This is a genomic window from Streptomyces sp. Y309 (assembly GCF_056712025.1).
On the sequence record NZ_CM160048.1, the window covers coordinates 3,616,819 to 3,673,587 of the forward strand.

The following is a 56,769-nucleotide window of genomic DNA, read 5'->3' on the forward strand; positions in this document are numbered from 1 at the left end:
CGCGCGGACAGCGCGTCGGCGGTGACGGGGCAGCGCCCGATCACCGCGACTCGCCGCGCCCCTGCCGTGCCCACCGTCACATGGCCGTCCGGCCAGCTGCCGAGCAGCCAGGGCCGGCCGGAGCCGTGGGCGATGGTCTCGGTGGCCCAGGGGCGCAGGAGCCGTGCCGCGGCCACGCCGGATGCACCGTCCGGGAGGACCGTGAACCACACGTCACCGCTCATGGCATGTCACCAGTCATGGATCTTTCGGCCTCGGATCAGCTCGGGCCGAGATACCACTCGTAAGGCGGGAACCCGCCTTCGTAGTGCGCCCCAATCGCCTCGCCGCGCGTCAGCTCGGCGAAGTCACCGACTTCCACCATGGCCGGCGGTTCGTACGTCTCTTCCTGCCCCATGGACGACCTCTCTTTCGTTTGCTCCGGTTGCTTCCGGGCGGAAAGTGCCCACGGCATCCGGCATTACGCCCCATGGGTGGCGCGTCCCACCCGAAGGAGTGAATTGAGTGGATTTTGCCGCCTAAATGAGGCAGAGGGACCTGCCATGTGCGCCGTGTACGCCGCGTAAGACGACAGCGGAAAGGGACCGGCGGCACCGGCGCCCCGGCGGGCGGGGAGGGACGGGGAGGGGCGGGCCGGGGAAAGAGCCGTCGGCTACCGATGAGTTCCGCCCGTCCCGGCGGTCCCCCTAACGTGGCTGTCTCTGAAGTGCATGCGCCGAATCTCGTCGTCGTGGCCGGGCCCGTCCGTCAGGACGACATCCCCCGGCTCTGCGCCGACCTGCGGGCCGCCGCGCTCGCGTCCGGCGCCGACGAGGTGATCTGCGACGTCGGCGCCGTCACCACCGCCGACCTGGCCACCGTGGAAGCCGTGGCGCGGCTGAGACTCGCCGCCCGCAGGGCCGGGACGGGGCTGCGGCTGCGCGCCCCGGCTCCGGCCCTGTGGGCGCTGCTCCGGCTCGTCGGTCTCGCGGAGCTATGCGTCGAGGTGGAGGGGGACGTCGAAGAGCGGGAACCACCGCTCGGTGTCGAGGAAGCAGTGGAATCCGGCGACGCGGCCCTCTGATATCTCGATGACCTGGATCGCCCAGGGCATGAAGCCGCCCTTGTCCGGGTCCGGCTTGTACTGGGCGAAGCCGGGGGTGCCGTTGACCTCGACGGGCAGCAGCCGGGAGCCCGCGCAGGGGGCGCCCATGGTCGACATGAAGCCCGTGATGTCCTGCGGGCCGCGCAGCCACAGGTCGAACGGGGGCATCGTCATGACGGCGTCCTCGGCGAGGAGGGCGGTGAGGGCCGCCATGTCATAGCCCTCGAAGGCCGTGACGTACCGCTCGAGGAGCTTCTGCTGCTCGTCGTCCAGCGGGTCGGACGTCGCCGTGTCGTCGGCCGGGCGCTCGGCGAGGGTGGCGCGGGCGCGCTGCAGGGCGCTGTTGACCGAGGCGACCGTCGTGCCGAGGAGCTCGGCGACCTCGCTGGCCTTCCACGCCAGGACCTCGCGCAGGATGAGCACCGCGCGCTGCTTGGCGGGCAGTTGCTGCAGGGCGGCGATGAAGGCGAGGCGCACGGACTCCTTGGCGACGGCGGCCTCGGCGGGGTCGGCGGCGGTGGGCAGGACGCGGCCGTCCGGTATCGGCTCCAGCCAGACGTTGTCCGCGCGGGGGGTCAGGGCCGCCTGCGCGAGGGGGGTGGAGGCGGTGAGGTCCATGGGGCGGGCGCGGCGGTTGCCCGCGTTCAACATGTCCAGGCAGACGTTCGTCGCGATGCGGTACAGCCAGGAGCGGAGGCTGGAGCGGCCCTCGAACTTGTCGAAGCTCCGCCAGGCGCGGACCATCGTGTCCTGCACGGCGTCCTCGGCCTCGAAGGCCGAGCCCAGCATCCGATAGCAGTACCCCGTCAGCTCGACGCGGTGCTTTTCGAGGCCTGCGTCCAGCTCCGTGGTCGCCGTCCCTGCGCTGTCACTCATCCCAACCCACCCCTGTGCCTCTGCGTGCCTCATGGCGCCTGCCGTGTCGGCATGGCACCCGTGCCTTGTCGGCGCGGAATTCCCAGCACCTCGGAAGCTACAGCAGCCCACTGACAACGGCCTCCGGAGCGGCGAAAACGGCAGCTCACAGGGTTTGTTTACGGTATGGGCGAGCCGGGGCGGGCCCGGGCTCAGGCGGCCCGGGCGTCAGTCAGGCGGTCCGTGCCGCCGTCACCCGCTGCACGTGCGCCACCCGGCTCCCGTACAGCGTGATCGACACGACGCCGAGGACGGCGAGGATGCCGAGGGCGACGGTGCCGCCCCAGCCGCCCGCGTGGAACGCGATGGCGCCGAGCGTGCCGCCCGCGCTGGAGCCCACGTAGTACGCGGACTGGTAGAGCGCGGAGGCCTGCGCGCGGCCCGTGGTGGCCGTGCGGCTCACCGACGAGGACGCGACCGCGTGGCCCGCGAAGAACCCGGCGGTGATCAGGACCAGGCCGAGCAGGACCAGGAGCAGGGAGGCCGACAGGGACAGGAGCAGGCCGCCCGCCGTCGTGCTCACGGCGAGGTAGAGCGCGCCGCGCCGGCCGAGCCGGGCCACCAGCTTCCCGGCCGCCGCCGACGACGCCGTACCGACGAGGTAGACGAGGAAGACCGAGCCGATGACACCCTGCGGGAGCGAGAACGGGGCCTCGGCGAGGCGGTAGCCGATCACCGTGTAGACCGCGCCGAAGACGGTCATGAACAGCGCGCCGATCGCGTACAGGCGGCACAGGAGCGGGTTCGACAGGTGCGAACGGACCGTGCGCGCCAGCGACTTGGGGCTGAGCGTGCCCGGCGTGAAGTGGCGCGGGGCGGGCAGCAGCGCGCGGAAGGCGAGCGCGCCGAGGACCGCGAGCAGGCCGACCACGGCGAGCGCCCAGCGCCAGCCCCAGGCCTGCGCGACCCAGCCGGTGACGATGCGGCCGCTCATGCCGCCGATGGAGTTGCCCGCGACGAACATGCCGATCGCGGCGACGAGCGCCTTGGGGCGGACCTCTTCGGCGAGGTACGCCATCGCGGACGCCGGGAGTCCGGCGAGGGCCGCGCCCTGGACGGCGCGCAGCGCGATCAACGTACCGACGTCTGGCGCGAACGGGACGAGCAGCCCCACGGCGACGGCGACCGTCAGCGAGACCGTCATCAGGGTCCGCCGCCCGAAGCGCTCCGAGAGGGCGCTCAGCGGCAGGACGAACAGGGCCAGCGCGCCGGTCGCCGCGGAGACCGTCCAACTCGCCGTGGAGGCGCTCACGCCGAGGTCGGCGGAGATCAGCGGGAGCAGGGCCTGCGTGGAGTAGAGGAGCGCGAAGGTGGCGACGCCCGCCAGGAAGAGGGCGAAGCTCATGCGGCGAAAGCCGGGGCCTCCCGGTGCCATGCGCGAGTCGTGAGTGGCGGCGGATTCAGGGGACTTGGTGGACTTGGTGGACTCGGCATCGGGGGACGACGGGGTGAGGGCGACCGCGTGGGTGGCGGACGCCCCGCTACTGGCAGGAGGCATGCCACGAACGTACGACCACGATTCTCATGCGTCCAATGCATGGAATCGCCATAATCGTTCCCATGCCGCATCAACAGAGGTCACGCCCCCGCCTGTCGCAGAACAGTGACACAAAGGAAACAGCTCACACAGCTCACGCCGCTCATCGCGCTCGCGTCGCTCACGACGTCGAGGACACGGCTCACATCGTGCGGCTGCTCGCGCCGCGGCTCGCGTACTTCGCGGGGGTGGCCCGCACGGAGCACGTCACGCGGGCCGCGCAGGAGTTGGAGGTGCCGCAGTCGACGCTCTCGCGCGCGCTGGTGCGGCTCGAACGGGACCTGGGCGTCGACCTGTTCGCCCGGCACGGTCGTACGGTGTCGCTGACGCCCGCGGGCCGTACGTTCCTGTCATCCGCCGAGCGGGCGCTCGCGGAGGTGGGCCGTGCCGTCGAGTCGGTCCGCGCGGACGCCGACCCCGCCTCCGGGAAGGTGGCGTTCGGCTTCCTGCACACCATGGGCTCGGAGACCGTCCCGGGGCTGATCCGTGCTTTCCGTGCCGATCATCCGCGGGTGCGGTTCAGTCTCGTACAGAACTACGGCGAGGCCATGCTGGACCGGCTGCGCGCCGGGGAACTCGACCTGTGCCTGACGTCCCCCGTCCCGGACGCGCCCGGCCTCGTCGCCCGCCGCCTCGACGAACAGCGCCTGCGCCTCGTCGTCCCCGACGACCACCGCCTCGCCGGCCGCAAACGCGTCCGCCTCTCCGAGGCCGCCGACGAGGCCTTCGTGACCCTCGAACCCGGCTATGGCCTGCGGCGCATCACCGACGACCTGTGCGCCGAGGCCGGGTTCCGGCCTCGCGTCGCCTTCGAGGGCGAGGAGGCGGAGACCCTCCGGGGCCTGGTCGCGGCGGGCCTCGGCGTGGCCCTCCTCCCGCCGCCCGCCGTGGCCCGCCCCGGCGTCGTCGAACTCACCGTCACCGGGCAGCGGGCCGTCCGGGAGATCGGGGTGGCGTGGCTGGAGGGGCACCCGGACACGGCTCCGGTGGCGGCGTTCAAGAAGTTTCTGCTGGGTAGGAGGGGACGGTTGCTGCCGGAGTGAACTCTCCCCAACCCCGCCCCTTCCCGTAACCAGGGGCGCTGCGCCCCCTGGACCCCAGCCGGGTGGGTGTCCCGTGCGGGTGGGACGGTCCCCCGCCGATCGCCGCTCCGCGGCTCGTCCTCAAACGCCGGACGGGCTGAAATGTGCCGGGGCAGGCTGGAATATCACCGCGCGGGCCGTTCCGGCAGGTAGTCCGCGCTGGCTGTTCCGGCAGGTAGTAGGGGCGGGTGGGTGGGGGAAAGCCCGTCCGGCGTTTGAGGACGAGGCCCGGAGGGCCGATCGGCGGGAGGGCTGGGGGCGGAGCCCTCAGGTTCCGGTAGGTGGTGAAGGGCGGGTGAGTGGGGAAAAGGACGAGGCCGTCAGGGCGAGACGCGGTCCAGCACGATCGGCCGTGCCGAGAACTCCGTGCCCGACGGCGCCACGTCGTACGCCCCCTCCAGGGACTGGAGCGCGTACTCGAAGCGGTCGGGGGTGTCCGTGTGGAGGGTCAGGAGGGGCTCGCCCGTCTCGACGGAGTCGCCCGGCTTGGCGTGGAGTTCGACGCCCGCGCCGGCCTGCACGACGTCCTCCTTGCGGGCCCGCCCCGCGCCCAGGCGCCACGCCGCGACGCCGATGTCGTACGCGTCCAGGCGGGTGAGGACGCCGGACGCGGGGGCCGTCACGACGTGGGTCTCGCGGGCTACGGGGAGGGGCGCGTCCGGGTCGCCGCCCTGGGCCGCGATCATCCGGCGCCAGACGTCCATCGCGGAGCCGTCGGCGAGGGCCTTCGCGGGGTCCGCGTCGGGCAGGCCCGCCGCGTCGAGCATCTCGCGGGCCAGCGCGAGGGTCAGGTCGACCACGTCGGAGGGGCCGCCCCCGGCCAGGACCTCGACGGATTCGCGGACTTCGAGGGCATTGCCTGCCGTCAGGCCCAGCGGGGTGGACATGTCCGTCAGGAGGGCCACCGTGCGGACGCCGTGGTCCGTGCCCAACCCCACCATCGTGGACGCCAGTTCGCGGGCGTCGTCCAGCGTCTTCATGAAGGCGCCGGTGCCCACCTTCACGTCCAGGACCAGCGAACCCGTGCCCTCCGCGATCTTCTTGGACATGATGGAGGACGCGATGAGAGGAATCGCCTCCACCGTTCCCGTCACGTCCCGCAGGGCGTAGAGCTTCTTGTCCGCCGGGGCCAGGCCGTCGCCCGCCGCGCAGATCACCGAGCCCGCGTCGTTCAGTACGTTCAGCATCTCCTCGTTGGAGAGCAGCGCCCGCCAGCCGGGGATCGACTCCAGCTTGTCGAGGGTGCCGCCGGTGTGGCCGAGGCCGCGGCCGGAGAGCTGCGGGACCGCCGCGCCGCACGCCGCCACCAGGGGCGCAAGCGGCAGCGTGATCTTGTCGCCCACGCCGCCCGTGGAGTGCTTGTCGGCCGTGGGGCGGGACAGCGACGAGAAGTCCATGCGCTCGCCGCTCGCGATCATCGCCGCCGTCCAGCGGGCGATCTCCCTGCGGTTCATGCCGTTCAGGAGGATCGCCATCGCCAGGGCCGACATCTGCTCGTCGGCCACGGCGCCGCGCGTGTACGCGTCGATCACCCAGTCGATCTGCTCGTCGCTCAGCTCGCCCCGGTCCCGCTTCGTACGGATTACGGAGATGACGTCCATGGCAGCAAATCCCTTCCGGCGGTGACATTCGTACGCATTACGTAGAGCGTGACTCTACGCGCATAGAGCCACCTTGCGGAAAGGCCCCCGCCAACTCGGCGGGGGCCTCGTTCAGTTGCCCCGTCCAGCCAGGTGCTCAGGACCGAACGCGTCCGGCAGCATCTCCCCCAGCGACCGCACCCCGGACGACGTCTCAAGGAGCAGCCCCGGGCCGCCGAACTCGTACAGGAGCTGCCTGCAGCGTCCGCACGGCATCAGGACGGCGCCCTTGCCGTCCACGCAGGTGAAGTGCGTGAGGCGGCCGCCGCCGGTGAGCCGGAGCTGGGAGACCAGGCCGCACTCGGCGCACAGGCCGAGGCCGTACGAGGCGTTCTCGACGTTGCAGCCGGTGACGGTGCGGCCGTCGTCGACCAGGGCCGCGGCGCCGACCGGGAAACCCGAGTAGGGCGCGTACGCACGGGACATGGCGTCGCGCGCGGCATCCCTCAGCGCCTCCCAGTCGACCTCCGCGGCAGCGGTCATTTCCCTTGTCCCTTCCGGTACGGCATCCCGTCCGCCTTCGGCATCCGCAGGCGTTGGGCGGAGAGCGAGAGCACCAGCAGGGTGACGACGTACGGCGTCGCCGTCACGACCTGGTTCGGCACCTCGTCGGTGAGGCCGTACCAGAGGAACATCAGCGCCGAGACCGCCGCGGTGATCACCGCGGGGACGTAGCGCTTGCGCCAGATCAGGTAGGCCGCGCCGATGAGGAGAAGGATGGCGATCAGCAGCAGCAGGGCGTGGACATTCGTGCCGCCGCCCCGCAGCTTCAGGCTGTCGGTGTAACCGAACAGGCCCGCGCCGAGCGCGAGTCCGCCCGGCATCCAGTTGCCGAAGATCATGGCGGCGAGGCCGATATAGCCGCGGCCGCCGGTCTGGCCTTCGAGATAGATGTTCGACGCCACCAAGGACAGGAATGCGCCGCCCAAGCCCGCCAAGCCGCCGGAGATCACGACCGCCAGGTACTTGTACTTGTAGACGTTGACGCCGAGCGACTCCGCCGCGATCGGGTTCTCGCCGCAGGAGCGCAGCCGCAGGCCGAAGGCTGTACGCCACAGGATGAACCAGCTCAGCGGCACCATCGCGACGGCGATCAGCGTCAGCGGCGAGACATCCGTGAGCAGGCCGCCGAGCAGGCCCGCGAGGTCGGAGACCAGGAACCAGTGCTTCTGGTTGAGGTCCTGGAGCCAGTCGGACAGGCCCGGGACCGAGAATTTGCCGAGGGAGTCCACGCCCGGCGACTGCTTCGACGTGCCGCCCTCCTCGCCCTCGAAGGCGAAGGTGGACAGGTAGCGGGTCGTGCCCAGGGCCAGGATGTTCAGGGCCACACCCGAGACGATGTGGTTGACGTTGAACGTGACCGTGACGATCGCGTGCAGCAGGCCGCCGAGCGCCCCGCCGAGGATGCCGAAGACGATGCCCACCCACGGGCCCCACTGGAAGCCCGCCCAGGCACCGAACCACGTGCCGAGGATCAGCATGCCCTCGAGGCCGATGTTGACCACGCCCGCGCGCTCGGCCCACAGGCCGCCGAGGCCCGCGAGGCCGATCGGCACGGCAAGGCGCAGGGCGCCGGACATCTGGCCGGTGGAGGTGATGCCGTGGGCGTCGGTGATCAGCCGGACCACGGAGGTCAGGACGAGGACGCCCGCGATGATCAGGAGCAGGACGGGGAGCGAGACGCGGCGGCGGCCCGGCGCGGGAGACGCGGGCGCGGCCTTGGTGACGGTTGCCGTGCTCATCGGGCAGCCACCTCCTTCACGGAGTCGTTGTTGCCGTTGTTGCCGTTGCCGGCGCCCGCCGCGCGCGCCGCGGCGGCCAGTTCCTCGCCGACGCGCTGCTGCTGGCGGCTGAGGCCCCAGCGGCGTACGGCTTCGTACGAGACGACGACGGCGATCACGATCAGGCCCTGCATGATGACCGCGATCTCCTTGTCGTACCCCTTGTAGTCGAGCGCCGGGGACGCCTTGGCGAGGAACGCGACGAGGAGGGCCGCGAAGGCGATGCCGACGGGGCTGTTGCGGCCGAGCAGGGCGATGGTGATGCCGGTGAAGCCGAGTCCGGTCGGGAAGCTCAGGCTGTACGTGTGCACGTCGCCGAGCAGGATCGGCATGCCCGCGAGGCCCGCGACCGCGCCGGAGATCAGCATGGCGGTGAGCACCATGCGCTTGGCGTTCACACCGGAGGCCGCGGCGGCGGACTGCGAGGCGCCGGTGGCGCGCAGGTCGAAGCCGAAGCGGGTGCGGTTGAGGATCAGCCAGTACAGGACGCCCGCGAGGGCGGCGATGACCACGAAGCCGTAGATCTCGCCGGAGGCGCCCATGTCGATGCCGGGGAACCAGCCGGACTTGTGCATGACGCCGGTGGTCTGGTTGTTGCCGACCGGGACGCCGAAGTTCTCGTCGAGCGTGAGGTAGCCGATGACGCTCGTCGCGATGGCGTTCAGCATGATCGTGGCCACGACCTCGCTGACGCCGCGCGTGGTCTTCAGGATGCCCGCGATGCCCGACCAGAAGGCGCCGGTGAGCATGGCGACCAGGATGAGGAGCGGGATCTGGAGTCCCGCGGGCAGCGACACGTGCGCCCCGACTACCGCGGTGACCATCGCGGCGAGGCGGTACTGGCCGTCCACGCCGATGTTGAACAGGTTCATCCGGAAGCCGATGGCGACGGCGAGCGCCGCCAGGTAGTACATCCCGGCCTCGTTGATGATGAGCACCTGGATGTCGGAGAACGTGGCCTGCTCGAACATCAGGCTGTACGGCTCGATCGGGCTCTTGCCCGAGGCGACCAGGACGACCGAGGTCAGCACCATGGCCGCGACGAGCGCGATGACCGGACCGGCCACCGCGAGGAGCACGCGCTCCTTGTCGAACTTCTTCATCGGGCCTCGTCCTCCGGGGCTTCGGCTGCTTCCTCTGTGTCCGGGGCTCCGGCGGTCTCCGCGGCCTGCGCCGCGGCGGGTTCCTCGACGTGTTCCAGGTGACCGGACGCCGCGCCCGTCATCGCCGAGCCCAGCTCCTCCGGCGTGACCGACGCGGGGTCGGCGTCGGCGACCAGGCGGCCCCGGTAGATCACGCGGAGGGTGTCGGACAGGCCGATCAGCTCGTCCAGGTCGGCGGAGATCAGGAGCACCGCGAGGCCCTCGCGGCGCGCCTCGCGGATCTGGTCCCAGATCTGCGCCTGCGCGCCGACGTCCACGCCGCGCGTGGGGTGGGCGGCGATGAGGAAGCGCGGCTTGTGGCTCATCTCGCGGCCGACGATCAGCTTCTGCTGGTTGCCGCCGGACAGCGAGGCCGCGGTGACGTCGATGCCGGGCGTACGGACGTCGTACTCCTCGACGATGCGCCGGGTGTCGGTCTGCGCGCCCTTGATATCCAGCCAGAAGCCGCCCTTGCCGCGGACGTTGGGCCGCTCGCTGACGTGGCCGAGGATGCGGTTCTCCCAGAGCGGGGACTCCAGGAGCAGGCCGTGGCGGTGGCGGTCCTCGGGGATGTAGCCGACGCCGCCCTCGCGGCGCCTGCGGGTGACCCAGTCGGTGATGTCCTCGCCGGCCATGCGGATGACGCCGGAGTCGGCGTGCTTGAGGCCGATGAGGGCGTCGATGAGCTCGGTCTGGCCGTTGCCCTCGACGCCCGCGAGGCCGAGGACCTCGCCCTCGTGGATGGTGAAGGAGATGTCGTCGAGCAGCGGCAGGTCCGAGCCCGCGGCGAGCAGCTTCAGGCCCTCGACCTCGATCATCGGCCGGTCGGTGACCGTCGACTCGGCGGTCTCCGGGGTCGGCAGCTCGCTGCCCACCATCAGCTCGGCGAGCTGGCGCGGCGTGGTCTCGGACGGGATGGCCGTGCCCACCGTCGTACCGCGCCGGATGACGGTGATGTCGTCGGCGACGGACAGGACTTCACCGAGCTTGTGCGAGATGAAGATGACGGACAGGCCCTCGGACTTGAGCTCGCGCAGGTTGTCGAAGAGCGCGTCGACCTCCTGCGGGACGAGCACGGCGGTCGGCTCGTCGAGGATGAGGGTGGTGGCGCCCCGGTAGAGCACCTTCAGGATCTCCACGCGCTGGCGGTCGGCGACGCCGAGGTCCTCGACGTACGCGTCGGGGCGCACCCCGAGTCCGTACCGGTCGGAGATCTCGGTGATCTTGCGGCGGGCCCCGGCACCGATGCCGTACAGCTTCTCGCTGCCGAGCACGATGTTCTCCAGGACCGTCAGCTGGTCGGCCAGCATGAAGTGCTGGTGCACCATGCCGATGCCGCGCGCGATGGCGTCGGCGGGGCTGGTGAAGGAGACCTGGGTCCCGTCGACAGTGATGGTGCCCTCGTCCGGCTTCTGCATGCCGTAGAGGATCTTCATCAGGGTCGACTTGCCGGCGCCGTTCTCGCCGACGAGGGCGTGGACGGTGCCCTTGTGGACGCTCAGGTGGATGTCGTGGTTGGCCACGACGCCCGGGAACCGCTTGGTGATGCCCGTGAGTTCGACGGCGCAGGCCGTCGTCCCGGGCCGGTCGGTGGGCGGAGGGCTGGTGGACGCGTCGATGGCGCACTCTCCTCGGGGACTAAGGAAAGGGGCCTGCGCCGCACACGCGGTGTGGCCCTGTCTTCTCGGCTGGGGGTCCGGGGGTCCGGAGGGTCCGGTGGTCCGGGGTTCGGAGATCCGGGGTTCGGGGTCTGGTGATCAAACCCCGGAACAGGCAAGGCAGTTGACGCCTCGGCCGCGCGAACGGGGCGCGAGGAAGCATCGTCCTCGCACCCCGTCGCGCAGCCGTCACGCCGCCATTACAGCGCCGTCTTGACCTTGATCTTGCCGCTGGTGATGCCCTGCTCGGCCTTCTTCAGCTCGGCCTGCAGGTCCTTCATGTTCTTGAACTCGGGGTTCGAGTCGGCGAGGCCGACACCGCCGGACTTGAGGTCCGCGCGGACGACGCCGCCCTCGGCCTTGTCATCCTTCACCGACTTCACCAGGTTGTACACCGCGCCGGCGACGTCCTTGGTGGCCGAGGTCAGGATGTACTTCTTGTACTTGGCGAGGGCCTTCTGCCGGTACTGGTCGGAGTCGACGCCGATCGCCCACACCTTCTTGGCGGCGGCGGCCTCGATGACGCCCTGACCGGAGAGGCCGGACGCGTGGTAGACCACGTCGGCGCCGTCCTCGATCTGGCCGCTGGCCGCCTCCTTGCCCTTGTCCGGGCTGGAGAAGCCGCCGTCCTCGGCCTTCTCGGTGAGGAACTGGCGCTTGATCTTGACCGACTTGTCGGTGGCCTGGACGCCCTGGACGAAGCCCGCCTCGAACTTGCGGATCAGCGGGTTGTCGACGCCGCCGATGAAGCCGACGGTCTTGGACTTGGTGGCCTTGGCGGCGGCGACACCGGCCAGGTACGAGGCCTGCTCCTCGCTGAAGACCAGGTCGGCGACGTTGTCGGCCTTGATGGTGGCGTCGTCGACGATGCCGAAGGTGACGTCCGGGTGCTTGGCCGCGACCTCCTTGACGGCGGGCGCGTAGGCGAAGCCGACACCGATCACCGGGTTGTAGCCCTGCTTGGCCAGCTCGGTGAGGCGCTGGATCTTGTCGGCGTCGGACTCGCCGTCGTTCGGCTCGACCGCCTTCTTGCCGACCTTGAGGTCCTTGGCGGCCTTGTTCATGCCGGCGGTCGCGGCGTCGTTGAAGGACTGGTCGCCCTCGCCGCCGATGTCGTACGCGATGGCGACGCCCTTGCTCTTGCCGTCCTCGCTCTTGGCGGCGTCGCTGGAGGTACCGCCACAGGCGGTGGCGGAAACGGCGAGAGCGGCGGTCGCGGCAGACGCGAGCGCGATTCGGGACACCCGGCGCATAGAGACGAACTCCTTATGTACAAGGACGTGATGACGAACGTGACGGGTGGACCACGTTGATGTGTGGACCTGGAACACCTGCGTGTCACGTACGACGTGCCACGTACGTGCAGTGCGCCTCACCCGGCGCTGATTTCGCCGCAGCGTAACGCGCGTAGACCTGACATAAGAACCCTTCTGTCCGCTCCGTTATCGAGCTGTGGCCAGCAGGCATCGGGCGGATGACGGCCGGGTGTGTCGGCCCCAGGACGCCTGAACTGCGGCGAATTCGCGAGGGCGCAACGGGTTATACGTACGACGCCCGGGCGGGAATCCGACGCCGTTATACGTACGACGTCGGACACATCGCACAAAACCCGGATCAAGGCCGGGTCTTGACCTTCACCTTGCCGCCGATGATGTCTTTCTTGGCCTGCTCGACCGCGGCCACTACGTCCTTCATGTCCTTGTACGCCGGATTGGAGTCGGAGAACCCGACCCGCCCCGACTTGAGGTCGTACCGCTGGGTGCCGCTCATCGGTTTGCCGTCGACGACGGACTTGGTGAGGTCGTAGACGGCGCCGCCGACGTCCTTGAAGGCCGAGCCGAGGATGTACTTCCTGTACTTGGCGAGGGCCTTCTGCCGGTACTGGTCGGAGTCGACGCCGATCGCCCACTTCTTCTGCGAGCCGGCTTCCTGGATCACGCCCTGGCCGGAGAGGCCCGCCGCGTGGTAGAGCACGTCGGCCCCGGCCTCGAGCTGGCCGCTCGCGGCGTCCTGGCCCTTGTCGGGGCTGGCGAACCCGCCCTCCTCCGGCTTTTCCGTCAAATACCGCTTCTCGATTTTGATCTTCGGGTCGACCGACTTCACGCCCTGCACGAACCCGGCCTCGAATTTGTGAATGATCGGAATGTCCACGCCGCCGATGAATCCGACGTGTTTGACCTTGGTCGTCTTCGCGGCGGCGACGCCGGCGAGATAGGAGCCCTGCTCCTCGTGGAATACGAGATCGGCGACGTTGTCGGCCTTGACGGTGTTGTCGTCGACGATCCCGAAGGTCGTGTCCGGGTACTTCTTCGCCACTTCTTGAATGGCGGGCGCATAGATGAAGCCGACACCGATCACGGGGTCGTAGCCCTGCCGGGCGAGCTGCTCGATGCGCTGGGTCTTGTCGGCGCTGGACTCGCCGTCGCCGGGCTCCATGTCCACGCCGCCGATCTTGAAGTCCTTGCGGGCGCGCTCGTAGCCGGTGTACGCGGCGTCGTTGAAGGACTGGTCGCCCTGGCCGCCGATGTCGTACGCGAGGCCTATGCCCTTGCCGTCGTACTTCCCCGAAGTGCCCTTGCCCTTCCCGCCGTTGCCGCCGTTGTCGTCCTTGGCGGCATCGCTGCTCGTCTCCCCGCACGCGGTGGCCACGAGGGCGAACGTCGCCACCGCCATGGCCACTTGGGAAATCCTCGAAACCTTCGCCTGACCACGCCGACGCATAGGACGTACCCCTCACGTTACGAACGTTCCCCGACGCACCCGTGAAGGCGCTGATTTCGGCGCACATTAACGCGCGTAGAAGGGGAGGGGAACGGGTTCGACGGCGACCGCCGGTGGCCGTTATCGATTCGTGGCGGGGCGGGTTACGCCCGCGTAAGGCGGGTTACGCGGGCGTTAATCGGCAATCGTGGTGGGGGTCAGGCGGAACGGGTGGCGGCGTCGATGAGGGCGGCGGCGGTGAAGAGTTCCACGCCGACGGTGATCGCGTGCTCGTCGGCGTCGAAGTCGCCCTGGTGCAGGTCGCGTACGCCGCGCTCGCCCGGGGTGCGGACGCCGAGGCGGGCCATGGCGCCCGGCACGTGCTCCAGGTACCAGGAGAAGTCCTCGCCGCCGAGGCTCTGCTCGGTGTCCTCGATGGACGCGGCGCCGCGCCGGGCCGCCATGGCGTCCCTGAGCAGGTCGGTGACGCCCGGTTCGTTGACGACGGGCGGGACGCCACGGACGTAGTTGATCTCGGACTTGGCGCGGTAGAGGTCGGCGATCTCCTGGATGGCGCCGTGCACGACGTCGGGCGCCTGCCGCCAGGCGTTGATGTCGAGGCAGCGGACGGTGCCGGAGAGCTCGGCGTGCTGCGGGATGACGTTGCAGGCGTGTCCGGCCTCGACGCGGCCCCAGGTGACGGAGAGGCCGGAGCGGGCGTCGACGCGGCGGGACACCAGGGCGGGCACCTCGGTGACGACCTTGGCGGCGGCCGAGACGAGGTCGGTCGTCAGGTGCGGCCGCGCGGTGTGGCCGCCGGGGCCGTCGAGGGCGACCTCCAGGCGGTCGCAGGCGGAGGTGATGGGCCCGTGCCGCAGGCCGATGCGGCCGGCGTCCACGCGGGGGTCGCAGTGCACGGCGACGATGCGGCCGACGCCGTCCAGGACGCCGTGCTCGATGGCGTCCGCGGCGCCGCCCGGGAGGACCTCCTCGGCGGGCTGGAAGATCAGCCGCACGGGGTGCGGGAGCAGTCCGCTCCTCGCCAGCTCGGCGAGGACGAGCCCGGCACCGAGGACGACGGTGGTGTGCACGTCGTGGCCGCAGGCGTGGGCGCGGTCGGGGACCGTGGAGCGGTACGGCACGCCCGTCTTGGTGTCCGGGATGGGCAGGGCGTCGATGTCGGCGCGCAGGGCGAGGGCGGGGCGGGTGGGGCGGCCGGAGCGGCCGGAGCGGCCGGGGCCCGGCTTGCCCTCGATCTGGCTCTCGATGTCACAGACGAGTCCGGTCCCGGCGCCGAGGACGCGGGGGGCGAGCCCGGCGCGCTCCAGGCGGGCCTTGAGGGCCGCGGTGGTGCGGAACTCCTGGTTGCCGAGCTCGGGGTGCATGTGCAAGTCGCGGCGGAAGGCGATGAGTTCGGCGCGCAGCGCTTCGGGCAGCGCGCCGGGCAGCTCTCCGGGCGCTGACTCGGCTTCGGAATCGGCTTCGGACTCGCGGGACATCAATTGGTTCACCCTGTGAAGGGTAGGGCGATGAACGGGTCAACTAACCCTCGATCAACAAAAGTTCAGCCAGATTGAGGTAAGAAAGCTGGCCCGCGTGCGCATGTCTGACTGGTACGGCGGGTATGAAATTGGGTTACCTTCCGCATGCGGAGGGGCATCTCGCCTGGTCAGGCGGGGCCTCCGGAAGGAGGAGGGTCATCCTCGGGGTGGAGGAGGGTGGCCGGGGGCCGGGGCGCGTCCGGGTAGACGGGACAGAGCCGCGGTCGAGCGGGGGCTGAATGCTCGCTTGTTGGGGCGGGCGACATGGTCCACGATAACCCCTTATAGGCGGATTCCCGACTGCGCCGGACGCGCGAAGCCCCCGGCGACCCCGGCAGCCCCGCGCCCCAGCCACTCCCCAGCTACTTCCCGGCGAACTTCCAGACGAACGGCTCCTTGTCCTCCTCGCCCCAGTGGACCTCGAGGCTCTTCGAGCCCTTGGGCACCAAGTACGTCTCGCAGAGGACGTGGCTCTCGCCCGTCTTCCAGCCCTCGATCTCCAGCGGGTCGTCGCAGCCGGGTGCGTCCTCGGAGGCGCCGATCACCAGGCCGCCGCGCCGCCCGTCGGCCCAGACCTCGGTCTCGTCGGCCGCGTCCGGGGTCTCCGTCACGGCGGCGCCGGCCTTGTGCGTGAACTTCAGGTGGGCGACGGCCGGGACCATGCCCTTGGCCTCCTTCGGGTCCCGAACCAGCTTCTGAGTGTCGGCCTCCGTACCCACGTCGACCTTCTGCGCGACGACGTCGTACGTGACCTTCGCGTCACCCTCCTCCACCTTGCCGGTGGCGCTCTCCCCCGCGGCGAGCGCACCTCCCGACTCGGGCGCGGCGGACTCGGGCCCGCCGGACTTGGACGCGGCCGCCTCCGGCTTGGACTTGCCGTCGGACTTGTCCGACTCGTCGTCACCGCCGCACGCGGTGAGGGTGAGCGCGAGCACGGCGGCGGGCACGCCGAACCGCAGGACGTTCTTTCGATACAGCAAAGCAAACTCCTGTAAGGCCATCTGAGGGAGCGCCAACCATAGGGATGGCCACAGCCTTGGTCCAGACAGTTCCACTGAGCGAAACGGGCGTCGCAATTGACGGTCGCAAACACTTACAGACAAGGCCAGTTACGACAGATGCAACGGAAGCAGTCCACTTCGGCGGGCTACACGAACGTTCACGCCGTCACATTGCTCGCCGCCGCGGGCAGGCTGATGGCCGTCAAGCGCTAGGGCGCCATCGCGGCAGTGTCCTCGGACATGGAGTCGTTCGGCACGACGATCGTCGAGGCGATGCGCTGCGGCGTCCCGGTCGTCGCTGATCGCAGACGCGAGGCTGCGGGCACTTTGGGGCCTTCCGTCTCACCACGTCACGCAGGGATTCCGGAGGATCAACTCACACGATCTTCACCTGCAAGGAATCGAGGAATGCGTTCTTGCGCCCTGCATAGGAATCCAGAATCCGCTGCTCGATGTGCTTTCCTTCCCACACCGCATCTCGCTCGCCCCCTACACACTCCTCAGGGCGGGCAGGCCTCGACTCTCCGGTGGCATCCACCAACTCGCAGCTGGCGAGATTCAGTGCGTCCTGTCTGAAGAACCGTGGAACTTCAGGGAGCAGATCACTCTGCAGCCTTCGCACAATGCCTCCCCACCCTCCCGAAGAGTAGGCGGATTTATGCACAGCGAGGATGAACATCGGCTCACCGTCGAACCCATGGGCCCCCTCACCCGGCTCGGACACGTGATCGCTGTAGAACGCCACGTACGGACGGGTCCGGAGCATGACCGCAGTCGCTCGGCGACCACCCGGCAGGGTTATCCGGAGCACACCACCTGGCACGAAGCGGACAGTCATTGGCTTTCTCTTCCTGTTCCGAGTCTCTGTACTCAAGCCACGGGTCCGAATTTCCTGATTGCCGCGGCGAGGAACAGACCCAGTAATGGATTGTCGGCCGCGGCACCTCGGATGGCATTTCCCGACGTCCCTCCATCGCTGCGGGATCCACCGAAGTGATCAATCAGTTGCTGCTCCCGGCCTCGTACCGCTTGGTAGGCCGGATCACTGTGCCGTTGCTCGAAAGGCAAGGTACCAGTCGCGTGTTTGTCGAGAACGGCAGGACCGAACCCTTTCTCCGTCATGTGATGCCCGTTGTCGCGAGCAGCCACGATCTGCTGAGGCGTCCCCTGGCCACGAGACCGCCCGGTATAGACCTGGCCCGTCGAAGGGTTGGTCTTGGTGTACGTCACATAAGTGACGTCACAGTTGTGGACAAGGACCGGACTGGCCCCCGCCACCACGTAGTACGTATGGACATCCGCAACCGTCAGGTTGTGAACCGCGCCCTGTTGGGTCCAGCGCTGGACGGCGGTGATCTGGACATGTGTCCCCGCGCTCGTCCGCAGCCACTGCCCCGACCGCAGGTCGGTCGCGTCGAGCCACTTGCCCAACTCGGGGACCCAGAAGGGGTGCCCGTCCGTCGCCGTGACGGATGCCGGCTTGCCGGGCTTCTTGCCGTTCGTGTCGATCGTGACCTTCACCAGGCGCTTGGCGCCCTTGCCGGTGATCTCGGTGGTGACGGTTTTGACCTTTGTCCTTCCGGTTCCCGGGTCCGTGGCGAGGACCTTGTCGCCCGCCTTGACGTCCTTGATGGACTTCGTACTGCCGTCCGCCATCAGGACTTTGGTCTCGGGCGTGAAGCTGTTGGCGAGGCAACTCTTCCTTGCCGGGTCCTCCAGCTTGTCGGCCTGCTTGTCCGCCTTGCGCCACCGCTGGTAGCTGTCCTTGAGCTTGGTGATGAGGCCGGTGACCCGCTTGGCCAGGGCGACGGCCTTCTTCGGGTGCATCGCGTACTTCTTGAGCAGCTTGGCGATCTTCGCGGGGCCCAGATTCGTGAGGACGCCGACCGCGGTGCTGCCGAGGCTGCCCGTCGTGAAGCAGTCGAGCGCCTTGCTGATGCCCAGCTCCTCCCCGGCGATCTCGGCGAGCTGCTTGGCGGTCGACTTCACGGTCGCTTTCTCGTGGTTGGCCCTCGCGCGCGCCGCGCCCGCCTTCTTCTCGGGCTCGGACTTGCCTACGGAGTGGTACTTCGCGTAGGCGTCCGTCGTCTTGACGTCGAACCCGCCCTTGTCGTTCTTGGCGCACGAGACGCCGATCAGGGCGCAGTCGATCGGGGCCTCGCCCGTGGGGTCGGCCAGGGTGACGGGGTTGTTGCTGGCGTAGGCGTAGCCGTTGATCTGCTGCGCGTCGGTGAAGTCGATCAAGGGGTCCGGTGAGATGAAGCGGCCGTTGTCCGGCTCGTACTCGCGGGCGCCGATGTTCGTGAGGCCCGTGGTGGCGTCGGTCGGCTTGTTCAGGAATCCCTTGTCGTCGATCCAGGAGGCGCCGCCCGGCGCCCCGTCGCGCGGGTTGCCGAAGGGATCCATGCGGCGCCGGGTCACCTGCCCCGATGCCGCCTCGATGGCCAGGGACATGGTGCCGTGGTGATCGCCCGCCAGGAACTGGACGCCCTTGGCCGTGCGCGTCGCCACGGTCTGGCCGTTGAAGGTGTAGTAGCGGGTCGCCTCCACCGAGCGCGAGGCGGTGTTCAGGGTCAGTTCCATGCCTGGCAGGTACAGGGTGTGTTGGCCCGGCTCCTTGCGGAGGAGGCGGGCACCCTCGGTGTCGTAGAGGTACGACGTGTCCTGCGCGCCCTCCTTGGACGCCTTCGTCAACTTGCCCTGGGCGTCCCAGCTCAGGCTCTGTGTCGTGCCGCTGAGGGTGCGCCGTTCGGTGTTGCCCGACCGGTCGTATTCGTACGCGTCCTGGGACCTGACCGCCGGTCCGGCGGCGCTCGCCGGCGTGTCCTGCACCACCTTCGTCAGCGTGTGCGGACCGCCGTCGCCCGTCGCGTCCTTGCCGTACGAGTACGAGCGCGTGACGTCCGGCCTGCCGTTGATCCCGTGCAGGGTCTGCTTGCTGCGGTTGCCCGACGCGTCGTACTCGAAGTCCTGCCAGTAGGCCCCCGGGCCGCCGAGGGTCGTCGGGGTCGGGTCGGGGGCACAGGCCTTCTCCTGCTTGCCCGTACCCGTGGCGCCGTCCGAGGAGTTGGAGGTCGCCCAGGCCGCCTTCAGGCGCCGCTGCCAGTCGTAGCGGAAGCACTGGACGTCGGACTGACCGCCAGTCGGAGTGTCGGCGATGGACGTGACGTTGCCCGACTGGTCGTACGTGTAGTCGGCGTCGTACAGAAGGTCGTTCTCCGCCGTGTACACGCTGGAGTTGGTGAGACGGTCCGTGCCGCGCTCGTACTCATAGGAGAGCTGCGCCGTCCTGCTCCCGGCCCCGCCCGTCGGTCCCAGCGTCAGCTGCTGGAGGTGGGACGTGGGGGCGTACGACGCCTTCGAGACGTAGGCGCCTGTCGACTGGTTGCCCAGAGTGGTGTTCAGGCCTGTGGGACGCTGCAGGTCGTCGTAGGTGTAGTCGAGAGTCTCGGCCGGCAGCCCGCCCGCCGCCGGCAGGCGCGCGCGGCGACCGTACCGTCAGGGTTGTACGACGTGCCGAACTCGTACGTGCCCTTCAGCTCGGTCTCGGCCGTGCCGCTGATGACGACCTGCGTCTTGAGCGGCTGGTACATCGCGTCGAGCTGGACGTTGAGGATCGCCGCGGTCGGCTTGCCCTCGTCGTAGCGATAGGTGCCGTACAACTGGCCCTTGGCGACCTTGTCGTAACTGTTGACCGTCAGCCTGGTACCGGTGTCCGGCTCGCCCTCCCAGGTGGACTCGGGACGTCCGAGCACGTCGAACTTCGTGGACGTCTTCTTGCCGCGGGCGTCCGTCGTCGCGGTCAGGTTGTCGAGGGAGTCGTACGCGTACGTGGACGCACCGGTGTCCGGGTCCCGCCCGGCGACCTTGCGTCCGCGCTGGTCGTAGTCGTACGACCAGGTGTTGCCCGCGGCGTCCTTGACCGTGCTCAGCTCTCCGGCCGGGGTGTAGGTGTACGACGTCGACTCGTAGTCGGCCGCCGTGCCCGTGGGCAACGGTTTGTCGCCCTTGTAGCGGCGAATCTCGGTGGTGCGGTCACGGCCGTCGGTGATGGTCGTGGTGGGTGCGGTGCCGGCCGGCGGATCCACATGCACCCGGTCGCCGCCGTAGGCGTAGATCGTGCGCCACTTCTCCACGTCCGCGGACTGGAAGATCTCCGCCGTCTTGCGGCCCGCGCCGTCGTACCGGGTCAGGGTCCGGCCGTCGACCTCGCCGGTGGGCTTGAAGAGGGCGTCGGCGGGTGCGCCCTTGGCGTAGTAGTCCGCGTCCGACTCGACCACGTTGCCGAGACCGTCGTAGTGCGTCTCCGCGATGAGCCGCCCGCCCTCCGGCCCCTCCGCCTGCTCCTGGCGGGGCCGCAGCATGCCGTCATACAGGGAGTACTCGATGCCGTACGAGTTGTCGTTCTCGATCTTCTCCGTCTTGACGGCGGTCGGCGCGCCCTTGCGGACCAGGTAGCCGTACTTGACCGACGGTACTGGTTGTCGTCGCCGTCGCCGACCTTGCCGTAGTCGTCGGTCTCCACCGGGCGGCCGGTGGCGGAGTCGTAGCGGTGGGTGGACTTGGTCTCCTGCCACTCGCCGGCGGTTTCCAGGGCTGTGTACGTCGATGTGCTCGCGGGGCGGACGTAGTGCGCCTTGCGCGTGCCCCAGTCCTTGACGCGGGTCGCGGTGACCCGGGACCAGGTGGTGCTGATGCTCTTCTCCACGGCCTTGTCGGCCGCGAAGGCACCGTTGTAGGTGATCGTCTCCAGCTCGTGGCCGGAGAGTTCCTCGGGGTCGGCGTGCTTGGTGCCGGTGGAGTCGGTGACCTCGCCGCCGAGGCCGCGCAGGAAGACGTGCTCGGTGCGCTGGTTGGCCGCGTTGACCGTGCCGTCGGACTTGGTGACGCGGACCTTCCCGTAGCCGCGCCAGTCACTGCGCGTGCGGTACTCGTCCTTGGTGATGCCGTCGGCCTTGGCTTTCCGCCAGCCCGGGTCGCCGACGAAGTCGTACTCGCTGACCATGTCGGGGGCGCCGCCGGTCAGGTCCTTCTCCACGACCCGGTCGACCAGGTACTTGTGGAACCAGTCGGTGATCGGCTCGTCCTCGCCCGGCGGGTTCCACTTGACCGGGTAGCAGGACTTCTTCGACGAGTCCGGGTCGGGAAGGCTGTCGGCCTTGCATTCGGCGTCGCGGTAGCGGACGTTGAGCTGGCCGCCGGTGTCGTTGGCGACTCCGGAGAGCCGGAAGCGGTTCATCGGCTGGATGTTGTCGCCGGGCTTGTCGACGCGGTTGGGGAGCTGCTGGCCGAGGAGTTCGACCGCGGGCAGTTCGGCGGTGCCCGACCCGGCGTGACCCGTGTGCTTGATGGTGTTGAGCCACAGTGACTTCGAGCTGTCGCGGTTGTCGGTGAAGTCGTGGCCGAGCGTCCAGGAGTCGACGTTCGCGTAGCCGGTGCCCTCGCGGATCTGGGTGGTGACCTTGCCGAGCTTCTTGCGGGTCCAGAACGTCGGGGAGTTCTGCCCCTTGCACTTGGTGTCGGCCTTGCAGTTCAAGTCCCAGGGCACATCCGGCCAGCGGGCCGCGGTGGCGTCGGTGAGGTCACCCGGTTCGCAGTCCGAGGCCGCGCCCACCCCGTCACGCGCACGCCGGAACGCGCGCCATGTCTCAACTCCACAGCCCCACCCCAGAGTTACTGAACCTGCACGGCGGAGTGAGTTAACGCCTCGTTCGATCGGGCGGTCAATGCGCCCTGGCGGGCGCGATCAAGGTCGATGTCACTCTCTGCGACCTGCGTCATGGCTCGGGATGGGTATGAGCCAATCTGGCCACAGGGTGTGACAGCCGCCCCGTTCCGCCCGGCATATGCCCTGCGTCACTGAGCGCACCTGAGCGGATTCGCCGCCCTCGCGGCACGTCTGCACACGTGCACCGGTGAATTCAGGTCAGCACTCCGAGGCGGCAACTACGCTGCGGGGTTTGGCAAAATTTGCAACTCATCGGCGGTTCAGAGCCGGTCGATGCCTGGAAGCGCGGGTTCCGGGCATCCGGGCATCGTTTGCTTGCGCGCAGGGGGAGCAGACACGGCCGGAGCCGCCTCCGAAGCCAGTCGCTGTACGTCCCGCGCCGTCCCCGTGACCCCCGACAGGAATCCCTGGGCCCGCGGTGACGCCGAGTCGGTGAGCCAGGTGGGGTCGATGTCCATGACCGCGACCTTGACGTCCGTGCCGGCCAGGGCGAGGGGGAGGGTGTGGACGACGGTGGAGGGGAAGCTGAGGATGGTGCGGCCGATGGGGCCGCGGCGGGCGATGAGTTCCAGGGGGAGGTCGGGGCGTACGACCTGGAGGCCCGTGTCGACCGCCAGGCGGTGGAGTTTCTCCGAGCTCTCGCGGCGGTGCGCGAAGTAGCGGGCCGCGCCGTGCGTGCGGGCCAGCGCCGCCACTGCCTCGATGTAGCGGTCCAGGTCCACCACGCCCGTCTCCACCAGCGACGTCCCGACCAGGTCCGCGCCCTTGGTGATGCGGGGCGGGCCGAAGCGCGCCCGGGTCCACGCGAAGGAGTTGACCGTGACGGTCACGCCGTCCGGGGCCGTGTCGATCGGCATGGAGGAGAAGACCTCCACGCGGCGGTCGCCGTCCGCGCTCGGCGTCAGGCGGCGGCGCGCCTTCGACGACACCGGCATGAAGACCACGTCCCGCGGTCCGGGGCGGCCGCCGCGCCGGTGCCAGCGCACCAGGCGTTCGCCGCGCGCCAGTTGGGAGATGAACTCCATCGTGGCCGTGCCGTCGTCAACGACCACCAGGTCGCGGGCGCGCGTGATGGTCAGGAGCAGTTGTACGTAGCGGGAGAACGGGTCGCCGATCACTATCCGGCGGGCCCGGCGCAGCGGTCCGGCGAGGCCGCCGATCGTGTGGAAGGGCGCGGCGGCGCCACCGCGCGCCTCCTCCCAGCGCACATGGAAGCCCTCTCCGCGCGCCAGTTCGGCCATGCGGCGGAGCTGGCCCCGGGTCATGGGGTCGGTGGGCGAGAGGACGACGAGGGTCAGCTCTTCGTCGCCCTCGAAGTCGTCCTGCCCCGCCGTGTACGCCCACTCCAGGACATTGAGCAACTGCACCGGCGACTCCACGAACGCCAGCGTCCCGCGCCGGGTCGTCGTGGCGGCGCGCCGAGCGCTTCGTACTGACATGAGTCCTCCCGTGCACAGCGGTGCGGCGGCCACCCATGAAGCCGCCGAAGCTCCGGCCACCGGGGCCGGAGCCGACGAAGCCGCGGTCTCCGGCAGTGGAGACCGCGGGGCGCGCCGCCCGGGACTGCGGGGCGCGGAAGCCGGCGCCCCGGTGGTCCCGGGGGCGCCGGCGTGCCGGCGGACGGTGCCCGCCGGCGTGAGGTCGGGCGGGTCGGACGGGCCGGACTTCATGTCCGGCGCCCGAAACCGTGTCCGACGAGTCGTCCCACGGGGTGTCAGACGGCGACCGGCTCGCGGTCGCCCGACTCCGACTCGGCGACGACGCCCGCGACGCGGCGGAGCTTCTTCATCGGGCCGAGCTCGGACTCGTACACCTTCTTGACGCCGTCGCCGAGCGAGGCCTCGATGGTGCGGATGTCGCGGACGAGGCGCTGCAGGCCCTGCGGCTCGACCGAGGCGGCCTGGTCAGAGCCCCACATCGCGCGGTCCAGGGTGATGTGGCGCTCGACGAAGGTGGCGCCGAGGGCCACGGCGGCCAGGGTGGTCTGCAGGCCCGTCTCGTGGCCGGAGTAGCCGATCGGGACGTTCGGGTACTCGGCCTGGAGGGTGTTGATGACGCGGAGGTTCAGCTCCTCGGCCTTCGCCGGGTACGTCGACGTGGCGTGGCAGAGCAGGATGTTGTCCGAGCCGAGGACCTCGACCGCGTGGCGGATCTGCTTCGGGGTGGACATGCCCGTGGAGAGGATGACGGTGCGGCCCGTGGCGCGGAGGGCGCGGAGCAGCTCGTCGTCCGTGAGGGACGCGGAAGCGACCTTGTGGGCCGGTACGTCGAACTTCTCCAGGAAGGCGACCGCCTCGGTGTCCCACGGGGACGCGAACCAGTCGATGCCGCGCTTGGCGCAGTGCTCGCTGATGGCCCGGTACTCGGACTCGCCGAACTCCACGCGGTGGCGGTAGTCGATGTACGTCATGCGGCCCCAGGGGGTGTCGCGCTCGATGTCCCACTGGTCGCGCGGCGTGCAGATCTCCGGGGTGCGCTTCTGGAACTTCACCGCGTCGCAGCCCGCGTCGGCGGCCACGTCGATGAGCGCGAAGGCGTTCTCCAGGTCGCCGTTGTGGTTGATGCCGATCTCGCCGGTGATGTAGACGGGGTGGCCGGGGCCGGCGGTCTTCGAACCGAGCGTGCGCAGGCGGTCGTTGGAGGCCGTGTTGCTCATGGCAGGAACTGTCCTTAACTGTTGAGGGAGGGGCCGAGGATCCAGGCGGCGATCTCTCGGATCGCGCCGTCACCGCCGGGGACGGAGGTGACCGCGCGTGCGGCGCCGCGCACGACGTCGTGGGCGCTCGCGACCGCCACGGGCCAGCCGACAAGGCCGAAGCACGGGAGGTCATTGACGTCGTTGCCGACGTAGAGCACGCGCTCGGGAGCGATGCCCTGCTCCTCGCACCACTGCTTCAGTGCGAGGTCTTTGCGGTCGATGCCGTGCAGCACGGGGATGTTCAGTTTCCGTGCGCGCGCGGCGACGACCGGGTTCACTTCCGTGGACAGGATCAGCATCGTCAGGCCCGACCTGCGCAGGGCCGCGATGCCGAGCCCGTCACCGCGGTGCACGGTGACGAACTCCCGTCCGTCGGAGTCGATCAGCACCGTGTCGTCCGTCTGGGTGCCGTCGAAGTCGAGTACGACCGCGTCGATGTCGTCGCGGGTCGGGAGCGCCGCTTCGTCCCTTGAGCAGACCGCGTCGAAGAGCGGGGCGAGGGCACGGGCGCGGGCGAGGTCGTGCGGGTCGTCGATCTCAAGGACGCGCGCCGGGTCGGTGCGTACGAGTTCGGTGTGGCCGAAGAAGCGGTGCTTGTGCTCGCGGAAGCCGGTGGCCGCCATGCCGTACACCGCGCCGGTCTCCAGGAGGTCCTGGGGGCGGTCCTGGCGGCGCGGGCGGAACGACTTGTCGTGGTTCACGCCGTAGCCGCCGGAGGTGACGGTGTCGGTGACGACCTTGGTCGAGCCGCCCTCGGCGGCGGTGGCCTCCTCGATGGCGGGCGGCTCGTCGCCGGCGTCGCGCCAGACGAAGCCGTGGAAGGCCGCGACCGTGTGCGCGGTGTCCGCGCCGGCCCCGGTGATCGCCCCGACCACGCCGTCGACGTCCTCGCGGGTGATGAAGGGACTGGTGCACTGGACGAGCAGGACCACGTCGACGGTGACGCCGTGCCGGTCCTCGTACCCGTCCATCGCGTGCAGCACCGCGGCCTCGCTGGTCGCCGTGTCGCCGGCGATGGCGGCGGGGCGGAGCACCACCTCGGCGCCCGCGGCGCGGGCGGTCTCGGCGATCACCGTGTCGTCGGTGGACACGACCACGTCGGTGACCAGCGGCGAGGCCACGCAGGCGCGCACCGCGCGGGCCACCAGCGGGATGCCGCCGACCGGCGCCAGGTTCTTGGCGGGCACCCCCTTGGACCCGCCGCGCGCGGGGATGACGGCGAGGACACGGCGTACCGGTTCGCCCTCTGGGTGGGGCTTGGACATGGAGGCTCCTTCGGGGGTGCCAAGTGGGGGGCTTGTCTGCGGGAGAGCGGGGAGAGCCGGGAGCTGCGGCCGGTCCGCTCGGGCCGCGGCCTGCGGCGGGATGACGGCGCGCCCGTCCCCGTCCTGCGGCGGGATCGCGGGGCGCCCGCCCGCGTCCGGCGGCGTCACAGCTCGCCCATCCGTCGGATGACCGGCGCGACGCGCTGCACGCCGTGGCGGTAGGCGCCGCGGGCGGCGCTGCGGACGGCCTGGCGGACGGGTCCCGGATCGCGGTCCGCGGCGGGCGCGCCGGGCAGCGGGGCGGCGTCCGGGCCCAGGTGGTGGCGGGCGAGTATGCCGGGCAGGTAGCCGGGGGCGGTGACCAGCGTGTAGTACGGGCGGATCGGCGGGAGCGAGCCGTCGCGGGCGCGTTCGGTCAGTTCCGTGACGCGCTTGCGGGCCGCGTCGAACGCCGTCTCGTACGCCCCGTCGGCGGCGACGCCCTGCCGCGCGACCCACTCGGGGTCGGGCGTCGGGCTGTGCCCGGCGTCGAGCTGGTCCCAGGAGGCGAGGCAGCCCGAGCCGATGAAGGCGTGGTTGCCGAGCGCCTCGCGCACCCCGAGGTCGGTGAGGACGGCCGTCGGGACGCGCCGGTGCAGCGCTTCGAGCGCGGCGGTGGAGCTGACCGTGACGAGCAGGTCGGTGCGGTCGAGCACCTCGCCCATGTGCCCGTAGACGAGGCGGAAGTTGGACGGCACCTCCTCGCTGCGCACCAGCTTCTGGTACGGCAGCTCCTCGATGTGCGTGGTGTGCTCGCCGGGCTTGCTGCGCAGCTTCAGCAGGACCTCGCGCTCGGGGTGCCGCTTCGCGTGCTGGACCAGGCGGGACAGCAGGTAGCTGCGGTCGGCGCGCTTCTCCGGCACGGAGGGCTGGGCGGCGAAGACGACGGTGTACGGCTCGCGCGGGGCGTACGGCTCGCCGCCGAGGAACGGCAGCGCGGCCTCCACGACACCGGACGCGTCGGCGCCCACACCGTCGTACACGTCGCGGAAACGCTCCGCGTCCTGGCGGGAGTTGGCGAGGACGACGTCCGCGCCGTGCCTCAGCAGCAGTCCGTCGGCGAGCTTCTCGTAGACCACGCCGACATAGCCGGTGACGACGACCGGGCGGCGGGCCCGGCCGTGCCAGACGCGGGCGAGGCCGTGCAGGACCGCCTGGACGGCGCCGCCGACGAGGGCGAGGACGATGACGTCGTACGCGTCCTCGTCGCGGCCGTCGGCCTCCATGGCCTCGATCGCCCTCAGGAACTCGATGGCGGTGACCTCGCGCAGGCTGTCCGCACGCACACCCACCTCTTCGAGCTGGCGGGGCGTGGGGGTGGCCCGGCCGCGCAGCAGGTATCCGTCGAGGCGGAGTTCCGCCCGGTCCCGCCCGTCCGCTGCCTGCGCTGTGTCCTCTGCGGCCTCCGCGGACCCCGCGAGGCGGCTCGCGGTGAGCGAGCCCCATTTCCATCGGGTGTCGGAGTCGGCGAGCACGGCGACCCGCGTCGTCTTGTTGCTTACTGGCACATCGCAGACGCTAGGAAGGCATTCCGATTGATGGCCCAACTCAGGTGCAACAAACGGTTAACAGCATGCCGACGAATGGCGAAGCGGCCCGCCGAATGGGTGACGGGGTGCCCGGTTAACCATTCCGCCACGCTTCGTTCACCTGACATCCCACCCTGGGTCAAGACGAATGCCGGGCCGACACCTAACGTCTCGCACGTGGTTAAGCTCTCCGTCATCGTGCCGTTCTACAACGTGCAGCAATACGCGCCCGACACCTTGAAGTCCCTGCACGCGAACGCGCGTGACGACTTCGAATTCATTCTCGTCGACGACTGTTCGACGGACGAGACGCCGGAGGTCCTGGAACGTGCCGCGCGCGAGCTCCCGGGCGCCGTCCATCTCAGACACGAACAGAACGGGGGCCTGGCCACGGCCCGCAACACGGGTCTGGACGCGGCCCGCGGCGAGTACATCGCCTTCCTCGACGGGGACGACTGGCTCGCGCCCGGATATTACGCGCAACTGGTCGCGTCCATCGAGGAGTTGGGCTGCGACTTCGTCCGCACGGACCATGTGCAGTGCACGGCGCGCGCCCGCAGTGTGCACCGGGTGCCGCACGGCCTGCGCGGCGTGGTGATGTCCCCGCGCGACGTGATACTGCCCGCCGACCGCTCCACGTCCGTGGACTACGCCTTCGCCTGGGCCGGCATGTACCACCGGCGCCTGCTCGACCAGGGATTCCTGCACTTCACGCACGGGCTGCGCACGGCCGAGGACCGGCCGTGGATCTGGCGGCTGCACCGCGAGGCGAAGTCGTTCGCCGCGCTGGGGCTGCTCGGCGTGTTCTACCGGCGCGGTGTCTCGTCGTCGCTCACGCAGATCGGCGACGTACGCCAGCTCGACTTCATCAAGGCGTTCGACCAGGTGGTGCGGGAGACGGCGGAGGACCGCGACGCGGACATCCTGCTCCCGAAGGCCGTCCGCACGTATTGCGCGATCATTTCCCACCATCTGGGATCCATCGAAAGGTTCGAGCCGGCCGTGGCCCGGAAACTGAAGTCGCTGAGCGCCGCCGCGCTCAAGCGCATGCCGCAGGGCGTCCTCGACGAGGCCCTGGACTCCATGGACATGCAGCGCGCGACGCGGCTGCGCCGGCTGCGCCGGCGTCCCGTCGCCGCCGGGGAGGTGGCCGCGTGAGCCCCGCAGGACAGGTGGTGGGCGGCACCGAGAAGCCCGTGCGCGACCCGCACGCCGCCGCTCTCGCCGCCGCGCGTCCGGACGCCCGCCGCCGCACCACGCAGATCTTCTTCGCGTCCACGCTGTACGGCGTCGCCACGCTGGCCGCCGCCCTGGACGCCGACCGCTTCGGCCCGGCCGACCGGCGCGTGCTGCTGATCGCCAACAACGCGGCGACCCCGGAGACCACGCCGTCCGTCGACACGATGCCGGGCTTCGAGCGGCTGCGCGGCCGCTTCGACGACGTGCTGTCCTGGAACGAGGCCATCTCGCCGTTCCACCCGGGCGCCTGGTCGCCGCGCGGCGACGACCTGCCGCTGTGGCAGCGCTATCTGCGGCTGGCCTGGGGCCTCGGCGACGACACCGTCGAGCTGGCCGTGGAGTCCATCCAGGTGCACCCGGCGCTCGCGCTCACGCAGATCTTCACGGGCGCGCCCGTCGACGTCTACGCCGACGGCCTGATGAGCTACGGCCCCACCCGCAACAAGATCGACCCGCTGGTCGGCACCCGGGTGCGCCGGCTGCTCCACCTCGACCTGGTGCCCGGCCTCAAGCCGATGCTGCTCACCGAGTTCGGCGTCGAGCCCGAGATCGTACCGACCGACATCTTCCTGAAGGTCCTCGGCGAACTCGCCGACGGCGAGGGCGAGTCGGGGACCCTGGACGCGCTGCCGCAGGTCGAAGGGCCCGCGCTGCTGCTCGGCCAGTACCTCTCCGCGCTCAACATCCTCACCGCCGAGGAAGAGGAGGACCTGCACGCGCGGATGCTGCGCGGCGCGGCCGCGCTCGGGCACACCCGGGTGGTGTTCAAGCCGCATCCGACGGCCCCGGCGCGCTGGTCGCGGCAGTTGGAGAAGGAGGCCGCGCGGCTCGGTGTCGAGCTGACCGTCCTGGACACGCCGGTCCTCGCCGAGGTGCTCTACCAGCGGATGCGGCCCGCCCTGGTCGTCGGCTGCTTCTCCACGGCGCTGCTCACCGCCTCGGCGTTCTACGACCTGCCGGTGGCCCGCATCGGCACGGAGACGCTCCTGGAGCGCCTGAAGCCGTACGAGAACAGCAACCGCATCCCGGTCACCCTGGTCGACGCGCTGCTGCCCGACCTCGGCGACCGCGCGGCCGTCACCGGCGGCCGCCGGGAGCCGGACCTGGCGGCGCTGTCCGGCCTGGTGCGGGCCGTGGGCTTCGCCATGCAGCCCAAGATCTACCCGGGCCTGCGCCCGGCCACGGAGCGTTATCTCGCGGCCCACCTGAACGACCGCACGTTCCGCTACTTCAAGAAGCGCCGACTGACCGCCCTTGGGCTGCCCGGTGGGATCCCGGTGCAGCTCGCCTTCATTCCGCGGAACGCGGCGGTGCGCAAGGTCGCGCGCCGGGCCCGGTCGATCAAGCGGGCGGCGCTGGGCTGAGCGGGCGGCGCTTGGCTCAGCGGGGGTGCGGGGCACGGAAGCGAGGGTGCGGGGCACGGAAATGCCCCGCACCAAAGCTGCGGGTAAGGTGATAACCCACTCGCGTTCACGGGGAATTCATCTCCCCGGGGCTTCTCGGCCGTCCCGCGGATGTCCAAAAGCAGCATTGCGGCACGCGCCTTGACCGTGCCCGGGGTATCTCCTAGCGTCCTCGGGAACTTGCGTCCGCAACAAGAGAGTGGTTATCCCTCATGCCTGCTGCGCACGACACTTCCGCACTTCCCCAAGAGCTCAGCGACGTTCCCGGCTGGTTTCCGCCGCTCGATCAGGTCCTTTTCGACTGGTTCCTGACCCGGCAGGAGAGCCGGGGAGTGCGCGGCGATCTTCTGGAGATCGGCGTCTATATGGGCAAGAGTGCGATATTCCTCGGCCATCACCTGCGGGACGGCGAGGAGTACACGGTCTGTGATCTTTTCGAGGACGAGGCACCGGACGGCGCCAACAAGGCGGAGTCCAACAAGTCCTATCCGACGCTGACGAAGCAGGCCTTCGAGCGGAACTACCTGTCGTTCCACGACGAGTTGCCGCGCGTCCTGCGCGGGCCGAGCTCGCTGGTGCCGGCCGAAGTGCCGCCGAAATCCTGCCGGTTCGTGCACGTCGACGCCTCGCACCTGTACGAGCACGTGCACGGGGACATCGGCGCGGCCAGGGACACCCTGCTGCCCGAGGGCGTGGTGGTGCTCGACGACTTCCGCTCCGAGCACACGCCGGGCGTCTCCATCGCGGCCTGGGAGGCGGTGCTCAACCGGGGCCTGCGGCCGATCTGCCTGAGCACCCAGAAGCTGTACGGCACCTGGGACGACCCGGGCCCGGTGCAGGAGGAGCTGCTCGCCATGGTCCGCGGGCGGGACGACTGCCACCTGAGCGTGCAGGAGGCCGCCGGGCACCGGATCGTCCGGGTCAAGTCCAAGAAGGGCATGGCGGCCCCCGAGTTCCCCCCGTCGCGGCACTACCGCGCCCAGGAGCCCGCCGCCCGCACCGCCCCGCAGTCCCCCGCGGCCGGGTCCCGCAGGCCCCCCGCCGCGGGCTCCCGCGCCCGCCGGATCGCCGCCGACCTGCTGCCGCCGGTCGTCACGCGGGCCGTACGCCGGGGTCGCGCGAAGTAGCACCCGGCCCCCGAAGAGTGGCCCCGATCCCGGCGACGACCGCCGCGAGGCCCGCCTCGAAGCCGTCCTCGTACTCCCGGAACATCTCCTCGCCCGCGGCGACCGCCAGCGGGTAGTCCTTGAGCCGCTCGGCCCGCGCGGCGAGGTCGTAGCCGCCCTCGCCCGCGTCCGGGGCGGGGCCCGAGGCCTGTTCCTCGATCACGTACCCGATCGTGTAGCTGTACGCCGTCAGCCAGGACCGTGCCGCGGCGCCCGGCGTGAAGCCCGCCTCCGTGAACCTGCGCAGCTGCGCCTCCATCGGCGCGGCGTACGACGTGTCCGTGAAGTGCGTGCCGCTGTAGACCTTCGCGCCGTCGCGGTAGCGCAGCAGGTGGCGGCGTAGGCCGCGCATGGCCGTCGTGACCGCCGTCTCCCAGTCGGCGTCCGGCTCGCCCTGAAGGTCCGCCGTCATGCGGCGCAGCATCTCCGTCGCCATCTCGTCGAGCAGCGCCTGCTTGTCCTTGAAGTGCCAGTACAGCGCAGGGGCCTTGACGTCCAGCTCCTTCGCGATGGCGCGCAGGGTCAGGCCGTCGAGGCCGGTCTCGTTCAGCAGGTCGAGCGCGACGCGCGCCACCCGCCGCCGGTCCAGTCGTGTCGTTGCCACCTTGACAACTTAACACCGTTAAGCGCAGGCTCGAGGCATGGCACTTAACAACGTTAAGGGAATGGGTGCAAACCCTTCAGTAACGACCGACGTCCTCGACGTACTCGTCGTGGGCGCGGGACCCACCGGCCTGACCCTCGCCTGCGATCTGGCGCGCCGGGGCGTGCGCGCGCTCGTCGTCGAGCGGGCGGCGGGCCTCTTCCCCGGCTCGCGGGGCAAGGGCATCCAGCCGCGCACCCTGGAGATCTTCGACGACCTCGGGGTGCTCGGGGCCGTCCTGGAGTCGGGCGGCCCGGCGCCGGTCGGCATGGTGTGGCAGGGCGGCGCCCGGCAGGGCGAGTACCGCATGTTCGACGAGCCGGAGCCGACGGAGTCGGCGCCGTACGCGGGTCCGTGGCTGCTGCCGCAGTGGCGTACGCAGGAGATCCTGTACGCGCGCCTGACGGAGCTGGGCGGCGTGGTGGCCTTCGGCACCGAGGTGACCGGGCTCGACCAGGACGCGGACGGGGTCACGGCGCGCCTGGCGGACGGCAGGTCGGTCCGCGCCGCGTACGCCGTCGCCGCCGACGGCGGCCGCTCCGCCGTGCGACAGGCACTCGGCATCGGCATGACGGGCGAGACGGTGGACCCGCAGCCGATGCTCGTCGCGGACACCCGGATCGCCGAGGGGGCGCTCGACCGGGAGAACTGGCACGTGTTCCCGCCGGACGGCACCGACGCGGCCGCGGGGGCGGCCCACGGGGGCGGGTTCGCGGTGATCTGCCCGCTGCCGGGCACGCCGGACTTCCAGCTCGTCGCCCGGTTCACGGACTCCGCCGGGCCCGACCCGTCCCCCGACGGCGTACGCAAGGCGGTCGCGGCCCGCACCCATCTGGCCGCCGACGACATCACCGAGGTGCGCTGGGCCTCCGACTTCCGGCCGCGCGCCGCGCTCGCGGACGCGTTCCGCGCGGGCCGGGTCTTCCTGGCGGGCGACGCGGCGCACGTGCACTCACCGGCGGGCGGCCAGGGCCTGAACACCAGCGTGCAGGACGCCTACAACCTGGGCTGGAAGCTCGGCGCGGTGCTGCGGCACGGCGCGGACACGGCGCTGCTCGACACGTACGAGGAGGAGCGGCGGCCGATCGCGGCGCGGATGCTGGACCTGTCCACGCGCATCCACCACGGCACCGGCAGGCGCGGCGAAGCCACCCGCCAACTCGGCCTGGAATACCGCGACTCTTCCCTCTCCGCGGACGCCCGCACCCCCGCCGCGCGCGCCGCCCTGCCGGACGGCTCCCCGCACGCGGGCGACCGGGCCCCGGACGGCCCGCTGGGCGAGGGGCGCCTCTTCGACGCCTTCCGGGGCCCGCACTTCACCTTGCTCGCCATGTCCGTTGACGCCGAACTGCCCACCCTGAACGGCGACTTGGTGCACACGCACCACACGGACGCCTGCGCGCCGTACGTACCGGGCCTCTACCTGATCCGTCCGGACGGGTACGTCGCGTGGGCGGGCCCGGACGGAAAGGGCCTCGCGGAGCATTTGACCTCAACCAAGCTTGAGGTTCTACGTTCGTACACATGACGAACACGAACGCGAACACGCACACGCACACGGGCCACGTTTCGAAGAACGCGCCCTTCAGCCCTTCCCACAGCGACGCCGACCTGGTCAACCAGCCGATCGGTTACTGGAGTTCGGCCGCCGGCAAGGCCGTCGTGCACCACATCCGCACGATGCTCGCCGAGCACGGGCTCACCCAGCCCCAGTGGTGGATCCTGAACCAGCTCGTCGGCCACGAGGCGGGCCGCGACCGCAAGGAGGTCGTCGAGGTCCTGCGCGGCTACCTGGAGTTCGGCGAGGGGCCGCTGCACCACGACATCGACGCCCTGGTCGGCCGCGGCCTGCTCACCCAGGAGCAGGAGGGCACGCTGTGCATCACCAACGCGGGCACCGCGCTTCAGCAGCGGGTCGCGGCGTTGCAGCAGCAGACGCGGGGGCAGATCCACGAGGGCATCGACGACGCCGAGTACGTACGGGCCCTGAAGGTGCTCCAGCGCATGATCTACAACGTGGACGGCCAGGCCTGGCACCACTGACGGCCCCGGCGCGGCGCCGCCGGCGCAGGCTTCCCAAGCATTCGCTCATGGGAAAGACTTCGGGGAGGGATGTCCGGTGGAGTGGCGTGGAGTGACGTGGGGGATGCGATGAGCAGGGGTGCGATAGCCAGGGGGCGCGCGGCGGCGGGTGCCGTCGCGGCCCTGGCCCTGGCGTGCGGGTGCACGGCGCAGGCCGTCGGCGCGGGCGGGAAGGACGAGAAGTCGCCACCCACCCGCACGTCTTCGGACAGATCTGCTTCGGACAGATCCGCTACGGGCGGGTCTGCCAACTCGGGCCCCACGCAACGGAGTTCCCCCACTCCCGAGCTGCCGAAGATGAAGTCGCCCGTGTCCCGGGCGGAGTTGCCCGCGTCGAAGGTGCCGAGCGTGCCGCCGCCCCGGCCGCGGGCCAGCACGCCGCCGCCCCCTCCTGAGCCCGGGCCGGTGCTGCTTGCCCGGGGCCAGGAGGGGAAGAAGGTGCGCGAACTGCAGGCGCGGCTGCGGCAGATCGGCTGGTTCGGGCAGATCCCGACGGGGACGTACGGTCCGGTCACGGCCACCGCGGTCGAGGGCTTCCAGGGCAAGCGCGGGCTGCTCCGCACGGGTGCGACCGACACCCGCACCTGGGACCGGCTCCTGGCCATGACGCGCGAGCCGTCGCGGCACGAGCTGTATCCCGACGGCGGCATGCCGCCCGCGAAGCCGGACCGGCGCTGCCTGACCGGCCGGGTCATGTGCATCAGCAAGGAAAGCCGCACGCTGACCTGGATGATCGACGGCAAGGCCGTGACGACGGTCGACGTGCGCTTCGGCTCGGAATACACGCCGACACGCGAGGGCGAGTTCCGCGTGTTCTGGAAGAACCGCGATCACGTGTCGACGCTGTACGACACCCCGATGCCGTACGCCATGTTCTTCAGCGGCGGCCAGGCCGTGCACTACTCGTCGGACTTCGCGGCGAGCGGCTACAACGGCGCGTCCCACGGCTGCGTGAACGTACGCGACAAGAAGGCAATCGCGAGCCTGTTCAAGCAGGTCAAGACAGGCGACAGGGTCGTCATCTACAAGTGACGACGGCGCCATCTTCTATAAGTAACCAACGAAGAACCGCAACCATCAATTGAGAAACCCCCACGGCGAGCATTTGGTCCGCGAGAGCGCGCGCCGGTTTAGGCGCAAAATGCAGCGCGGGCGGGATCGGGGGAACGTATCCCGCCCGCGCCATTTGGCACGGAGCCGTAGGTACGGGGGGAACCCCGGCTCGTGCGCAGCCGATGACCAGTCGGCTCACTTCTTACTGCGTCGCTGATTCGGAAAACGTCACACCCTGGCGGTGCGGTGTGGGTCACACGTCCGTGGCGGGTGCGCGGGGAGTGGTCGCCCGGCGCACGCGGGGCGGTCAGCGGACCGGCAGGGTGCTGTACGAGGCCGAGGGCTGCGGGAGCGGGGCGGGGAGCTTGACGGGCGGGGCGTGGCCGCCGGGGCCGCCGCCGCTCTGGCCGTCGCCGGGGCTGTTGTCCCCGCCGCCGTTGTTGTCGTCGCCCCCGTTGTTGCCGTCGTTGCCGTCGCCTCCGCCGCCGTGGCCGTCGTCGTCCTTGCCGCCGTTCTTGCCGCCGTCGAGGACGCGCTCGCAGAACGTGTCCACGCGGGCGGGGCCGCGGGCGAGCTCTTCCAGCTTGCGGCGCTTGTCGCCCTGGAGCTCACCGCTGCGGTAGGCCTGGCAGTGCGCGGCCATGCGCTTGTACCACTTCTTCCGGGCCTCGCCCCGGTTGTGGCCCTCGTCGGGGCCGGGGCCGACGCCGGTGCCCGGGTCGGTGCCGGGCTTGTCGGCGGGGTCCTCGCCGCCGCTGCCGGCGGTGCCGCCGCCTCCGCCGGGGGTCTCGGTGTCCTCGGGTGGGGCGCTGCTCTCGGGGTCCTTGGTGGTGTCGTCGTCCAGGACGGAGCTGTCGTCGTCGGGCAGCTCGTCCGGCGGGTCGGCCGCGTCGTCCGACGGCGTGCCGAGCGGCTGCTCCGGCGTCGCCACCGGGGACGCGCTGGTCGCGGGCCCCTGCTCGTTCCGCTGGAACGGCGAGGGGATCACTCCGGTCCCGGCCGCGACGGCGACTCCGCCGACCATGCACGCGGCCAGCGCGGCGGCCGCGCCGAGCCGCACGGGGCGTGCCCAGCGGGCGGGACGCGGGCCGTTGGCGGCGCGCCCGATCCGTACGGACTGGTCACCGTTGCCTCGACGGGCACCGGCACCGGTCAGCACGCCGGGCGTGGCACCGGCCCCGGCGGCCGAACCGCCCGCACCGCCCGCACCACCGGAAGCGCCCGCACGAGCACGGCCCGAAGCGCCCTGGACACCGCCCGCACCGGAAACCCCGGAAGCTCCCGCACCAGCACCACCGGAAACACCCCGGACACCGTCCACACCAGAAACCCCAGAGCCAGCCCCAGCCGCCCCAGGAACCCCCACCGCGTCGGCGACTCCAGCCGCCCCGGCCGCACCAGCCGCCCCAGCCCCAGAAACCTCTCCCGCTCCCGCGGCCCCCCGCGCCTCGCGGAACGCCGCCAACGCTCCGGCCTCGCCGGGGAGTTCGGCCTTCGGGGCGGGGTCCGAGGGGGCGGGCGCGCGGAGCGCGACAAGCGCCGCGGCGAGGCGTTCCGCCTGTTCGCGCTCGTGATCGCCGATGCCTTCGAGCCGCTCGCCGCGGAGCAGTCTCTCCGCCGCGTCACGGTCCAGCCACTTGTACTGCTCGTCGGCCATCACATGTCCTTCTGCGTCCGCGTACGCGAATGCGTCACACACGGGGACGGCGGCACGGCACGTCCGTGCGGGTCCGGCTGCGGGGGGACGGCGCCCAGACCCTGCCCCTGCGCCGGTCCCTCGGCGCCCATCAGTTCGGCGAGGCGCTTGAGGCCGCGGTGCGCCGCGGTGCGGACGGCGCCGGGGCGTTTGCCCAGGGTGTCGGCGGCGCTCTTGGCGTCGAGGCCCACCACGACCCGCAGCACGACGGCCTCCGCCTGGTCCTGCGGGAGCTGGGCTATGAGGGCGAGCGCGGCGTCCGTGGAGAGGGACTCGATCGCCTCGCCGGCGGTGTCGGCCTCGGCGGGCCTGCCGGTGAGCTCCGTCTCGTCGCCGCCGATCGCGGGGCGGCGGCCGCGCATCCGGATGTGGTCAAGGGCGCGGTTGCGGGCGATGCGCGCGGCCCAGCCGCGGAAGCGGTCCGCGTCGCCGCTGAACCGGTCGAGGTCGCGGGCGATCTGCAGCCACGCCTCGGACGCGACGTCCTCCGCGTCGAGGTCGCCGACAAGCGTTCGTACGTAACCGAGCAGCCGCGGGTGCACGGCGCGGTACACAGTCCGGAACGCGGTCTCGTCCCCGTCCTGCGCCGCAAGCACGGCGGCGGTCAGCTCGGCGTCGTCCTCCCCCTGCACTGCGTGCCCCTCTGCGCCTGGCCCGGCGCCGCTCTCACGGGTCTGCCCTGTCGCGGTCGTGCGCCGCTGCACCGCTCGCGGTGGGTCCGGTCGGCGGTCGCGGTGGTGGGTCGCGACGCGGCGCGAAACTGCACGCTACGGCGTGAAACCGGTGCGCGTCCATGTTTGTACAACATGCAACTAGCGGGTGACGCAGTGCGGTGTGACAGAAAACGCACCGAGGACGCAGAAGGGAGTACGGACCGCCACGCGGTTCGTGCCGTGTGACGGCCGGGGCCTCTCCTGTGGGGGGTGGCGGCCCCGGCCGCTCACCCACCCCGACAGCCCGGCTCCGCCGGGCGGGGACCCCCTCCGGCGGCGTGGGTCAGACCTCGAAGAGGTCCGCCCCCGCCGGGCCGCCGCCGAGCTCGCTCGCGTCGACGGTCTGGGCCGCCGGTGGGGCGTGGGCCTCCACGGGCTTGCCGTAGTCGGACATCCGCATCGTCATCCGGCCGCGGTCCTGCTCCAGGTCGATGGCGGTGATGTAGGGCTTGCCCTCGGCGGCGACGTACATGGCGTTGGTCTCCAGAGCCCCGTCGGCCTTCGGCTCGACGAGCGGTATGACGTGCTTGCCGTAGCGGTAGGTCGCGGGCCGGGCCTGTATCTGCCCGTCGAAGCCGTCGTCCCCGGCGCCGTCCAGCTTGCCGAGCAGCTCGTCGAGGTCGCACTGCGCGCCCGGCATCATCGGCCGGCCCGAGCTGCCGTCGCCCGCCGGGACCTTCACGTACTTGCCCTGGATGAGCGCGATCCGCTCCTCGACCTTCGCCACCACCGCCGGGCCGCGCGACTGCGCCATCGTCCGGATCGTCTCCAGCGACTCGTCCGTGAACCGTATGTACGCCGCGCCGCCCGCGACCATGATCAGGTCGCCGCGCTGGCCGGGGCCCGAGTCGAAGGTGCCCGTGCAGTTGCTGCGCCGGTCCAGGTGGAGGGTGACCTCCTGGTGCCGGTCGGAGCCGCCGCCCGTGGCGCCCGCGCTCATCTCGACCTTGATGCGCAGCGAGTCCGCCGACCTGAGCAGGTCCATGCCCTCGGTCGCGAGCCGCTCGCCGCGCGCCCGGTCCGCGGGCAGCTGCTCGGTGAAGGTCCCGCCGCTGAGCCGTACCGGCTTGTCCTCGGTGCCGCAGGCCGTCAGCGCGGACGCCAGCGAACCGGCCGCGAGCACGGCCGCCGCACCCCGCAGCCGGGCGCGGCGTCCGCCGCGCCGAGTCCCGAGTGCCGCCTTCAGCCCCACAGTCCCCACCCGTCTCCGCCGCGCGCTCTCATGCGATTCTCATGAACCTCTTCGATAAACCCTGCGTGGCCGTCCGCTCCGTTGTCACATCCGCGCGATGCGGGAAACGTCACGTGACAAATCCCCCCGCCCCGTACAACCCTTCGGCCTCCTCGGCCGTCATACGAACTCGCGGATTCACCAGAAGTTCACCAGTGTTCAATGGGTTCACCGAACTCACCGGTTCACCAGAGGGGTTGGGGCATTTGAGCCTGCGAAAGGCGCACCGCGGGGCATGGCTGGCCGTCGGGGCCGTCGTCCTCGGCGGCACGGGAGCCGTGGCGCTCCCGGTCACCACGGCGGCGTACGCGGCCGACGACACCGCGGACCTCGTCGCGGCCACGCCGCGCGCGTCCGGGTCCAAGGGGTCCGTGACCGTCGTGCCGGGCGGCGCGGGCGGCCCGGTCGCCGCCGGGAAGAAGACGCTCACGCAGTCCAGTACGGGCGTGCCCGGCGTGAGCGAGTCCGGCGACCTGTGGGGCGCGGCCACGGCGTGGGGCGACATCGACGGCGACGGCCACGCGGACCTCGTGATCGGCGCGCCCGGCGAGGACGACACGTCGGGCCACAAGGACCGCGGCGCCGTGACCATGCTGTACGGCCCGAAGTTCACGTCCGGCACGGACATGCAGCTCTCCGAGGACTTCGCCTACAGCGGCGCGCGGTTCGGCTCGGCCGTCGCCTCCGGCGACTTCAACGCCGACGGCAACGCGGACGTGTTCGCCGCCGCCACGGGCACGGGCGGCAGTTGGGCGGCCCGCTTCTCGGCGGGCCACGAGACGGCCGGCACGGTCACGTCCGGCGACGGCGCCATCGCGTACGCGGACGCCGCGTCCGGCGACTTCAACGGCGACAAGTACGCCGACGTGGCCCTCAGTTACCGCGACGCCGCGGGCCAGGGCAAGGTCGTCTGGTTCAAGGGCACCCGCTCGGGCCTGAGCCGGGTGGGCACGCTGTCCGTCAAGGGCGGCCGCTCGGTCGCCGCGGGCGACGTGACCGGCGACGGCCTGGCCGACCTCGTCGTCGGCCAGCCGTACACCTCCGAGTCCGGCGCGCACGCCGGGGGCCAGGTGACGGTCGTGCCCGGGTCGGCCTCGGGCCTGACCTCCGCCGGCGCGACGACCGTCCACCAGGCGAGCGCCGGAGTGCCGGGCGCGGCCGAGGCGGGCGACGCGCTGGGCTGGTCGGTGGCGGTGGGCGACGTCGACAAGGACGGGTACGCGGACGTCCTGGCCGGTGCCCCCGGCGAGGACATCACGCGCGCGGGCACGTCCCGTACGGACGCGGGCACGTCGCTGCTCTTCAAGGGCACGCGGTCGGGCCTCACGGGCGCGGGCGCGCGCGCCGTCAGCCAGGACGAGCCGGACGTCCCCGGCGCCACGGAGTCCGGCGACCGCCTCGGCTCGGCGGTCACGCTGGCCGACTTCGACGGCGACGGCCGCGTCGACCTCGCGGTCGGCGCGGACGGGGAGGACTCTGGCACCGGGACCGTGCTGCAACTGGACACCGACGGGGCGGGGGTTGTCTCGCTCAAGAGCGGGGTCTATTACGGGCGGGGGCAGCTCGGGACGCCGGAGGGGGCGCACTTGGGCGAGGCCCTTACGCGATAGCGCTTCGCTGGATGTGCGGGCTTTCGCCTGCGGGCCGGTGGGGGCTTGTCGCGCCCACGCGGCGGAGCCGCACATCGACACAGCCCCGCGCCCCTTCAGGGCGCGGTTCGTACCGCAGCGGGCCCGTTGCGCCCGATTCGGAGCCGTCCCTGGAGCGGTGCTTTGCCTGTCGGCCGGTGGGGGTTGGTCGCGCAGTTCCCCGCGCCCCTTTGGGGCGCGCTTCGTGCCGCAGCAGACTTCGTCGCGCCCACTTAGCCCGGCACGACTCCCAACCGGCGCGCCCGCTCAGTCCGGAGTCGTCCCCGAGCGGCGTGCTCGCGATACCACCGCCCGGAGTACCCTTCGGCCCTCCGTCGACACGTCGAGGACCTGGCGTAGGCCGCCGCCTGTGCCCGTCGTGCCGCCGAGTAGTTCCAGGACCCTTACCTGGCGGCGGAGTTCGGCGGAGACCAGTGGTGACACGGCCTCGTCGCGGGCGTCCAGGAGGCGGTGGATCTGGAGTGCGGCGGCCGAGCAGCCGTCGGCCCACGGGCGCAGGGAGGCGGCCGAGCGGGCGGTGGGGACGGCGTCGAGCATGCGCCGGGCGAGGGCGGCGGCCTCCGCGGTGTCAGGGGCCGCGGCTTCCGCGGTGTCAGGGGCCGCGGCTTCCGCGGTGTCAGGGGCCGTGTCAAGGCCCGGCCCGGCGCCGAGCGCCGCCCGTACCTCCGTCAGCGGCCCCTCCCACGCCGTGCCGTCCGCGAGGCTCACCCACAGGGGCCTCAGCGCCTGGTCGGCGCCGTCGAGCAGCGGCAGGCAGCGGTCGAGGCAGCCAAGGCCGCTCGCGGCGAGGGCGGTCTCGTCGGCGCGGGCGATCAGGTCGACCAGACTCGGTCGGCCGGATTCCGACTGTGCGGCGCCCAGGGGCGCGCTGTCCGGCCATGCGTCGCCCGCCCGCGCGTGCGGGTCAGAGCTGGGCAAAGGGCTCGTACTCATGACGTACGCCGTCTCCTGTCGCGGACTGGGCACCTCCGCATGCCCACTTGCCCTTACAGCGTCCGGAGCCCCGGGAACGTCACTGTCGCGCCACTGCGGCCGGAATTCGACGGCGTGTGCGGCTACTGCGGCAGCACCCCGAGCCGGTCGAGGAAGCGGAAGAAGAGTTCCTCGGCGGACGGTTCGGGGTCGGCGGTGAGGACGTCGAGGAGGGCGGCGGGCCGTGCCGTCCTGCCGGACTCGGCGGCCCAGGCGACGGCGCGCTCGGCGGCGTCGGGCGGTTCCAGGAAGTAGTCCTCCACGGTCAGTTCGGCCTCGCCGAGGTATTTGGCCATCGCGTCGCGGGCCAGACACGTCGTCCACGCGCCGCTCTCCGGCGCCGCCGCCTCGACGACCACGCAGTCGCTGTCCAGGACGTAGCCGAAGAGCGCGGGCGCCTCGGTCTCGCGGGCGAGCGTGTTCATGTTGCCGACGTCGACCGTGCCGTCGGACGGGCACTCCCAGACCTGCCATCCGTCCGGCCGCCGCTCAAGCAGCGTGAGCCGGTCCCGTGCGCCCGCCACCGCCGCGAACTCACCGAGCGGCCGCTCGCTCCGGCCCACGACGTAGTACCCCCAGTAGCCCATCTCCGTGCCCCCGTTGTGCTCGAACCGTGCTTTCCGTGCTTTCCGACGTGTGGCCGAATACACCACAGGGCGGATGCGTGCGCCACCGAAAGCACATCGAAAGCACGGATCGGACACAGCACATGCGGATGATCCGCGCGTGCGGCAAGGCGAAGCCACGCGTGCGTGCCGCAAGCCACGGGTGCGTGTCGCCCACGGAACCGGCCCCCGGGGCTACCCCAGCCGCCCCGCGAGCCCCACGAACTCGTCCCAGGACCGCGTCGGCTCCCGCTCGTCCCACAGCTTCTGTGCCGTCGCCCGCAGCGGCATGCGGATGCCGCGGGCCACCTCCTCCTGCGTCTGCGCGCCGGCGAGGTCGCACCAGACGGCGAAGGTGGCGCCGAGGATCTGGCGGTCGTACGACGCGGGGACCGGCCGGGTGCCGCGCAGCACCAGCGGGGTCCACTGCTCGTAGATGCGCTGCCCGGTGGGGTAGCGGAACTCGTTGGGCTGGCCGAGGACGTAGTAGAGGAACTCGTCGTTGTAGTTGACGACTTCGCGGCCGTCGCGCAGGTACTCGACGGGCTCGCGCGCGCCGATCTCCTTGCCGGTCCAGTACGCGACCTCCACGCGGTCGTCGACGCCCGTGACGCCGCCCCGGAAGAACCCGTCGTTCCAGGCCCGCACCTCCCGGCCGGGCCCGATCGCCTTCGCGCGGTCGTTCAGCCACGCCGTCGCCAGGTCCTGGACGCGGGCGCCGGAGCCGAGGCGGTCGCGCGCGGCGGCCGCGAGCTGCGGGAAGGAGGCCTCGGGGTCGCTGCGGGTCAGTGCCTGGTACTCGTCGGCGCCCAGGTGCCAGTGCGCCCCGGGGAACAGCTCGTCGTACTCGCGCAGCAGGTCGTCGACGATCTCGGCGGCCTTCGGCTTCGAGATGTCGACGGCGCCGCTCGTGGGCGCGCCGCCGCTGTCGCGCAGTTGCAGGTCGGGGTGGGCGGCGATGACGGCGCCGAGGTGTCCGGGCGAGTCGATCTCCGGTACGACGCTCATGTGCCGACTCGCCGCGAGGTCGACGATGCGGCGGACCTGGTCCTTGGTGAGGTGGTCGGCGGAGACGACCTCGGGGTGGGATTCGGAGGCGATGCGGAAGGCCTGGTCGTCGGAGAAGTGCAGGCCTATCTCGTTGTACTTGAGGTCGCCGAGCTCGCGGATGCGGTCCTCGATCCAGCCGGCGGAGAAGTGCTTGCGGGCTATGTCGATCATGAAGCCGCGGCGCGGCTTGGCGGGCTCGTCCCGTATGACGCCCTCCGGGGCGGTCCGGCCGTCGGCGACCTCCTGCTTGAGGGTGCGGGTGCCGTAGAACACCCCGGCCTCGGCGGGCGCGGCGACACGGACGACGCGGTTCTTCACGGTGAGGGTGTACGACTCGGCGCCACCGCCCGCATCACGTCTGCCCTTGCCCTTGGAGAGCTCCAGGCGTACATCGCCCTCGCGCGGCTTGGCCTCGCCCCCGTACTTCAGCCGCAGCTCCCCCGCGAGCAGCCGCGCCTCGTCGGCGAGGCGGCCGTCGCCCACGACGACCCGGCCGCCGTCGCCTGGCCGCCAGCCGGGCCCGCGGGCGGGTTCGTGCTCGCGCACGGCGGGGATGGTGGCGGGCGCCTCGGACAGGGCGTACGACTTCGTGGGCTCCGGCGCGCGCGGGGCCGCCGACGAGGCCGTCCCCTTGCCGTCCGCCCGGCCGCCCACGTCCCCGGAGCCGCCGCCCCCGTCGGGCCAGAACCCGACGGTCAGGGCCACGGCCCCCGCCGTGACAAGGCCCGCGCCCGCGGCGAGGCGTCGCCGTATCACCGCCGGTCACCGCCCGTGTCGCCGCTCTCGCCGCCCGGCACGGCAAGGGCGGCGCGGCCAGGAGAGCCGCCGGGAGAGAGGGGCGAGATCAGCGAAATCAAGGGCTCCACACCCCCACGCTAAGCCCGCCCCCGGGGGCGGCGCGCGTCCACCCAACGTCCCCAAACTCTCCCATTCGGGTGATTTCCGGGTACCCCAGGGCCACCTCCGCCCCCACCCCGCTAGCGTGGCCCCAGACCTCGCCCCGGGATCCCACGCCCCCGCCGGGGTCCGGCCCGTCGCCCGCTGCTCTCGCCGAGGAGCTCCCCTGCCGCCGCACCGCGCCATACCGGACGCCCTGGACCCGATGAACACAGCGCCGGCGGAAACCGCCGAGCGCGCCCTCATGACCTGCTGCGGAAGCCGCCACTGGGCGCACCGCGTCACCGCCCACCGGCCCTACCCCGACCTGGACGCCCTGCTCGCCGCCGCCGACGAGGCGGCCTACGACCTGGCCCCCGACGACCTCACCGAAGCCCTCGCCGCCGAGCCCCTGGAACCCACGCTCCCCCCGGGCAGCGCCTACGAGGCCGCGGCCACCGCCCTGCGCGCCGCCACCGCCGCCTACGAGAGCCGCTTCGGCCACGCCTTCGTGATCTGCCTCGACGACGTCACCCGCAGCGAGGCCCTGGACCACCTGCTCGCCTCCATCCGCGACCGGCTCGGCAACGACCCGGAGGAGGAGCGCGCGGTGGCGGCCGACGAACTGCGCCGCCTCGCCCGCGGCCGCCTCGCCCGCCTCGTCCGCGACCAGGCGCAACACGCGGTGGACGGCGCCCCCGAGCAGCCCGCTCCGCCCGCGGCGCCGCGCGGCGGTCCGCACCGCGATAGCCCGTACGTACCAGTTTGATTGCCTGTTTGATCACACCAGAGGACCCGGGGCGAGGAAGCCGACAACTCGTCGATACGATGACGAGCGGCCGGTGGACCGTACCCGGCCGGGCTCGACCGACAAACTGTGTCCTCATCGGCAAAAAGATGGCGGCCGGCCCCAATCCCCGCTCCCGGAGGGTTCTTCCGTGCCGGCTGGAACGCTGTACCGCGGCCGGGAAGGCATGTGGTCATGGGTGGCTCACCGAGTCACCGGTGTCCTCATCTTCTTCTTCCTGTTCGTGCATGTCCTCGACACCGCTCTCGTCCGCGTCTCCCCCGAGGCGTACGACGATGTCGTGGCTACCTACAAGACGCCGATCGTCGCGCTCCTCGAGTACGGCCTGGTCGCCGCCATCCTCTTCCACGCACTCAACGGCCTGCGCGTCATCGCCGTCGACTTCTGGTCGAAGGGCCCCCGCTACCAGAAGCAGATGCTCTGGACCGTCATGGGCATCTGGATCGTGCTGATGGTCGGCGCGCTGTACCCGGTCCTCGGCCACGCCGTCCGCGAAGTATTCGGGAGCTGAGGCCAGAGATGTCCACTGACACGACCGTAGAAAAGTCCGGCGGCTCCGGCGTCGGACCCGTCGAGGGCGTCTCGCTCTACGACGTCGACCACCCTGCCCCCGTCATCGAGGCCCCGCGCAAGCGCACGTCGAAGACGCCGCGCTCGACCCGCGGCAACTTCGAGATGGCCGCGTGGCTGTTCATGCGCCTGTCCGGCGTCGTCCTCGTCGTCCTGGTCCTCGGCCACCTGCTGATCCAGCTCGTCCTCGACGGCGGCGTCTCCAAGATCGGCTTCGCGTTCGTCGCGGGCCGCTGGGCGTCCCCGTTCTGGCAGGTCTGGGACCTGCTGATGCTGTGGCTCGCGATGCTGCACGGCGCGAACGGCCTGCGTACGGTCATCAACGACTACGCGGAGCGCCCGAACACGCGGCTGTGGCTGAAGGGCCTGCTGTACACCGCCACGGTGTTCACCATCCTGCTGGGCACGCTGGTGATCTTCACCTTCGACCCGAACATCCGCTAGGCACGGGGCTGAGGTAATCCACGTCATGAAGATCCACAAGTACGACACCGTCATCGTCGGCGCGGGCGGCGCCGGGATGCGCGCCGCCATCGAGGCGACGAAGCGCAGCCGCACCGCCGTGCTCACCAAGCTCTACCCCACGCGTTCCCACACGGGCGCCGCGCAGGGCGGCATGGCCGCCGCGCTCGCCAACGTGGAGGAGGACAACTGGGAGTGGCACACCTTCGACACGATCAAGGGCGGTGACTACCTGGTCGACCAGGACGCCGCCGAGATCCTCGCGAAGGAGGCCATCGACGCGGTCCTGGACCTCGAGAAGATGGGCCTGCCGTTCAACCGCACCCCGGACGGCACCATCGACCAGCGCCGCTTCGGCGGCCACTCCCGCAACCACGGCGAGGCGCCGGTGCGCCGCTCCTGCTACGCCGCGGACCGCACGGGCCACATGATCCTCCAGACCCTCTACCAGAACTGCGTCAAGGAGGGTGTGGAGTTCTTCAACGAGTTCTACGTCCTCGACCAGCTGATCGTGGAGGAGGACGGCGTCAAGAAGTCGGCGGGCGTCGTCGCGTACGAGCTGGCCACCGGCGAGATCCACATCTTCCAGGCGAAGGCCGTCGTCTACGCCTCCGGCGGCACCGGCAAGTTCTTCAAGGTGACGTCGAACGCGCACACCCTGACCGGTGACGGCCAGGCGGCCTGCTACCGCCGCGGGCTGCCGCTGGAGGACATGGAGTTCTTCCAGTTCCACCCGACCGGCATCTGGCGCATGGGCATCCTGCTGACGGAGGGCGCCCGCGGTGAGGGCGGCATCCTGCGCAACAAGGACGGCGAGCGCTTCATGGAGAAGTACGCGCCGGTCATGAAGGACCTCGCGTCCCGTGACGTCGTGTCCCGCTCCATCTACACGGAGATCCGTGAGGGCCGCGGCTGCGGTCCCGAGGGCGACCACGTCTACCTGGACCTCACGCACCTCCCGCCGGAGCAGCTCGACGCCAAGCTCCCGGACATCACGGAGTTCGCGCGCACCTACCTCGGCATCGAGCCGTACACGGACCCGATCCCGATCCAGCCCACCGCGCACTACGCCATGGGCGGCATCCCGACGAACGTCGAGGGCGAGGTCCTCGCGGACAACACGACGGTCGTCCCGGGCCTGTACGCGGCCGGCGAGGTCGCCTGCGTGTCCGTGCACGGCGCCAACCGCCTGGGCACCAACTCGCTCCTCGACATCAACGTCTTCGGCCGCCGCGCGGGCATCGCCGCCGCGGAGTACTCGGCGAAGAGCGACTTCGTCGAGCTGCCCGAGGACCCGGCGGGCCTGGTGACCTCCCTCGTCGAGCAGCTCCGCGACTCCCGGGGCACCGAGCGGGTCGCGGAGATCCGCCGGGAGCTCCAGGAGACGATGGACGCCAACGTGATGGTCTTCCGTACGGAGCAGACCATCAAGACGGCCGTCGAGAAGATCGCCGAGCTGCGCGAGCGCTACAAGAACGTCTCGGTGCAGGACAAGGGCAAGCGCTTCAACACCGACCTCCTGGAGGCCATCGAGCTGGGCAACCTGCTCGACCTCGCCGAGGTCATGGCGGTGTCGGCGCTCGCCCGCAAGGAGTCCCGCGGCGGCCACTACCGCGAGGACTTCCCCAACCGCGACGACGTCAACTTCATGCGCCACACCATGGCGTACCGCGAGGTCGCCGACGACGGCAAGGACTCGATCCGCCTCGACTACAAGCCGGTCGTCCAGACCCGCTACCAGCCGATGGAGCGTAAGTACTGATGGCTACCCCGACCCTCGAAAAGGAAGACGCCAAGCCCGAGCCGGGCTTCGCCGACTCCCCGTACATCACGGTCACCTTCCGGATCCGCCGCTTCAACCCGGAGATCTCGGCGGACGCGACGTGGGAAGACTTCCAGCTGGAGATCGACCCCAAGGAGCGCGTCCTCGACGGTCTGCACAAGATCAAGTGGGATCTGGACGGCAGCCTGACGTTCCGCCGCTCCTGCGCCCACGGCATCTGCGGCTCGGACGCCATGCGCATCAACGGCAAGAACCGCCTTGCCTGCAAGACCCTGATCAAGGACATCAACCCGGCCAAGCCGATCACGGTCGAGCCCATCAAGGGCCTGACGGTCCTGAAGGACCTGGTCGTGGACATGGACCCGTTCTTCCAGGCGTACCGCGACGTGATGCCCTTCCTGGTCACCACGGGCAACGAGCCGACCCGCGAGCGCCTGCAGTCCGCCGAGGACCGCGAGCGCTTCGACGACACCACGAAGTGCATCCTGTGCGCCGCGTGCACGTCGTCCTGCCCGGTCTTCTGGAACGACGGCCAGTACTTCGGCCCGGCGGCGATCGTCAACGCGCACCGCTTCATCTTCGACTCGCGTGACGAGGCGGGCGAGCAGCGCCTGGAGATCCTGAACGACAAGGACGGCGTGTGGCGCTGCCGGACGACGTTCAACTGCACGGACGCGTGCCCGCGGGGTATTGAGGTGACTAAGGCGATCCAGGAGGTGAAGCGGGCGCTGATTACGCGCCGCTTCTGAGGTTTTTGTACGTCGGTACGTCGCCGTGGCCCTGACTTCCCCTCCGGGAGGCGGGGCCTTCGGCGTACCGGGCCACGATCGGGTGAAGCATGTCGCGCAGGCCTACGGCGACGTGGTCGCCCCACGAGGATGTTCTCCGATGTGAACTCCTACGGAGAGGCATGGCGTGCCCACAGCACGACCCGAACGACCCTTGATCGCGGCAGCCGACCGCATCATGGAACGCAACCTGGGCTACCGTGCCGAGATCATCGGCGGCATCCTGGTCGTCACCCCACTGCCCGACGGCGGCCATGCTTCGGTACTCAGCGACGTGATGAGCGCGTGCTTCTCAGCGGGACTGCATGCCGAAGCGGGCGAAGCCCTCCAGAGAATCGGCCTGTGGCTCCCTTCCGGGCCCGAGGACTACGCCATCCCTGACCTGTCCGTCGTCGACGTGGACACCGAGGACCATCTGGTCGAGAACAACTGCTACGCCCCCGGTTGCTTCCGGCTGGTCCTTGAAGTCACCTCGGAGAACTACAACCTGGATCTGCGGCACAAGGTGACCGCATACGCCCAGGCCGGGATCCCGGTGTACGTGATCGTCGACCGTGAACATCAGCGCCTGCGCATCCTCACCGACCCGGCGGGTGACGAGTACGCGAGCCACCAGGTCCACGCCTCCGGCGAGGTGGTCACGCTTCCCGACTCCATCGGCGCCAAGGTGTCACTGGACGTGACAGCCATCCTGGAGGCGGCTCAGCCCAAGCGGCAGAGCTGAGCCACGCGTCAGCGAGTCGGACGGCGGTTGATGGCCGTCAGATCAATATCGATCTCGAAGGGCTCGGACGCCTTGAGTCGTTCGTGGAAGATCCCGGTGAGGCCGTACGACTTGGTGGCCGGGTCCAGCTCGTAGACGTACACGACGGGCGGGCCCTTGGCCTCGTCCTCCTCCACACGCCAGAAGTGCGGGACGCCTGCGACGGCGTACTTGCGGGGCTTGACCTCTCCGTCGCGTTCACGGGATTCCGTGGAGACGACCTCGGCGACGAGGATGATGTCTTCGGCCTCGTAGCAAGTCTGGTCCGGCCCGGTGTTCGATGCCTGCGGGTGGACCATGACGTCCGGCTCCGGCCTGTTGTGCCTGTCCAGCCTCACGGTCATCTCACGCGTTACGTCCAGGTGAACCGGTGCTTGCTCGCAGAGGGTCATCTCCAGCAGCCGCATCGCACGGCTGTGAAACCGCGTCTATGGAGCGCAAGGCTACCCACAAGGGCTGCGCCACTCCGCCCAGATCTCCTTGCCGCCGGTGGTGCGCAGCCCGTTGACGAGGACGTGGTGCCCCCAGTCGTCGGCGCACCGCCGGAGCAGCCACAGGCCACGCCCACGCTCGGCGTCGAGTCCGCGTGGGCCGCCGTCCGGCGCCGGAAGCAGTGGGCTGCTGTCCCACACGCCGAGGCGGAGTCGGTCCTCAGCGGCGGCGTGCCGGGTTCTCGTCAGTCGTACGACGACTGAATCACCGGTGCGCACAAGAGAGTTGGTGACCAGTTCGGAGGCCACGAGCTGGGCGTTGTCGACGACGGTGTCGCGTACGCGGTAGCGGGTGAGGACGGCGCGGATGTGGGCGCGGACGATGCCGGGGCCGAGGGGGGTGTGCGGGATGCGGAGGGCGTACTCCCCTCTAACCCTCACTGGTCCACCTTCTCCCACCCCCGCCGCTCCTTCCGTCGCCCCAACTCCCCCACGCCCCGGCTCCGGTACACCACATACGGCCGGAACAGATACTGCACCGGCGCGCTGAACATGTGGATCAGGCGGGTGAAGGGGACCAGGGCGATCAGGGTCAGGCCGATGATCGCGTGGATCCGGTAGGTCAGGGGGACGCCCTCCATCGCGGAGATGTCCGGTTGGAGGGTGAAGATGCTGCGGGCCCACGGGGCGATCGATTCACGGTAGTTGTAGCCCGAGCTCGGTGACGAGTTCGTCAGCTTGGCCCACATGCCCATGATGATGGCGGCGAGCAGTACGACGTACATGAGCTTGTCGTTGCGGGTGGTGGCGCGGAAGACCGGTGCGTTCGTGCGGCGGCGGTAGAGGAGCAGGGCGATGCCCGCCACCGCGAGGACGCCCGCCGCCGTGCCGCCGTACAGGGACAGCAGGTGGTAGGCGCGCTCCTTCAGGCCGACCGCGTTCGTCCAGGACTCCGGGACGAACAGGCCCATCAGGTGGCCGACGAGGACGAAGAGGATGCCGTAGTGGAAGGCGGGGGACGCGAGGTTGAGGAGGCGGGACTCGTAGATCTGGGACGAGCGGGTCGTCCAGCCGAACTTGTCGTAGCGGTAGCGCCAGATGGTGCCCGCGATCAGCAGGACGAGGGCTACGTACGGCAGTACTCCCCACAGGAAGGTGTCCATCAGTCGAGTCCTACGCTTTCCGTCGGCGGGCCCGAGCGGGCCAGGGCCCGGGCCTCCGCCCTGTCCTTGGGCGAGGGTCCCGGGAGCGTCGCGCAGACCGCGTCCAGGATCAGGGCGTACGGCGTGCCGTCGTCGGTGAGCGCCAGGCGCACCAGTTCCAGGGCGGCGCGGTGGGAGGTCAGGAGGTCGCGGTTGCCGGTGCGGGCGGTGAACTCCAGGACGGCCGGGAGGTAGTCCGGCAGCTCCTCGCCGGTGACGGAGAGGCCGTACGCGCGGTAGGTCTCCTTGAACGCGACGAGGGACGCGCCCCGGCGGCGGGTGTCGCCGTCCAGCCACCAGCTCAGGTACAGGCTGTGGCGGTTCTTGAAGTCGAAGACGCGCACGTAGTGCTCCATGGCCGCGATCGGGGACCAGCCCGCGAACTCGTCCAGGAACGGGCGCAGTTCGGGCACCGCCGCCCGCACCAGGGGCAGTCGCTCCCGGACCTCGGAGTCGGGGTAGCACAGGCAGTGCGCGGCGCCTTGATAGAGCACGGCGAGGTCCGTGGTCACCGGTCCTCCTCTGCGGCGGCGACGTCGTCCGCGGTCTGGCGGCGGCGTGCCGCGTGGAAGTTCTCGATCGTGACGAGGGGCAGTCCCTCGTACGTCCCCGAGTCGTCCCCGAACGGGCCCGCTCCGGACGGCGGCCCGGGCGGGAGCATGCCGGGGCCGCCCGGCGCGTCCAGGCCGCAGCCCTCGGGCACCGCCGACTCCTCCAGGCGCCGCGCGTCCCCGAGCGCCGCCGTCGGGATCACATAGCGCTCCTCGTACTTGGCGAGGGCGAGCAGCCGGTACATGTCCTCGATGCCGTCCGGCGTCATGCCGACGCGCGCCGGGACCGACGGGTCGGCGGGGTCGCCGAGGTTGACGCCCCGCATGTACGACCGCATCGCGGCGAGGCGTTCCAGGGCGGCCCGCACCGGCCCCACGTCCCCGGCCGTGAACAGCTCGGCCAGGTACTCCAGGGGGATCCGCAGGGTGTCGATGGCGCCGAAGAGGTTGCCGGCGTCCTCGCCGTCGTGCCCGGTCTCCGTCAGCGCCTCCACGACGGGGGACAGCGGCGGCACGTACCAGACCATCGGCAGGGTGCGGTACTCCGGGTGCAGGGGCAGGGCCACCCGGTAGGTGCTGATCAGCGCGTACGCGGGCGAGCGGCGGGCCGCCTCGATCCAGTCGTGCGGGATGCCGTCGCGCTCGGCGGCCCGCCGCACCTCGGGGTCGGCGGGATCGAGGAAGACGCCCAACTGGGCCTCGTACAGCGCCTGTTCGTCGGGCGTGGACGCGGCCTGCGTGACCTTGTCGGCGTCGTACAGCACCACACCCAGATACCGAAGGCGGCCGACGCACGTCTCGGAGCAGACCGTCGGCAGGCCCACCTCCAGGCGCGGGTAGCAGAGCGTGCACTTCTCGGCCTTGCCGGTGCGGTGGTTGAAGTAGACCTTCTTGTACGGGCAGCCCGTCACGCACTTGCGCCAGCCCCGGCAGCGGTCCTGGTCGACGAGGACGATGCCGTCCTCTGTCCGCTTGTACATCGCCCCGGACGGGCAGGACGCCACGCACGACGGGTTCAGGCAGTGCTCGCAGATGCGCGGCAGATAGAACATGAAGGTCTGCTCGAAGGCGGCCCTCACCTGGTCGGAGGCGCGGCCGGCCTGCTCGCGCGCCCGCGCGGCCATCGGGTCGGCCTCGACGGCCGCCGGCCCGCCGCCCAGGTTGTCGTCCCAGTTCGAGCTCCACTCGATCTTCATGGGTTTGCCGGTGAGCAGGGAGCGCGGCTCCGCGACCGGGTAGTCGTCGCCGAGGGGGGCGTCGGTGAGGTTCTTGTAGTCGTACGTCCAGGGCTCGTAGTAGTCCTTGATGCCGGGCAGGACGGGGTTGGAGAAGATCGTCGCGAGGCTGCGGAAGCGGCCGCCGGACTTGAGCTTCAGCGCGCCGCGCCGGTTCAGCTCCCAGCCGCCGCGCCACTTCTCCTGGTCCTCGTAGCGGCGCGGATAGCCCTGGCCGGGGCGGGTCTCGACGTTGTTGAACCAGACGTACTCCATGCCGGAGCGGTTGGTCCAGGTCTGCTTGCAGGTGACCGAGCAGGTGTGGCAGCCGATGCACTTGTCGAGGTTCATGACCATCGCGATCTGTGCGAGTACCCGCATGGCTAGTACGTCACCTCCTGCTCGCTCCGGCGGCGGATCACGGTGACCTCGTCGCGCTGATTGCCCGTGGGGCCCAGGTAGTTGAAGGCCCAGGTGAGCTGGGCGTAGCCGCCGATGAGGTGGGACGGCTTGAGCAGCAGGCGGGTCAGGGAGTTGTGGATGCCGCCGCGCCGGCCGGTCGTCTCCGCCCTGGGGACGTTCACGGTGCGTTCCTGCGCGTGGTGCATGTAGACGGTGCCGGTCGGCATGCGGTGCGAGACGACGGCGCGGGCCGCGACCACGCCGTTCCTGTTCACGGCCTCGATCCAGTCGTTGTCGCGGACGCCGATCGCCGCCGCGTCGTCCGGGGACATCCAGATGACCTGGCCGCCGCGCGACAGGGACAGCATGAAGAGGTTGTCCTGGTACTCGGAGTGGATGGACCACTTGTTGTGCGGCGTCAGGTAGCGGACCGTCACTTCCTTCTCCCCGTCGGCGCCGAGGCGTGGCTCGCCGAACAGGCGGTGCATGTCCAGCGGGGGCCGGTACACGGGCAGCGCCTCGCCCAGCTCGTGGATCCAGTCGTGGTCGAGGAAGAAGTGCTGGCGTCCGGTGAGGGTGTGCCAGGGCTTGAGGTGCTCGGTGTTGAGGGTGAAGGCGGTGTAGCGGCGGCCGCCGGACTCGCTGCCGGACCACTCCGGCGAGGTGATGACGGGGACGGGCGCGGCCTGCGTGTCCGCGTAACTGACGCGCTTGCCCTCGTGCTCGGCCGCGAGGTGCGCCATCTCCTGGCCGGTGCGCGCCTCCAGGGTGCGGAAGCCCTGGGTGGCGAGGCGGCCGTTGGTCGTGCCGGACAGGGCGAGGATGGTGTTGGCGGCCTTCACGGCGGTGTCCAGGCGAGGGCGGCCCGCGGCGGGGCCTTTGCGTACGACGCCGTTGAGCGCGCGCAGCGCCTCCACCTCCTCGTCGGGGCGCAGCGCGATGCCCTTCGCGGGCAGGCCGAGCTTCTCCACCAGGGGGCCGAGCGCCGCGAACTTGGCGCCGATCGCGGTGTAGTCGCGCTCGACGACGGTCAGGGCGGGCATGGTCTTCCCGGGCACGGGCTCGCAGTCGCCGCGCCGCCAGTCCAGGGCGAGCCCGCCGGGCTGCGCGGTCTCGCCGGGGGTGTCGTGCTGGAGGGCGGTCGCGACCAGGTCGCGGCGGGTGCCGAGGTGGTCGGCGGCCAGCTCGCTGAACCGGTCGGCGATCGCGTGGAAGGTGTCGAAGTCGGTGCGGGCCTGCCACGGCGGGTCCACGGCCGGGCTGAAGGCGTGCACGAAGGGGTGCATGTCGGTGGTCGACAGGTCGTGCTTCTCGTACCAGGTGGCCGCGGGCAGCGTGATGTCGGACAACAGGGTCGAGGACGTCATCCGGAAGTCCAGCGACAGCAGCAGGTCCAACTTCCCTTCCGGGGCCTGCCCGTGCCAGGCCACGTCACGCGGGCGCACCCCCGGCGGCGCCTCCTCGGCCCGCAGGGAGGAATAGGTGCCGAGGAGATGCTTGGTGAAGTACTCGGCGCCCTTCGCGGACGAGCCGAGCAGGTTGGCGCGCCACAGGGTCAGCACACGCGGCCAGTTCTCCGGCGCGTCGGGGTCCTCGCAGGCGAACTTCAGCGCTCCCGAACGCAGTTGGTCCACCGCACCGGCCACCGGATCCTCCCCCTCCTCCCCCAGCTCCAGCGGGTTGCGGTCGAAGGTCGGATACGACGGCATCCAGCCCGCCCGTGTCGCCTGCGCCAGGCAGTCCGCGGCCGTCATCCCCGCGAACCGGCCCTCGCCCAGCGGCGAGGCGAGCACGTCGGCGCCGAAGGTGTCGTACCGCCACTGGTCGGTGTGCAGGAACCAGTATGCGGCGCCGATCATCTGCCGGGGCGGCCGCGACCAGTCGCCCGCGCCCGCGAGCGTGGCCCAGCCGGTGGCCGGGCGGCACTTCTCCTGCCCGACGTAGTGCGCCCAGCCGCCGCCGTTGCGCCCCTGACAGCCGGTGAGCTGGAGCAGCGCGAGAAAGGACCGGTAGATGGTCTCGGAGTGGAACCAGTGGTTGGTGCCCGCACCCATCAGGATCATGCAGCGGCCCTTGGACTTCTCGGCCGTCGCCGCGAACTCCCGGGCGATCCGCGCGCACTTGGCGGCCGGGACGGAGGTGTGCGCCTCCTGCCAGGCGGGCGTGCCGGGCGCGGACGCGTCGTCGTACGAGGACGGCCAGTCGCCCACGAGCCCCTCGCGGCCGACGCCGTACTGCGCGAGCAGCAGGTCGAAGACGGTGGTGACCAGCGGACTGTCCTGCCCGGCGAGCCGGATCGCGGGCACCCCGCGGCGCAGCACCTCGCCGCGCCCCTGCCCGTGCGCGCCGCCCTCGGTGTCGAACCGCGGCAGCAGCACTTCGACGCCGCGCGCGTCCTCCTCGTACAGCGAGAGCCGGGGCCGTACGTCCCCCAGGTCGAGGTTCCACCTCCCCTTGCCGGACTCGGTCCAGCGGAAGCCGAGCGAGCCGCCCGGGACGACGGGCTGCCCGCTGCCCTCGTCCAGGACGACGGTCTTCCACTCGGCGCCCTCACCGGTGTCGCCGAGGTCCGAGGCGCGCAGGAACTTCGCGGGGACGTACGCGCCGTCGCGCTCGGTCAGGGTGACCAGGAACGGCAGGTCGGTGAAGCGGCGTACGTAGTCGTCGAAGAACGGGACGCGCCGCTCGACGAAGCACTCCTTGAGGATCACATGGCCCATGGCGAGGGCGAGGGCGCCGTCCGTGCCGGGGTGCGGGTGCAGCCACTCGTCGGCGAACTTGGCGTTGTCGGCGTAGTCGGGGGCGACGACCACGACCTTCTGGCCCCGGTAGCGGGCCTCCGCCATCCAGTGCGCGTCGGGCGTCCGCGTCACCGGCACGTTCGAGCCCCACATGATCAGGTAGGCCGCGTCCCACCAGTCACCGGACTCCGGCACGTCCGTCTGGTCGCCGAAGACCTGCGGCGAGGCGACCGGCAGGTCCGCGTACCAGTCGTAGAAGGACAGCATGGGCGCGCCGATCAGCGACATGAAGCGGGCGCCGGCCGCGTGCGACACCATCGACATCGCGGGGATGGGCGAGAAGCCCGCGACCCGGTCGGGGCCGTACGTCTTGATGGTGTGCACGTGGGCCGCGGCGACGATCTCCACGGCCTCGTCCCAACTGGCCCGCACCAGGCCGCCCTTGCCGCGCGCCTGCTGATAGGTACGCCGCCGCTCGGGGTCGCCCTGGATGTCGGCCCAGGCGAGGACGGGGTCTTCGAGCCGCCCCTTGGCCTCCCGGTAGAGATCGAGCAGCACGCCCCTGACGTACGGATACCGGACGCGGGTCGGTGAGTACGTGTACCAGGAGAAGGCGGCGCCGCGGGGGCAGCCGCGGGGCTCGTACTCGGGGCGGTCGGGGCCCGTGGACGGGTAGTCGGTGGCCTGGGTCTCCCAGGTGATGATGCCGTCCTTGACGTACACCTTCCAACGGCAGGAGCCGGTGCAGTTCACGCCGTGCGTGGAGTGCACGACCTTGTCGTGGCTCCACCGGTCCCGGTAGAAGGCGTCGCCCTCGCGGCCGCCCTCGATCCGGACGCTGTGCAGATCGGGCGCGGCCTCGCCGCGGCGCAGGAAGCGGCCGGTGCGCAGGAGCAGGGCGTCCGGTTCGGCGGGGGCGTTCTCGGGGGCGTCCGGTTCGGTGGAGGCGGTCACACGCCCCATCCCAAGCCGGGGCGGGCGGGTCCGCAGCTCGGCCTAGGCTAAGTGGTGGCGGGCGCGCCCCCGGGATGTCATGGCCGTGTGACTCCCCAGTGGCGCGAGTGGCGCGGTGTGACGTCCCGTCTTCGGTGGCGCGAATGGCGTCGCGCGACTTCCCGTCTCCAGTGGCGCGAGTGGCGCCGTGCGGCTCCTTCGCTCCAGTGGCGCGCGTGGCGCGACGAAGTGACCTCGGCGCGCGTGTGGCGCGAAGAGGTGACCCCGGCGGCGGGGGCGTGCGTGATGGCCACCGGCATTCTGTCCATCGGCCTGTACCTGACCGGCCACGACGTCCTGTCCGAGATCCTGCTGGCGATCGCGTCCCTGCTGTGGGTGCTGC

The 56,769-nt window shown here is 70.9% G+C and carries 49 protein-coding genes and 2 pseudogenes (2 of these 51 cut by a window edge); 17 read left to right on the forward strand and 34 right to left on the reverse strand.

Annotation, left to right across the window (positions count from 1 at the left end; all coding sequences use genetic code 11):
- Positions 1-224, reverse strand: the 5' end (the start) of a protein-coding gene (locus tag AC0KTA_RS13985; protein ID WP_481055459.1) for an asparagine synthase-related protein. It extends 1,711 nt beyond the left edge of the window; the window shows 224 of its 1,935 coding nt (coding positions 1-224); it begins with the start codon at positions 222-224; its stop codon lies beyond the left edge, outside the window.
- 35 nt (positions 225-259) lie between these two features.
- Positions 260-397, reverse strand: coding sequence for a lasso RiPP family leader peptide-containing protein (locus AC0KTA_RS13990; RefSeq protein WP_481055460.1), 138 nt, complete (start codon positions 395-397; stop codon positions 260-262).
- Positions 398-706: 309 nt separating this feature from the next.
- Between AC0KTA_RS13990 and AC0KTA_RS13995 the strand changes: the two genes are divergently transcribed.
- The gene (locus AC0KTA_RS13995) at positions 707-1,063 is read left to right on the forward strand and encodes an STAS domain-containing protein (RefSeq protein ID WP_481055461.1); all 357 of its coding nucleotides are present in this window, start codon (positions 707-709) and stop codon (positions 1,061-1,063) included.
- Here AC0KTA_RS13995 and AC0KTA_RS14000 read toward each other — a convergent pair.
- A complete protein-coding gene (locus AC0KTA_RS14000; protein WP_481055462.1) occupies positions 974-1,960 on the reverse strand; it encodes a sigma-70 family RNA polymerase sigma factor in 987 nt (328 codons plus the stop codon). The genes AC0KTA_RS13995 and AC0KTA_RS14000 overlap by 90 nt on opposite strands.
- Before the next feature lie 211 nt (positions 1,961-2,171).
- Positions 2,172-3,497: an MFS transporter gene (locus tag AC0KTA_RS14005; protein ID WP_481055463.1), complete on the reverse strand. Its 1,326-nt coding sequence runs from the start codon at positions 3,495-3,497 to the stop codon at positions 2,172-2,174.
- Between the two features lie 62 nt (positions 3,498-3,559).
- Between AC0KTA_RS14005 and AC0KTA_RS14010 the strand changes: the two genes are divergently transcribed.
- The gene (locus AC0KTA_RS14010; RefSeq protein ID WP_481055464.1) at positions 3,560-4,579 is read left to right on the forward strand and encodes a LysR family transcriptional regulator; all 1,020 of its coding nucleotides are present in this window, start codon (positions 3,560-3,562) and stop codon (positions 4,577-4,579) included.
- A 359-nt stretch (positions 4,580-4,938) separates the two neighbouring features.
- Here the strand turns inward: AC0KTA_RS14010 and AC0KTA_RS14015 are convergent, their stop codons facing one another.
- The 9 genes from AC0KTA_RS14015 to AC0KTA_RS14055 all read right to left on the reverse strand — a co-directional run bounded on the left by AC0KTA_RS14015 (position 4,939) and on the right by AC0KTA_RS14055 (position 16,060).
- Positions 4,939-6,219, reverse strand: coding sequence for a thymidine phosphorylase (locus tag AC0KTA_RS14015; protein ID WP_481055465.1), 1,281 nt, complete (start codon positions 6,217-6,219; stop codon positions 4,939-4,941).
- Positions 6,220-6,330: 111 nt separating this feature from the next.
- On the reverse strand, positions 6,331-6,741 hold the full coding sequence (locus tag AC0KTA_RS14020; RefSeq protein ID WP_481055466.1) for a cytidine deaminase: 411 nt from the start codon (positions 6,739-6,741) through the stop codon (positions 6,331-6,333).
- Positions 6,738-8,000, reverse strand: coding sequence for an ABC transporter permease (locus AC0KTA_RS14025; protein WP_481055467.1), 1,263 nt, complete (start codon positions 7,998-8,000; stop codon positions 6,738-6,740). Before AC0KTA_RS14025 ends, AC0KTA_RS14020 begins: the two co-directional genes overlap by 4 nt.
- Positions 7,997-9,142 carry an ABC transporter permease gene (locus AC0KTA_RS14030; RefSeq protein ID WP_481055468.1) on the reverse strand — a complete coding sequence of 382 codons (1,146 nt, stop codon included), beginning with the start codon at positions 9,140-9,142 and terminating at the stop codon, positions 7,997-7,999. Before AC0KTA_RS14030 ends, AC0KTA_RS14025 begins: the two co-directional genes overlap by 4 nt.
- Entirely contained in the window at positions 9,139-10,800 is a 1,662-nt protein-coding gene (locus tag AC0KTA_RS14035) for an ABC transporter ATP-binding protein (protein WP_481056417.1), read from the reverse strand. Before AC0KTA_RS14035 ends, AC0KTA_RS14030 begins: the two co-directional genes overlap by 4 nt.
- A gap of 239 nt (positions 10,801-11,039) precedes the next feature.
- Entirely contained in the window at positions 11,040-12,092 is a 1,053-nt protein-coding gene (locus AC0KTA_RS14040) for a BMP family lipoprotein (RefSeq protein ID WP_481055469.1), read from the reverse strand.
- Between the two features lie 361 nt (positions 12,093-12,453).
- Complete coding sequence (locus AC0KTA_RS14045; RefSeq protein ID WP_481056418.1) at positions 12,454-13,512, reverse strand: BMP family lipoprotein; 1,059 nt, start codon at positions 13,510-13,512, stop codon at positions 12,454-12,456.
- A gap of 245 nt (positions 13,513-13,757) precedes the next feature.
- Positions 13,758-15,038 (reverse strand): amidohydrolase, encoded by a 1,281-nt coding sequence (locus tag AC0KTA_RS14050; RefSeq protein WP_481056419.1) that lies wholly within the window; start codon positions 15,036-15,038, stop codon positions 13,758-13,760.
- Positions 15,039-15,442: 404 nt separating this feature from the next.
- On the reverse strand, positions 15,443-16,060 hold the full coding sequence (locus AC0KTA_RS14055; RefSeq protein WP_481055470.1) for a hypothetical protein: 618 nt from the start codon (positions 16,058-16,060) through the stop codon (positions 15,443-15,445).
- A gap of 234 nt (positions 16,061-16,294) precedes the next feature.
- Here AC0KTA_RS14055 and AC0KTA_RS14060 point away from each other — a divergent pair.
- A pseudogene (locus AC0KTA_RS14060) lies at positions 16,295-16,381 on the forward strand (glycosyltransferase); the annotation flags it as partial.
- A 76-nt stretch (positions 16,382-16,457) separates the two neighbouring features.
- Here the strand turns inward: AC0KTA_RS14060 and AC0KTA_RS14065 are convergent.
- The 8 genes from AC0KTA_RS14065 to AC0KTA_RS14100 all read right to left on the reverse strand — a co-directional run bounded on the left by AC0KTA_RS14065 (position 16,458) and on the right by AC0KTA_RS14100 (position 27,319).
- On the reverse strand, positions 16,458-16,826 hold the full coding sequence (locus AC0KTA_RS14065; protein WP_481055471.1) for a hypothetical protein: 369 nt from the start codon (positions 16,824-16,826) through the stop codon (positions 16,458-16,460).
- 125 nt (positions 16,827-16,951) lie between these two features.
- Complete coding sequence (locus AC0KTA_RS14070; RefSeq protein WP_481055472.1) at positions 16,952-19,312, reverse strand: polymorphic toxin-type HINT domain-containing protein; 2,361 nt, start codon at positions 19,310-19,312, stop codon at positions 16,952-16,954.
- A gap of 170 nt (positions 19,313-19,482) precedes the next feature.
- Positions 19,483-20,361 carry a hypothetical protein gene (locus AC0KTA_RS14075; protein WP_481055473.1) on the reverse strand — a complete coding sequence of 293 codons (879 nt, stop codon included), beginning with the start codon at positions 20,359-20,361 and terminating at the stop codon, positions 19,483-19,485.
- Positions 20,271-21,695 (reverse strand): hypothetical protein, encoded by a 1,425-nt coding sequence (locus AC0KTA_RS14080; RefSeq protein ID WP_481055474.1) that lies wholly within the window; start codon positions 21,693-21,695, stop codon positions 20,271-20,273. The genes AC0KTA_RS14075 and AC0KTA_RS14080 overlap by 91 nt, the downstream gene beginning before the upstream one ends.
- 374 nt (positions 21,696-22,069) lie before the next feature.
- On the reverse strand, positions 22,070-23,248 hold the full coding sequence (locus AC0KTA_RS14085; protein WP_481055475.1) for a hypothetical protein: 1,179 nt from the start codon (positions 23,246-23,248) through the stop codon (positions 22,070-22,072).
- Positions 23,249-23,523: 275 nt separating this feature from the next.
- The gene (locus AC0KTA_RS14090; RefSeq protein ID WP_481055476.1) at positions 23,524-24,465 is read right to left on the reverse strand and encodes an N-acetylneuraminate synthase family protein; all 942 of its coding nucleotides are present in this window, start codon (positions 24,463-24,465) and stop codon (positions 23,524-23,526) included.
- 14 nt (positions 24,466-24,479) lie between these two features.
- On the reverse strand, positions 24,480-25,772 hold the full coding sequence (locus tag AC0KTA_RS14095) for a cytidylyltransferase domain-containing protein (protein ID WP_481055477.1): 1,293 nt from the start codon (positions 25,770-25,772) through the stop codon (positions 24,480-24,482).
- 164 nt (positions 25,773-25,936) lie between these two features.
- A complete protein-coding gene (locus tag AC0KTA_RS14100) occupies positions 25,937-27,319 on the reverse strand; it encodes a DUF6716 putative glycosyltransferase (RefSeq protein ID WP_481055478.1) in 1,383 nt (460 codons plus the stop codon).
- Positions 27,320-27,517: 198 nt separating this feature from the next.
- Here AC0KTA_RS14100 and AC0KTA_RS14105 point away from each other — a divergent pair, with 198 nt between their 5' ends.
- From AC0KTA_RS14105 to AC0KTA_RS14115, 3 genes are all read left to right on the forward strand, one after another.
- Positions 27,518-28,498: a glycosyltransferase family 2 protein gene (locus AC0KTA_RS14105; protein WP_481055479.1), complete on the forward strand. Its 981-nt coding sequence runs from the start codon at positions 27,518-27,520 to the stop codon at positions 28,496-28,498.
- A 38-nt stretch (positions 28,499-28,536) separates the two neighbouring features.
- Positions 28,537-29,943, forward strand: a complete 1,407-nt coding sequence (locus AC0KTA_RS14110; RefSeq protein ID WP_481056420.1) for a polysialyltransferase family glycosyltransferase — start codon at positions 28,537-28,539, stop codon at positions 29,941-29,943.
- Between the two features lie 251 nt (positions 29,944-30,194).
- A complete protein-coding gene (locus AC0KTA_RS14115) occupies positions 30,195-31,109 on the forward strand; it encodes a class I SAM-dependent methyltransferase (protein WP_481055480.1) in 915 nt (304 codons plus the stop codon).
- Here AC0KTA_RS14115 and AC0KTA_RS14120 read toward each other — a convergent pair.
- Positions 31,075-31,752: a TetR/AcrR family transcriptional regulator C-terminal domain-containing protein gene (locus AC0KTA_RS14120; RefSeq protein ID WP_481055481.1), complete on the reverse strand. Its 678-nt coding sequence runs from the start codon at positions 31,750-31,752 to the stop codon at positions 31,075-31,077. The genes AC0KTA_RS14115 and AC0KTA_RS14120 overlap by 35 nt on opposite strands.
- Before the next feature lie 61 nt (positions 31,753-31,813).
- Here AC0KTA_RS14120 and AC0KTA_RS14125 point away from each other — a divergent pair, with 61 nt between their 5' ends.
- From AC0KTA_RS14125 to AC0KTA_RS14135, 3 genes are all read left to right on the forward strand, one after another.
- Positions 31,814-33,319: an FAD-dependent monooxygenase gene (locus AC0KTA_RS14125; RefSeq protein ID WP_481055482.1), complete on the forward strand. Its 1,506-nt coding sequence runs from the start codon at positions 31,814-31,816 to the stop codon at positions 33,317-33,319.
- Positions 33,316-33,834: a MarR family winged helix-turn-helix transcriptional regulator gene (locus tag AC0KTA_RS14130; protein WP_481055483.1), complete on the forward strand. Its 519-nt coding sequence runs from the start codon at positions 33,316-33,318 to the stop codon at positions 33,832-33,834. The genes AC0KTA_RS14125 and AC0KTA_RS14130 overlap by 4 nt, the downstream gene beginning before the upstream one ends.
- Before the next feature lie 336 nt (positions 33,835-34,170).
- Complete coding sequence (locus tag AC0KTA_RS14135; RefSeq protein ID WP_481055484.1) at positions 34,171-34,905, forward strand: L,D-transpeptidase family protein; 735 nt, start codon at positions 34,171-34,173, stop codon at positions 34,903-34,905.
- 328 nt (positions 34,906-35,233) lie between these two features.
- Here the strand turns inward: AC0KTA_RS14135 and AC0KTA_RS14140 are convergent, their stop codons facing one another.
- The 3 genes from AC0KTA_RS14140 to AC0KTA_RS14150 all read right to left on the reverse strand — a co-directional run bounded on the left by AC0KTA_RS14140 (position 35,234) and on the right by AC0KTA_RS14150 (position 38,536).
- Positions 35,234-36,583, reverse strand: coding sequence for a hypothetical protein (locus AC0KTA_RS14140; protein WP_481055485.1), 1,350 nt, complete (start codon positions 36,581-36,583; stop codon positions 35,234-35,236).
- The gene (locus tag AC0KTA_RS14145; protein ID WP_481055486.1) at positions 36,583-37,254 is read right to left on the reverse strand and encodes an RNA polymerase sigma factor; all 672 of its coding nucleotides are present in this window, start codon (positions 37,252-37,254) and stop codon (positions 36,583-36,585) included. The genes AC0KTA_RS14140 and AC0KTA_RS14145 overlap by 1 nt, the downstream gene beginning before the upstream one ends.
- A 364-nt stretch (positions 37,255-37,618) precedes the next feature.
- On the reverse strand, positions 37,619-38,536 hold the full coding sequence (locus AC0KTA_RS14150; protein ID WP_481055487.1) for a hypothetical protein: 918 nt from the start codon (positions 38,534-38,536) through the stop codon (positions 37,619-37,621).
- Positions 38,537-38,772: 236 nt separating this feature from the next.
- Between AC0KTA_RS14150 and AC0KTA_RS14155 the strand changes: the two genes are divergently transcribed.
- The gene (locus AC0KTA_RS14155) at positions 38,773-40,176 is read left to right on the forward strand and encodes an FG-GAP-like repeat-containing protein (RefSeq protein WP_481055488.1); all 1,404 of its coding nucleotides are present in this window, start codon (positions 38,773-38,775) and stop codon (positions 40,174-40,176) included.
- 285 nt (positions 40,177-40,461) lie between these two features.
- Here the strand turns inward: AC0KTA_RS14155 and AC0KTA_RS14160 are convergent, their stop codons facing one another.
- From AC0KTA_RS14160 to AC0KTA_RS14170, 3 genes are all read right to left on the reverse strand, one after another.
- Positions 40,462-41,148 (reverse strand): hypothetical protein, encoded by a 687-nt coding sequence (locus tag AC0KTA_RS14160; protein WP_481055489.1) that lies wholly within the window; start codon positions 41,146-41,148, stop codon positions 40,462-40,464.
- Positions 41,149-41,270: 122 nt separating this feature from the next.
- Positions 41,271-41,774 (reverse strand): hypothetical protein, encoded by a 504-nt coding sequence (locus AC0KTA_RS14165; protein WP_481055490.1) that lies wholly within the window; start codon positions 41,772-41,774, stop codon positions 41,271-41,273.
- A 213-nt stretch (positions 41,775-41,987) separates the two neighbouring features.
- On the reverse strand, positions 41,988-43,598 hold the full coding sequence (locus AC0KTA_RS14170; protein WP_481055491.1) for a beta-N-acetylhexosaminidase: 1,611 nt from the start codon (positions 43,596-43,598) through the stop codon (positions 41,988-41,990).
- Positions 43,599-43,944: 346 nt separating this feature from the next.
- Here AC0KTA_RS14170 and AC0KTA_RS14175 point away from each other — a divergent pair, with 346 nt between their 5' ends.
- The 6 genes from AC0KTA_RS14175 to AC0KTA_RS14200 all read left to right on the forward strand — a co-directional run bounded on the left by AC0KTA_RS14175 (position 43,945) and on the right by AC0KTA_RS14200 (position 48,853).
- A complete protein-coding gene (locus tag AC0KTA_RS14175; protein ID WP_481055492.1) occupies positions 43,945-44,487 on the forward strand; it encodes a 2-oxo-4-hydroxy-4-carboxy-5-ureidoimidazoline decarboxylase in 543 nt (180 codons plus the stop codon).
- Positions 44,488-44,656: 169 nt separating this feature from the next.
- Positions 44,657-45,037 carry a succinate dehydrogenase, cytochrome b556 subunit gene (gene sdhC / locus AC0KTA_RS14180; RefSeq protein WP_399657900.1) on the forward strand — a complete coding sequence of 127 codons (381 nt, stop codon included), beginning with the start codon at positions 44,657-44,659 and terminating at the stop codon, positions 45,035-45,037.
- 8 nt (positions 45,038-45,045) lie between these two features.
- Entirely contained in the window at positions 45,046-45,540 is a 495-nt protein-coding gene (locus AC0KTA_RS14185) for a succinate dehydrogenase hydrophobic membrane anchor subunit (RefSeq protein ID WP_481055493.1), read from the forward strand.
- A gap of 25 nt (positions 45,541-45,565) precedes the next feature.
- Positions 45,566-47,320 (forward strand): succinate dehydrogenase flavoprotein subunit, encoded by a 1,755-nt coding sequence (sdhA, locus tag AC0KTA_RS14190; protein ID WP_481055494.1) that lies wholly within the window; start codon positions 45,566-45,568, stop codon positions 47,318-47,320.
- The gene (locus AC0KTA_RS14195) at positions 47,320-48,090 is read left to right on the forward strand and encodes a succinate dehydrogenase iron-sulfur subunit (RefSeq protein WP_481055495.1); all 771 of its coding nucleotides are present in this window, start codon (positions 47,320-47,322) and stop codon (positions 48,088-48,090) included. Before sdhA ends, AC0KTA_RS14195 begins: the two co-directional genes overlap by 1 nt.
- A gap of 217 nt (positions 48,091-48,307) precedes the next feature.
- A complete protein-coding gene (locus AC0KTA_RS14200) occupies positions 48,308-48,853 on the forward strand; it encodes a Uma2 family endonuclease (protein ID WP_481056421.1) in 546 nt (181 codons plus the stop codon).
- A gap of 8 nt (positions 48,854-48,861) precedes the next feature.
- On the opposite strand, the pseudogene AC0KTA_RS14205 reads toward AC0KTA_RS14200, so the two are convergent.
- From AC0KTA_RS14205 to AC0KTA_RS14230, 6 genes and pseudogenes are all read right to left on the reverse strand, one after another.
- Positions 48,862-49,302 (reverse strand): annotated as a pseudogene (locus AC0KTA_RS14205) (Uma2 family endonuclease); the annotation flags it as partial.
- A 33-nt stretch (positions 49,303-49,335) separates the two neighbouring features.
- On the reverse strand, positions 49,336-49,764 hold the full coding sequence (locus AC0KTA_RS14210) for an ATP-binding protein (RefSeq protein WP_481055496.1): 429 nt from the start codon (positions 49,762-49,764) through the stop codon (positions 49,336-49,338).
- Positions 49,761-50,486, reverse strand: a complete 726-nt coding sequence (gene narI / locus AC0KTA_RS14215; RefSeq protein WP_481055497.1) for a respiratory nitrate reductase subunit gamma — start codon at positions 50,484-50,486, stop codon at positions 49,761-49,763. The genes AC0KTA_RS14210 and narI overlap by 4 nt, the downstream gene beginning before the upstream one ends.
- Complete coding sequence (narJ, locus tag AC0KTA_RS14220; protein ID WP_481055498.1) at positions 50,486-51,037, reverse strand: nitrate reductase molybdenum cofactor assembly chaperone; 552 nt, start codon at positions 51,035-51,037, stop codon at positions 50,486-50,488. Before narJ ends, narI begins: the two co-directional genes overlap by 1 nt.
- Entirely contained in the window at positions 51,034-52,671 is a 1,638-nt protein-coding gene (narH, locus tag AC0KTA_RS14225) for a nitrate reductase subunit beta (RefSeq protein WP_481055499.1), read from the reverse strand. The genes narJ and narH overlap by 4 nt, the downstream gene beginning before the upstream one ends.
- 2 nt (positions 52,672-52,673) lie before the next feature.
- Positions 52,674-56,396 carry a nitrate reductase subunit alpha gene (locus tag AC0KTA_RS14230; protein ID WP_481055500.1) on the reverse strand — a complete coding sequence of 1,241 codons (3,723 nt, stop codon included), beginning with the start codon at positions 56,394-56,396 and terminating at the stop codon, positions 52,674-52,676.
- A 219-nt stretch (positions 56,397-56,615) separates the two neighbouring features.
- Here AC0KTA_RS14230 and AC0KTA_RS14235 point away from each other — a divergent pair, with 219 nt between their 5' ends.
- Positions 56,616-56,769: the start of a tellurite resistance/C4-dicarboxylate transporter family protein gene (locus AC0KTA_RS14235; RefSeq protein WP_481055501.1), read on the forward strand. It continues 818 nt past the right edge of the window; the window shows 154 of its 972 coding nt (coding positions 1-154); the start codon lies at positions 56,616-56,618; its stop codon lies beyond the right edge, outside the window.

What these genes read in the sequence shown, in the direction of transcription:
- AC0KTA_RS14160 (WP_481055489.1), bottom strand. Translation starts at nt 41,148, where the DNA reads ATGAGTACGAGCCCTTTGCCCAGCTCTGACCCGCACGCGCGGGCGGGC.
- AC0KTA_RS14010 (WP_481055464.1), top strand. Translation starts at nt 3,560, where the DNA reads ATGCCGCATCAACAGAGGTCACGCCCCCGCCTGTCGCAGAACAGTGAC.
- AC0KTA_RS14020 (WP_481055466.1), bottom strand. Translation starts at nt 6,741, where the DNA reads ATGACCGCTGCCGCGGAGGTCGACTGGGAGGCGCTGAGGGATGCCGCG.
- AC0KTA_RS14175 (WP_481055492.1), top strand. Translation starts at nt 43,945, where the DNA reads ATGAACACAGCGCCGGCGGAAACCGCCGAGCGCGCCCTCATGACCTGC.
- narH (WP_481055499.1), bottom strand. Translation starts at nt 52,671, where the DNA reads ATGCGGGTACTCGCACAGATCGCGATGGTCATGAACCTCGACAAGTGC.
- AC0KTA_RS14095 (WP_481055477.1), bottom strand. Translation starts at nt 25,772, where the DNA reads ATGTCCAAGCCCCACCCAGAGGGCGAACCGGTACGCCGTGTCCTCGCC.
- sdhA (WP_481055494.1), top strand. Translation starts at nt 45,566, where the DNA reads ATGAAGATCCACAAGTACGACACCGTCATCGTCGGCGCGGGCGGCGCC.
- AC0KTA_RS14025 (WP_481055467.1), bottom strand. Translation starts at nt 8,000, where the DNA reads ATGAGCACGGCAACCGTCACCAAGGCCGCGCCCGCGTCTCCCGCGCCG.
- AC0KTA_RS14085 (WP_481055475.1), bottom strand. Translation starts at nt 23,248, where the DNA reads ATGTCAGTACGAAGCGCTCGGCGCGCCGCCACGACGACCCGGCGCGGG.
- AC0KTA_RS14005 (WP_481055463.1), bottom strand. Translation starts at nt 3,497, where the DNA reads ATGCCTCCTGCCAGTAGCGGGGCGTCCGCCACCCACGCGGTCGCCCTC.
- AC0KTA_RS14165 (WP_481055490.1), bottom strand. Translation starts at nt 41,774, where the DNA reads ATGGGCTACTGGGGGTACTACGTCGTGGGCCGGAGCGAGCGGCCGCTC.
- AC0KTA_RS14030 (WP_481055468.1), bottom strand. Translation starts at nt 9,142, where the DNA reads ATGAAGAAGTTCGACAAGGAGCGCGTGCTCCTCGCGGTGGCCGGTCCG.
- AC0KTA_RS14050 (WP_481056419.1), bottom strand. Translation starts at nt 15,038, where the DNA reads ATGTCCCGCGAGTCCGAAGCCGATTCCGAAGCCGAGTCAGCGCCCGGA.
- narI (WP_481055497.1), bottom strand. Translation starts at nt 50,486, where the DNA reads ATGGACACCTTCCTGTGGGGAGTACTGCCGTACGTAGCCCTCGTCCTG.
- AC0KTA_RS14015 (WP_481055465.1), bottom strand. Translation starts at nt 6,219, where the DNA reads ATGGACGTCATCTCCGTAATCCGTACGAAGCGGGACCGGGGCGAGCTG.
- AC0KTA_RS14195 (WP_481055495.1), top strand. Translation starts at nt 47,320, where the DNA reads ATGGCTACCCCGACCCTCGAAAAGGAAGACGCCAAGCCCGAGCCGGGC.
- AC0KTA_RS14230 (WP_481055500.1), bottom strand. Translation starts at nt 56,396, where the DNA reads ATGGGGCGTGTGACCGCCTCCACCGAACCGGACGCCCCCGAGAACGCC.
- AC0KTA_RS14000 (WP_481055462.1), bottom strand. Translation starts at nt 1,960, where the DNA reads ATGAGTGACAGCGCAGGGACGGCGACCACGGAGCTGGACGCAGGCCTC.
- AC0KTA_RS14135 (WP_481055484.1), top strand. Translation starts at nt 34,171, where the DNA reads ATGAAGTCGCCCGTGTCCCGGGCGGAGTTGCCCGCGTCGAAGGTGCCG.
- AC0KTA_RS14130 (WP_481055483.1), top strand. Translation starts at nt 33,316, where the DNA reads ATGACGAACACGAACGCGAACACGCACACGCACACGGGCCACGTTTCG.
- AC0KTA_RS13990 (WP_481055460.1), bottom strand. Translation starts at nt 397, where the DNA reads ATGGGGCAGGAAGAGACGTACGAACCGCCGGCCATGGTGGAAGTCGGT.
- AC0KTA_RS14125 (WP_481055482.1), top strand. Translation starts at nt 31,814, where the DNA reads ATGGGTGCAAACCCTTCAGTAACGACCGACGTCCTCGACGTACTCGTC.
- AC0KTA_RS14140 (WP_481055485.1), bottom strand. Translation starts at nt 36,583, where the DNA reads ATGGCCGACGAGCAGTACAAGTGGCTGGACCGTGACGCGGCGGAGAGA.
- AC0KTA_RS14040 (WP_481055469.1), bottom strand. Translation starts at nt 12,092, where the DNA reads ATGCGCCGGGTGTCCCGAATCGCGCTCGCGTCTGCCGCGACCGCCGCT.
- AC0KTA_RS14185 (WP_481055493.1), top strand. Translation starts at nt 45,046, where the DNA reads ATGTCCACTGACACGACCGTAGAAAAGTCCGGCGGCTCCGGCGTCGGA.
- AC0KTA_RS14045 (WP_481056418.1), bottom strand. Translation starts at nt 13,512, where the DNA reads ATGGCGGTGGCGACGTTCGCCCTCGTGGCCACCGCGTGCGGGGAGACG.
- AC0KTA_RS14200 (WP_481056421.1), top strand. Translation starts at nt 48,308, where the DNA reads ATGGAACGCAACCTGGGCTACCGTGCCGAGATCATCGGCGGCATCCTG.
- AC0KTA_RS14115 (WP_481055480.1), top strand. Translation starts at nt 30,195, where the DNA reads ATGCCTGCTGCGCACGACACTTCCGCACTTCCCCAAGAGCTCAGCGAC.
- AC0KTA_RS14090 (WP_481055476.1), bottom strand. Translation starts at nt 24,465, where the DNA reads ATGAGCAACACGGCCTCCAACGACCGCCTGCGCACGCTCGGTTCGAAG.